Source organism: Streptomyces sp. NRRL S-37 (assembly GCF_000721605.1).
GTDB lineage: Bacteria > Actinomycetota > Actinomycetes > Streptomycetales > Streptomycetaceae > Streptomyces.
Genome location: NZ_JOIZ01000001.1, coordinates 1 through 57334, shown reverse-complemented (window position 1 = coordinate 57334; position 57334 = coordinate 1). Strand labels below are relative to the sequence as shown.

51 protein-coding genes and 2 pseudogenes (1 of these 53 cut by a window edge) are annotated in these 57334 nt (G+C 72.4%); 31 read left to right on the top strand and 22 right to left on the bottom strand.

The annotated features are described in order from the left end of the window. On the top strand, positions 1–1863 hold the 3' portion of the coding sequence (locus IH50_RS0100270; protein ID WP_051767111.1) for an ATP-binding protein. It extends 858 nt beyond the left edge of the window; only the last 1863 of its 2721 coding nucleotides appear in the window; the start codon falls outside the window, past its left edge; its stop codon occupies positions 1861–1863. Positions 1864–1997: 134 nt separating this feature from the next. On the opposite strand, the gene pcaD is transcribed toward IH50_RS0100270, so the two are convergent. From pcaD to IH50_RS0100240, 6 genes are read right to left on the bottom strand one after another with little or no spacing between them, the layout of a single operon-like run. Next, a complete protein-coding gene (pcaD, locus tag IH50_RS0100265; protein ID WP_030855910.1) occupies positions 1998–3113 on the bottom strand; it encodes a 3-oxoadipate enol-lactonase in 1116 nt (371 codons plus the stop codon). After that, a complete protein-coding gene (pcaB, locus tag IH50_RS0100260) occupies positions 3110–4441 on the bottom strand; it encodes a 3-carboxy-cis,cis-muconate cycloisomerase (RefSeq protein ID WP_030855907.1) in 1332 nt (443 codons plus the stop codon). The genes pcaD and pcaB overlap by 4 nt, the downstream gene beginning before the upstream one ends. Continuing rightward, on the bottom strand, positions 4438–5043 hold the full coding sequence (pcaG, locus tag IH50_RS0100255; protein ID WP_030855905.1) for a protocatechuate 3,4-dioxygenase subunit alpha: 606 nt from the start codon (positions 5041–5043) through the stop codon (positions 4438–4440). The genes pcaB and pcaG overlap by 4 nt, the downstream gene beginning before the upstream one ends. Positions 5044–5049: 6 nt before the next feature. Continuing rightward, on the bottom strand, positions 5050–5829 hold the full coding sequence (pcaH, locus tag IH50_RS0100250) for a protocatechuate 3,4-dioxygenase subunit beta (protein ID WP_030855901.1): 780 nt from the start codon (positions 5827–5829) through the stop codon (positions 5050–5052). Continuing rightward, positions 5826–6470, bottom strand: a complete 645-nt coding sequence (locus IH50_RS0100245; RefSeq protein ID WP_030855898.1) for a CoA transferase subunit B — start codon at positions 6468–6470, stop codon at positions 5826–5828. Before IH50_RS0100245 ends, pcaH begins: the two co-directional genes overlap by 4 nt. Beyond that, on the bottom strand, positions 6470–7225 hold the full coding sequence (locus IH50_RS0100240) for a CoA transferase subunit A (protein ID WP_030855896.1): 756 nt from the start codon (positions 7223–7225) through the stop codon (positions 6470–6472). Before IH50_RS0100240 ends, IH50_RS0100245 begins: the two co-directional genes overlap by 1 nt. 142 nt (positions 7226–7367) lie before the next feature. On the opposite strand from IH50_RS0100240, the gene IH50_RS0100235 reads away from it, so the two are divergent. Next, a complete protein-coding gene (locus IH50_RS0100235) occupies positions 7368–7832 on the top strand; it encodes a MarR family winged helix-turn-helix transcriptional regulator (RefSeq protein WP_030855894.1) in 465 nt (154 codons plus the stop codon). Between the two features lie 192 nt (positions 7833–8024). Continuing rightward, positions 8025–9215, top strand: a complete 1191-nt coding sequence (locus IH50_RS0100230) for a zinc-dependent alcohol dehydrogenase (RefSeq protein ID WP_030855892.1) — start codon at positions 8025–8027, stop codon at positions 9213–9215. 98 nt (positions 9216–9313) lie between these two features. Here the strand turns inward: IH50_RS0100230 and IH50_RS0100225 are convergent, their stop codons facing one another. Then, the gene (locus tag IH50_RS0100225; protein ID WP_030855890.1) at positions 9314–11506 is read right to left on the bottom strand and encodes an OmpL47-type beta-barrel domain-containing protein; all 2193 of its coding nucleotides are present in this window, start codon (positions 11504–11506) and stop codon (positions 9314–9316) included. A gap of 23 nt (positions 11507–11529) precedes the next feature. After that, positions 11530–14040, bottom strand: coding sequence for a ThuA domain-containing protein (locus tag IH50_RS0100220; RefSeq protein ID WP_030855888.1), 2511 nt, complete (start codon positions 14038–14040; stop codon positions 11530–11532). Between the two features lie 201 nt (positions 14041–14241). Between IH50_RS0100220 and IH50_RS0100215 the strand changes: the two genes are divergently transcribed. The 4 genes from IH50_RS0100215 to IH50_RS0100200 all read left to right on the top strand — a co-directional run bounded on the left by IH50_RS0100215 (position 14242) and on the right by IH50_RS0100200 (position 17791). Further along, the gene (locus IH50_RS0100215; protein ID WP_030855886.1) at positions 14242–15234 is read left to right on the top strand and encodes a multicopper oxidase domain-containing protein; all 993 of its coding nucleotides are present in this window, start codon (positions 14242–14244) and stop codon (positions 15232–15234) included. A gap of 86 nt (positions 15235–15320) precedes the next feature. Further along, positions 15321–16352, top strand: coding sequence for a LacI family DNA-binding transcriptional regulator (locus IH50_RS0100210; protein WP_030855885.1), 1032 nt, complete (start codon positions 15321–15323; stop codon positions 16350–16352). A 270-nt stretch (positions 16353–16622) separates the two neighbouring features. Then, positions 16623–17417, top strand: coding sequence for a VOC family protein (locus IH50_RS0100205; protein ID WP_030855883.1), 795 nt, complete (start codon positions 16623–16625; stop codon positions 17415–17417). A 128-nt stretch (positions 17418–17545) separates the two neighbouring features. After that, a complete protein-coding gene (locus tag IH50_RS0100200; RefSeq protein ID WP_030855880.1) occupies positions 17546–17791 on the top strand; it encodes a WhiB family transcriptional regulator in 246 nt (81 codons plus the stop codon). Between the two features lie 61 nt (positions 17792–17852). On the opposite strand, the gene IH50_RS0100195 is transcribed toward IH50_RS0100200, so the two are convergent. From IH50_RS0100195 to IH50_RS0100180, 4 genes are all read right to left on the bottom strand, one after another. After that, on the bottom strand, positions 17853–18830 hold the full coding sequence (locus IH50_RS0100195) for an acyl-ACP desaturase (protein WP_030855878.1): 978 nt from the start codon (positions 18828–18830) through the stop codon (positions 17853–17855). A 200-nt stretch (positions 18831–19030) separates the two neighbouring features. Next, entirely contained in the window at positions 19031–19807 is a 777-nt protein-coding gene (ddaH, locus tag IH50_RS0100190) for a dimethylargininase (protein WP_030855876.1), read from the bottom strand. Positions 19808–19962: 155 nt separating this feature from the next. Then, positions 19963–22227 carry an ATP-binding cassette domain-containing protein gene (locus IH50_RS0100185; RefSeq protein WP_030855874.1) on the bottom strand — a complete coding sequence of 755 codons (2265 nt, stop codon included), beginning with the start codon at positions 22225–22227 and terminating at the stop codon, positions 19963–19965. A 10-nt stretch (positions 22228–22237) separates the two neighbouring features. Beyond that, on the bottom strand, positions 22238–23863 hold the full coding sequence (locus IH50_RS0100180) for an ABC-F family ATP-binding cassette domain-containing protein (protein ID WP_030855872.1): 1626 nt from the start codon (positions 23861–23863) through the stop codon (positions 22238–22240). A gap of 314 nt (positions 23864–24177) precedes the next feature. Here IH50_RS0100180 and IH50_RS0100170 point away from each other — a divergent pair, with 314 nt between their 5' ends. Next, positions 24178–24819, top strand: coding sequence for a GOLPH3/VPS74 family protein (locus tag IH50_RS0100170; RefSeq protein ID WP_030855870.1), 642 nt, complete (start codon positions 24178–24180; stop codon positions 24817–24819). A gap of 295 nt (positions 24820–25114) precedes the next feature. On the opposite strand, the gene IH50_RS0100165 is transcribed toward IH50_RS0100170, so the two are convergent. Continuing rightward, complete coding sequence (locus IH50_RS0100165; RefSeq protein ID WP_030855868.1) at positions 25115–25528, bottom strand: SsgA family sporulation/cell division regulator; 414 nt, start codon at positions 25526–25528, stop codon at positions 25115–25117. Positions 25529–25786: 258 nt separating this feature from the next. Between IH50_RS0100165 and IH50_RS0100155 the strand changes: the two genes are divergently transcribed. Together IH50_RS0100155 and IH50_RS0100150 are read left to right on the top strand one after the other, a co-directional pair. Next, the gene (locus IH50_RS0100155; protein ID WP_030855865.1) at positions 25787–26110 is read left to right on the top strand and encodes a hypothetical protein; all 324 of its coding nucleotides are present in this window, start codon (positions 25787–25789) and stop codon (positions 26108–26110) included. Positions 26111–26178: 68 nt separating this feature from the next. Next, a complete protein-coding gene (locus tag IH50_RS0100150) occupies positions 26179–26922 on the top strand; it encodes an endonuclease V (RefSeq protein WP_051767110.1) in 744 nt (247 codons plus the stop codon). On the opposite strand, the gene IH50_RS0100145 is transcribed toward IH50_RS0100150, so the two are convergent. Beyond that, entirely contained in the window at positions 26868–27059 is a 192-nt protein-coding gene (locus tag IH50_RS0100145) for a hypothetical protein (protein WP_030855861.1), read from the bottom strand. The two genes, IH50_RS0100150 and IH50_RS0100145, sit on opposite strands and share 55 nt — an antisense overlap. A gap of 199 nt (positions 27060–27258) precedes the next feature. Between IH50_RS0100145 and mmpA the strand changes: the two genes are divergently transcribed. Beyond that, the gene (gene mmpA, locus IH50_RS37270) at positions 27259–27405 is read left to right on the top strand and encodes a morphogenic membrane protein MmpA (protein ID WP_199822024.1); all 147 of its coding nucleotides are present in this window, start codon (positions 27259–27261) and stop codon (positions 27403–27405) included. 15 nt (positions 27406–27420) lie between these two features. On the opposite strand, the gene IH50_RS0100135 is transcribed toward mmpA, so the two are convergent. Continuing rightward, a complete protein-coding gene (locus tag IH50_RS0100135) occupies positions 27421–28599 on the bottom strand; it encodes a saccharopine dehydrogenase family protein (protein WP_030855859.1) in 1179 nt (392 codons plus the stop codon). A gap of 129 nt (positions 28600–28728) precedes the next feature. Here IH50_RS0100135 and IH50_RS43270 point away from each other — a divergent pair, with 129 nt between their 5' ends. From IH50_RS43270 to IH50_RS0100120, 4 genes are all read left to right on the top strand, one after another. After that, positions 28729–28857 (top strand): hypothetical protein, encoded by a 129-nt coding sequence (locus IH50_RS43270; protein WP_324617105.1) that lies wholly within the window; start codon positions 28729–28731, stop codon positions 28855–28857. A gap of 282 nt (positions 28858–29139) precedes the next feature. Then, positions 29140–30306, top strand: coding sequence for a CaiB/BaiF CoA transferase family protein (locus IH50_RS0100130; protein ID WP_030855856.1), 1167 nt, complete (start codon positions 29140–29142; stop codon positions 30304–30306). A gap of 11 nt (positions 30307–30317) precedes the next feature. Continuing rightward, entirely contained in the window at positions 30318–31532 is a 1215-nt protein-coding gene (locus IH50_RS0100125; RefSeq protein WP_030855854.1) for an acetyl-CoA C-acetyltransferase, read from the top strand. A gap of 40 nt (positions 31533–31572) precedes the next feature. Continuing rightward, positions 31573–33750 (top strand): 3-hydroxyacyl-CoA dehydrogenase NAD-binding domain-containing protein, encoded by a 2178-nt coding sequence (locus IH50_RS0100120; protein ID WP_030855852.1) that lies wholly within the window; start codon positions 31573–31575, stop codon positions 33748–33750. A 30-nt stretch (positions 33751–33780) separates the two neighbouring features. Here the strand turns inward: IH50_RS0100120 and IH50_RS0100115 are convergent, their stop codons facing one another. After that, positions 33781–34476: a MerR family transcriptional regulator gene (locus tag IH50_RS0100115; RefSeq protein WP_030855850.1), complete on the bottom strand. Its 696-nt coding sequence runs from the start codon at positions 34474–34476 to the stop codon at positions 33781–33783. A 220-nt stretch (positions 34477–34696) separates the two neighbouring features. On the opposite strand from IH50_RS0100115, the gene IH50_RS0100110 reads away from it, so the two are divergent. The 6 genes and pseudogenes from IH50_RS0100110 (at position 34697) to IH50_RS0100085 (ending at position 41769) form a co-directional block, all read left to right on the top strand. Next, positions 34697–36163 carry an amino acid permease gene (locus IH50_RS0100110; protein ID WP_030855848.1) on the top strand — a complete coding sequence of 489 codons (1467 nt, stop codon included), beginning with the start codon at positions 34697–34699 and terminating at the stop codon, positions 36161–36163. A gap of 42 nt (positions 36164–36205) precedes the next feature. Beyond that, positions 36206–36685, top strand: coding sequence for a macro domain-containing protein (locus IH50_RS0100105; protein ID WP_030855846.1), 480 nt, complete (start codon positions 36206–36208; stop codon positions 36683–36685). A gap of 123 nt (positions 36686–36808) precedes the next feature. Beyond that, a pseudogene (locus IH50_RS42280) lies at positions 36809–36997 on the top strand (hypothetical protein); the annotation flags it as partial. 84 nt (positions 36998–37081) lie between these two features. Continuing rightward, positions 37082–38803, top strand: a complete 1722-nt coding sequence (locus tag IH50_RS0100095) for a BCCT family transporter (protein WP_030855845.1) — start codon at positions 37082–37084, stop codon at positions 38801–38803. 248 nt (positions 38804–39051) lie between these two features. After that, positions 39052–40074, top strand: coding sequence for a hypothetical protein (locus IH50_RS0100090; protein WP_030855843.1), 1023 nt, complete (start codon positions 39052–39054; stop codon positions 40072–40074). 48 nt (positions 40075–40122) lie between these two features. Beyond that, positions 40123–41769, top strand: coding sequence for an ABC-F family ATP-binding cassette domain-containing protein (locus IH50_RS0100085; RefSeq protein ID WP_030855840.1), 1647 nt, complete (start codon positions 40123–40125; stop codon positions 41767–41769). A gap of 194 nt (positions 41770–41963) precedes the next feature. Here the strand turns inward: IH50_RS0100085 and IH50_RS0100080 are convergent, their stop codons facing one another. Further along, positions 41964–44327, bottom strand: a complete 2364-nt coding sequence (locus IH50_RS0100080) for a Tex family protein (RefSeq protein WP_030855838.1) — start codon at positions 44325–44327, stop codon at positions 41964–41966. 105 nt (positions 44328–44432) lie between these two features. After that, positions 44433–44564, bottom strand: coding sequence for an LPFR motif small protein (locus IH50_RS43110; RefSeq protein ID WP_267883264.1), 132 nt, complete (start codon positions 44562–44564; stop codon positions 44433–44435). 155 nt (positions 44565–44719) lie between these two features. Between IH50_RS43110 and IH50_RS0100070 the strand changes: the two genes are divergently transcribed. Both IH50_RS0100070 and IH50_RS0100065 read left to right on the top strand, forming a co-directional pair. Then, on the top strand, positions 44720–45682 hold the full coding sequence (locus IH50_RS0100070) for a GlxA family transcriptional regulator (protein ID WP_030855836.1): 963 nt from the start codon (positions 44720–44722) through the stop codon (positions 45680–45682). Between the two features lie 10 nt (positions 45683–45692). Beyond that, the gene (locus tag IH50_RS0100065; RefSeq protein WP_030855833.1) at positions 45693–46328 is read left to right on the top strand and encodes a DJ-1/PfpI family protein; all 636 of its coding nucleotides are present in this window, start codon (positions 45693–45695) and stop codon (positions 46326–46328) included. Here the strand turns inward: IH50_RS0100065 and IH50_RS0100060 are convergent. Continuing rightward, positions 46315–47070: an enoyl-CoA hydratase/isomerase family protein gene (locus tag IH50_RS0100060; RefSeq protein ID WP_030855831.1), complete on the bottom strand. Its 756-nt coding sequence runs from the start codon at positions 47068–47070 to the stop codon at positions 46315–46317. The genes IH50_RS0100065 and IH50_RS0100060 overlap by 14 nt on opposite strands. Before the next feature lie 113 nt (positions 47071–47183). Between IH50_RS0100060 and IH50_RS0100055 the strand changes: the two genes are divergently transcribed. Further along, positions 47184–47846, top strand: coding sequence for an HdeD family acid-resistance protein (locus IH50_RS0100055; RefSeq protein ID WP_030855829.1), 663 nt, complete (start codon positions 47184–47186; stop codon positions 47844–47846). Positions 47847–47983: 137 nt separating this feature from the next. Continuing rightward, positions 47984–48445, top strand: a complete 462-nt coding sequence (locus tag IH50_RS0100050; RefSeq protein WP_030855826.1) for an ATP-binding protein — start codon at positions 47984–47986, stop codon at positions 48443–48445. 10 nt (positions 48446–48455) lie between these two features. Here IH50_RS0100050 and idi read toward each other — a convergent pair whose 3' ends face one another. The 3 genes from idi to galE form a co-directional block, all read right to left on the bottom strand. Beyond that, positions 48456–49049: an isopentenyl-diphosphate Delta-isomerase gene (idi, locus tag IH50_RS0100045; protein WP_030855823.1), complete on the bottom strand. Its 594-nt coding sequence runs from the start codon at positions 49047–49049 to the stop codon at positions 48456–48458. 157 nt (positions 49050–49206) lie between these two features. Then, positions 49207–50145, bottom strand: a complete 939-nt coding sequence (locus tag IH50_RS0100040; RefSeq protein ID WP_030855820.1) for a cation diffusion facilitator family transporter — start codon at positions 50143–50145, stop codon at positions 49207–49209. A gap of 147 nt (positions 50146–50292) precedes the next feature. Next, positions 50293–51264 (bottom strand): UDP-glucose 4-epimerase GalE, encoded by a 972-nt coding sequence (gene galE / locus IH50_RS0100035; protein WP_030855818.1) that lies wholly within the window; start codon positions 51262–51264, stop codon positions 50293–50295. A gap of 285 nt (positions 51265–51549) precedes the next feature. On the opposite strand from galE, the gene IH50_RS0100030 reads away from it, so the two are divergent. From IH50_RS0100030 to IH50_RS0100005, 6 genes and pseudogenes are all read left to right on the top strand, one after another. Further along, complete coding sequence (locus IH50_RS0100030; protein WP_030855815.1) at positions 51550–53343, top strand: DUF5941 domain-containing protein; 1794 nt, start codon at positions 51550–51552, stop codon at positions 53341–53343. Then, positions 53340–54092: a sugar phosphate nucleotidyltransferase gene (locus IH50_RS0100025; protein ID WP_030855812.1), complete on the top strand. Its 753-nt coding sequence runs from the start codon at positions 53340–53342 to the stop codon at positions 54090–54092. Before IH50_RS0100030 ends, IH50_RS0100025 begins: the two co-directional genes overlap by 4 nt. Next, positions 54080–55141 (top strand): iron-containing alcohol dehydrogenase family protein, encoded by a 1062-nt coding sequence (locus IH50_RS0100020; RefSeq protein ID WP_030855810.1) that lies wholly within the window; start codon positions 54080–54082, stop codon positions 55139–55141. Before IH50_RS0100025 ends, IH50_RS0100020 begins: the two co-directional genes overlap by 13 nt. Beyond that, a complete protein-coding gene (locus IH50_RS0100015) occupies positions 55119–55898 on the top strand; it encodes a CDP-alcohol phosphatidyltransferase family protein (protein ID WP_078913786.1) in 780 nt (259 codons plus the stop codon). The genes IH50_RS0100020 and IH50_RS0100015 overlap by 23 nt, the downstream gene beginning before the upstream one ends. Before the next feature lie 8 nt (positions 55899–55906). Next, positions 55907–56779 carry a glycosyltransferase family 2 protein gene (locus IH50_RS0100010; protein WP_030855806.1) on the top strand — a complete coding sequence of 291 codons (873 nt, stop codon included), beginning with the start codon at positions 55907–55909 and terminating at the stop codon, positions 56777–56779. Continuing rightward, a pseudogene (locus tag IH50_RS0100005) lies at positions 56740–57334 on the top strand (ABC transporter permease); the annotation flags it as partial. The gene IH50_RS0100010 and the pseudogene IH50_RS0100005, both read left to right, overlap by 40 nt.

The following is a 57334-nucleotide window of genomic DNA, read 5'->3' as shown; positions in this document are numbered from 1 at the left end:
CTCGTCGCCCGGCTGGAGGAACTCGGCATAGACGCCACCCGGTTCGCCTGGGCCGCCGCCATCCTCGGCAACGACATCACCGTCGACCTGGTGGCCCGGCTCGCCACCCTGGACGTCGACGACGCCGCCCGCTGCGCCGAACTCCTGCGCAGCGCCCGCATCCTCACCGCCCCCGACCCGTCCGCCACGGGCCGCACCGCCCCCGCCGGCCTCGAGTTCGTCCACCCCCTGATCGCCACCGCCGTCTACAACTCCATCCCCGACGCGCTGCGCCGCGCCATGCACGGCATCGCCGCCCGGATCGTCACCGACTCCGGACGCGGTGCCGCCGCGGCCGCCCGGCACCTCCTCGAAGTGCACCCGGACGACGACGCGGAACTCGTCTGGCAACTGCGCGAGGCCGCCCGCGAACACCTCGCCGTCGGCGCCCCGGACGCCGCCCGCCGCTGCCTGGAACGCGCCCTGGAGGAACCGCCCCGCCCCGAGATCCACGCACACGTCCTCTACGAACTGGGCTGCGCCACCTTCCTCACCGCACCCGCCCGCACCATCGGCCACCTGCGGGCCGCCCTCGGCATGCCCGGCCTCGACGGCGACCGGCGGGTGGACGCCGTGGTCCGCCTCTCCCAGGCGCTGCTCCACAACGACCAGCTGGAGGAGGCCGTCCGCACGGTCGAGGCGGAGGCCGCCCGGCTCGAACCCGGACCCGCGCAACTGCGGCTGCGAACCGTACAGTTCATGTGGGAGGGCATCCACGCCGGTGAGGCCGTCACCCCCGGCCGCTCCGAGCGGCTGGCCGAACTCGCCGCCACCTGCACCGGCCGGGACAACTCCGAACGCGCGCTGCTCATCGTGCGCGGCTTCGACGCCATGATGCGCGGCGAGAACGCCGAGGAGATCGTCGAGATCTGCGACCGCGCCCTCGTCAACGGCCGCCTCGCCCCCGGCCTCGGCTGGACCGACTCCGAGTGGGGCGTCGAGCTGCTGCTGATGCTGGCCGACGCCTACGCCTACACCGACCGCCTCGACCGCGCCGAGAGCCTCTACCACGAGGCCCTGCACGCCTACGACACGGCCGGCTGGAGCGGCGGCCACCTGGCCCTGGCCCACGCCTACGTGGGACTCGGGCACCGCAGACGGGGCCGGCTGCCGGAGGCCGAGGCGTCCCTGCGCGAGTCCCTGCGCCTGGCCGAACACGTCGGCCGCGGACTGCCCCTGTACTGGACGGCCACCTGCAATCTCGTCGACACCCTGCTCGCCCGCGGTCACGTCGACGAGGCCTGGGCGGTGGCCGAACAGCACGACTTCGCGCCGCCCTACCCGTCCACCATCGTGCTGCCCGACCCGCGCTCCGTGCGCGGCCGGCTGCTGCTCGCCGTCGGCCGCGTCCAGGAGGGCGTCAACGAACTGGAGGAGGCCCAGAAGGCGGCGGCCGCGCGCGGCCACCACAATCCGGTGCACGTCTTCTGGGCCGCCGACCTCGCCCGCGCCCTCGCCGGCGAGGATCCCGCCCGGGCCGCCCGGCTCGCCCTCGACGTACGCCGACAGGCCGAACGCTTCGGCACGGACACCGCCATAGGGGAGGCCCTGCGCGTCGCCGCCGCCCTGGAGACCGGCCAGCGCGCGGTCCGCCTCGCCGCCCAGGCGGTCACCTACCTGGAGTCCTCCCCCTGCCAGTACGAACACGCCGCGGCCCGCGTCGAGTACGGCATCCTCGCCCGTTCCGTCCCCGACCTCGAACGGGGCCTCGCCCTGGCCCGCTCCTGCGGCGCGGACGGCCTGGCGGAGCGGGCCGCACAGGAGCTCGGGACGGGAGCGGGACCGCGCCAGGGGGTGCCGTCCGGGTCGGGCCGGCTCCGGTGAGCGGTGCCTCGCGGCTGCGCCGGGCGAGGTCTGGCGGCAGGGGTACCTCCCAGACCCTTCAGGCAGTGGGGGAGCGGTGCCAGGGCCGCGCCCCCGGCAGGATCCGAACGGCATCCCTTGGAGGACGCCCCCGGTCACTCCTCCTCCGCCAGTACCCGCCGGGCCGTCGCGAACGCCGAGTTCGCCGCCGGGACCCCGCAGTACACGGCCGTCTGGAGCAGCACCGCCCCGATCTCCTCGGGGGTGAGCCCGTTGCGGCGCGCCGCGCGGACGTGCAGGGCGAGCTCGTCATGGTGGCCGTGCGCGACCAGCGCCGTGAGCGTGATCATGCTGCGTTCGCGGCGGGTGAGGGTCGGATCGGTCCAGATCTCGCCCCAGGCGTAGCGCGAGATGAAGTCCTGGAAGCGTGCCGTGAACGGTGTCTGCCCGGCCTGCGCCCGGTCCACGTGCGCATCGCCCAGCACCTCCCGGCGCACCTCCATGCCGCGCCGGGCGGGCCCGTCGAAGTGGGTGCGCAACGCGGTCAGCACCGCCTCCGGGCGCTGGGCCGGCGCCAGGTGCGAGGCACCGGGGAGCTCCACGAGCGTGGCGTCCGGCACCGCGTCCGCGATCTCCCGCAGATGCCCGGGCGGCGTCGCCGGGTCCTCCCGGCCGGCCACCAGCAGCGTCGGCACGGACACCTCCGCCAGCCGGTCCCGCAGATCGAACGCGGCCAGCGCGTCACAGCAGGCGGCGTACGCCTCCGGGTCGGCCTCCCGGTGGTCCCGGACCAGTGCCGGCACGGTGAACCCGGACGTGAACCAGCGGGCGTCCGCGCCCTCCGCGAGCCCGGCGAGTCCCTCGCTCCGCACCCGCGCCGCCCGCTCCTCCCAGGGCCCGGCGCCGTTGAAGTGCGCCGAGGAGCAGATCACGGCCAGCGACGACAGCCGGTCCGGACGGTGCACGGCCAGGTGCAGCCCCACCGCGCCGCCCAGTGAGACGCCCGCGTACGCGAACCGTTCGATGCCGAGCGCGTCGGCGAGCGCGAGCACCAGACCGGCGAGATCACCGACGGTCGCTCCGGGGCCGATCAGCCCCGCCGCCGAACCGCCGTGCCCCGGCAGGTCCCAGCGGACCACCCGGTGCGCGGCCGACAGTTCGGGCGCCACCTTGTCCCACAGGGCGTACGACGTGCCGAGCGAGGGGCCGAGCAGCAGTGGGGGAGCGGAGGCGGGGCCTTCGGTACGGTAATTGAGCAGCTCGCTTGTCAACGTCGCTCCAGGGCACGGTCGGTGAGGGTTCCGGCGGAGCCGGTGTAACGGACGGGGTCGGTCGCTCCGGTGAGGTCGACCTCCTGCAATTCGGTTTCCGCGGTGAGCAGTTCGCCGAGGTCGCGGCCCTCCTCGTACGCCCGCCGGGCCAGTTCCGTCAGCAGCTCCTTCGCGCGGGCGCGGCCGAGGAGCGGCGCCAGCTCGGCGGAGAGCCGCTCGGAGACGATCAGCCCGTGGGTGAGGCCGAGGTGTGCGCGCATGGTGTCCGGGCGCACCCGCAGGCCTTCGGCCAGTTCGGCCGCGTCGCGGGCGGCACCGCCCACCAGGCGGAGCAGGTCCCGGAGCGGTTCCCACTCGGCGTGCCACGCCCCGGCCGGCCGTTCGTCCTCGGCGACCAGGGAGCCGTACAGCGTGGCCGCGAGCTGCGGCGCCCGCCGGGCCGCCGCCGCGATCAGCGTCGAGCGGACCGGATTGGCCTTGTGCGGCATGGCGGACGAGCCGCCGCCGCTGCCCTCGGCGACCTCGGCGATCTCCGTGCGCGAGAGGGTGAGGACGTCCGCCGCGAGCTTGCCCAGGGCGCCGGCCGCGAAGGCGAGGCAGCCGGCGAGATCGGCGACCGGTGTGCGCAGCGTGTGCCAGGGCAACGGCGGTTCCACGAGGCCCAGTTCGCGGGCGTACGTACCCGGCAGCGCGGTCGGGTCCCCGGCACCGTACGCGGAGAACGCCGCCAGCGTCCCGGCCGCGCCGCCGAGCTGGGCGGGCAGCGAGCCGCGTACCGCCGTCACCCGGTCCCGCGCGTCCAGCACCAGCGACCGCCACCCGGCCGCCTTCAGCCCGAACGTCGTCGGTACGGCGTGCTGGGTGAGGGTGCGGCCCGGCATCGGGGTGTCGCGGTGCCCGGCGGCCAGTCGGGCCAGGGCCCGTCCGCAGCGGTCGAGGTCGGCGAGGACCGGGCCCAGGGCGCGGTGGGCCACCAGCATCATCGCCGTGTCCATGATGTCCTGGCTGGTCGCCCCCCGGTGCACGTACGGGCCGTACTCCCCGCCCACCGCCCGGGTCAGCTCCGCGACCAGCGGGATCACCGGATTCCCGCCGCCGCGCGCCCGCCCGGCGAGGGACGCGACGTCGAACCGGCCGGGCCCGGCCGCCTCCGTCACCGCCGTCGCCGCCCGGGCGGGGGCGAGCCCCAGGGCGGCCTGGGCGCGGGTCAGCGCGGCCTCCGCGTCGAGCAGCGCCCGCAGGAACGCCGCGTCCGCCGTCTCGGCGGCGGCCGGGGAACCGGCCCAGCCGGGGGCGAGCAGACCGGTGTCGGAATCGGCTGATGTCACTGGAACTCCAGGAAGACCGTCTCGCCCTCGCCCTGAAGGCGGATGTCGAAACGGTACGCGCCGGCGCCCTCCTCGTCCGCGACCAGCGTGTCGCGGCGTCCGGCGCCGAGCCGGGACAGCAGCGGGTCCGCCGCCAGCGCCGCCTCGTCGCCCGGCAGGTAGATCCGGGTGAACAGGTGCACCAGCAGACCCCGCGCGAACACGCACACACTGAGGTACGGCGCGTTCCGCCCGCGTGCTCCGGGCCGCAGCGTACGGGCGTACCAGTGGCCGTTCGCGTCGGTCCGGATCCGGCCGAAGCCGGTGAACTCCACGCCGTTGCGGCCGAGGAAGCCGCCGCTCGCCGGGTCCCGCCGCATCGAGCCGTCCGCCGTCGGCAGGTTCCCCTCGGGGTCCGGCCCCCATAGCTCCAGCAGCGCGTCCGGCAGCGGCCGGCCCTCGCCGTCGTACACGTACCCGTGCACGGTGACGGTGTCGGGGTGGCCGAGCGGCGCGATGTCCTCGCCGCCGGGGAAGGGCAGCGCGTGGCCGTAGAAGGGGCCCACCGTGTGCGACGGGGTGGGCAGCACGGTCTCCGGACGGGTGGTGTCGATCTTCGTCATGGCGGGTCAGCGCCCCTCTTCCATCCAGGTGGCCCGCGGTCCGTCGAGCACGATGTCCCAGTGGTAGCCCATCGAGAACTCCGGCACCGACAGGCCGTGGTCGTACGTCGCGACCAGCCGCTGCCGTGCGGCGTCGTCGGTCACCGACTGGATGATCGGGTCGTACGGGAAGAGCGGATCGCCGGGGAAGTACATCTGCGTCACCAGCCGCTGGGTGAACGCCGAGCCGAAGACGGAGAAATGGATGTGGGCGGGCCGCCAGGCGTTGAGATGCTGGCGCCACGGGTAGGGGCCCGGCTGAATGGTGGTGAAGTGGTAGCGGCCCTCGTCGTCGCTGAGGGTACGGCCCACGCCGGTGAAGTTCGGGTCCAGCGGGGCGTCGTGCTGCTCGCGCTGATGGGCGTACCGGCCGGCCGAGTTGGCCTGCCAGATCTCCACGAGCTGGCCGCGCACCGGCCGCCCGTCGCGGTCCAGCAGCCGGCCGGAGACGGTGATGCGCTCGCCGACGGGCTCGCCGGTGTGCTGCCGGGTGAGGTCGTTGTCGGTCTCGGTGATGTCCCGCTCCCCGAACGCGGGGGAGGACAGCTCCACCAGTTCGGGGTCCTGGGTGACGTCGATGGCGACGAGGGGCTGCTTCGGGTGGCGCAGCACCGAGGAGCGGTACGGCGCGTAGTCGCGGCGCGGGTGGTGCTCGACGGGGGCCCCGTCGGCGATCCGCTTCCCGTACGCGGCGTGCTCGGCCGCGATCTCGGCGTCGATGTCGGCTTGAGTGAGTACGTCGGTCACGACAGGCCCTCCCCGAGGGTGAGTCCGGCTCCGGTCTTGGCGGTGATCTCCCGGGCGGACACTCCGGGAGCGGTTTCGACGAGGACGAGTCCGCCGTCGGTGACGTCGAGGACGCCGAGGTCGGTGATGATCCGGTCCACGCACTCCTTGCCGGTCAGCGGCAGTGAGCACTCCGTCACGATCTTCGGCGAGCCGTCCTTCGCGGTGTGGGTCGTCACCACGATCACCGTGCGGGCGCCGTGCACCAGGTCCATCGCGCCGCCGATACCGGTGATGAGTTTGCCGGGTATCGCCCAGTTGGCCAGGTCACCGCGTCCGGACACCTGCATGGCGCCGAGGACGGCGACGTCGATGTGCCCGCCGCGGATCATCGAGAACGACAGCGCCGAGTCGAAGAAGGAGGCGCCCGGAAGGACCGTGACGGTCTCCTTCCCGGCGTTGATCAGATCGGGATCGACGGCGTCCTCGGCGGGGTACGGGCCGGTGCCCAGGATGCCGTTCTCGCTCTCCAGCACCACCTCGACACCCGGCGGGAGGTGGTTGGGGATGAGGGTGGGCAGGCCGATGCCGAGGTTGACGTACTGGCCGTCGCGCAGTTCCCGGGCCGCCCGCGCGGCCATCTCCTCCCGTGTCCAGGCCATCAGCCGCTCACCGTCCGCCGCTCGATCCTCTTGTCCGCCGCCTGCTCGGGCGTGAGGGCGACCACCCGCTGCACGAAGACGCCCGGCAGGTGCACCGCGTCCGGGTCGAGGCCGCCGGGCTCGACCAGCTCCTCCACCTCCGCGACCGTCACCCGGCCCGCCATCGCGGCCAGGGGGTTGAAGTTGCGGGCGGACTTGTTGAACACGAGGTTGCCGTGCCGGTCACCCTTCGCCGCCCGCACCAGCGCGAAGTCGGTGCGGATGCCGCGCTCCAGCACGTACCGGGCGCCGTCGAACTCCCGGACCTCCTTGGGCGGCGAGGCGAGGGCCACCCCGCCGGAGCCGTCGTAGCGCCACGGCAGCCCGCCCTCGGCGACCTGCGTGCCCACCCCGGCCGGGGTGTAGAACGCCGGGATGCCGGCGCCCCCGGCGCGCAGCCTCTCGGCGAGCGTGCCCTGGGGGATCAGCTCCACCTCCAGCTCACCGGCCAGGTACTGCCGGGCGAACTCCTTGTTCGCGCCGATGTAGGAACCGGTCACCCGGGCGATCCGGCCCGCCGCCAGCAGCACCGCGAGCCCGGACTCCATCGCCCCGCAGTTGTTCGAGACGACCGACAGCCCGTCGACGCCCCGCTCGTACAGCGCCTGGATCAGTACGTTCGGCACACCGCTGAGGCCGAAGCCGCCCACCGCCAGTGACGCGCCGTCCGGCACGTCAGCCACCGCCTCCGCAGCCGAGGCGACCACCTTGTCCATCCGAGAAACCCCGTCCCTTCCGGGTGACCCGCGACCATTTAGTCAGCGCACTGAGTATTTACACGCGATGGCTTCCCTGTCCAGTACTCTTCTGCTGCCCACTGAAAATCAGTGCACCGATGAAACGACCGGGGGAGCACACATGGCCGCCGTGGACCTCACCACCCATCCCGGGCACCTCGCCCGGCGGCTCCAGCAGGCGCACCACCTGCTGTGGAACACGATGGTCTCCGAGGAGATCACCTCGCCGCAGTTCGCGGTCCTCAACGCGCTCGTCGCCGAGCCGGGCCTGGACCAGCGCACCGTGGGGGAGCGGGTCGGCCTCGACCGGTCCACCATCGCCGAGGTGATCGGCCGGCTCATCCGGCGCGGGCTGCTGGACAAGGTCCGCGATCCGCAGGACGGCCGCCGCTTCCTGCTGCGCCTCACCGACGACGGCGTGCGCACCCACCGCAGGCTGACGGTGCGCACCGCGCGGATGAACCAGGTCTTCCTGGCCCCGCTCGACGCCGGCGAGCAGGCGCTCTTCATCGGCCTGATCCGGCGGGTGGCCGACGCGGCCGAGGGACTGCGCGACCCGGCCCCCGCCCCGGCCGCACCGCGCTGAGGCTCAGGACGTCTTCACGTACACCACCCGGACCTGGCCGCACACGAAGTCCGTCGCCCCCCGAGCCGGTGCGGAACGAGGTGCCCTCCTCGGCGGCTTCCGCCGGCCGGCGGTTCGGCACCCGGCCGCTCGGGTACCCGGACGCCCACCGCACGAGCGACACACCGGCCACCACGGAGGGAGCGGGCGGCGATGAGGGCACTGACCTGGCAGGGAAAGCGGGACGTGAGGGTGGAGAACGTACCCGATCCCCGCATCGAGGAGCCGACGGACGCGATCATCCGCATCACCTCCACCGGACTGTGCGGATCCGATCTGCACCTGTACGAAGTCCTCACCCCGTTCATGACCCCGGGCGACATCCTCGGACACGAGCCGATGGGCATCGTCGAGGAGGTCGGCGCGGCGGTGCCCGACCTCCAGGCCGGCGACCGGGTCGTGGTGCCGTTCCAGATCGCCTGCGGCAACTGCTGGATGTGCCTCACCGGACTGCCCACCCAGTGCGAGACCACCCAGGTCGACGCCGAGGGCATGGGCGCGGCCCTCTTCGGCTACACCCGGCTGTACGGCGCGGTACCGGGCGCCCAGGCCGAGTACCTGCGGGTCCCGCAGGCCCAGTACGGCCCGATCAAGGTCCCCGAGGGGCCGTCCGACGACCGGTTCGTCTACCTTTCCGACGTCCTGCCCACCGCCTGGCAGGCGGTCGAGTACGCCGGTGTCCCGCAGGGCGGCAGCGTCGCCGTGCTCGGACTCGGCCCCATCGGCGACATGGCCTGCCGGATCGCCCTGCTCAAGGGCGCCGGGCAGGTGTTCGGGGTGGACCTGGTCCCCGAGCGGCTGAACAGGGTGCGCGAGCGGGGCGTGGAGACCTTCGACCTGCGCTCCTTCGACGACGAGAAGGAACTCGTCACCGCGATCCGCGACCGGACCGACGGCCGCGGGCCCGACGCCGTGATCGACGCCGTCGGCACCGAGGCGCACGGCAGCGCGGCGGCCCGCATGGTGCAGAACGCCTCGGCGCTGCTGCCCCGCAAACTCAGCGGCCCCATGGCGGAACGCTTCAGCGTCGACCGGCTCGCCGCCCTGCACACCGCGATCGAACTGGTGCGGCGCGGCGGCACCCTCTCGATCAGCGGCGTCTACGGCGGCATGGCCGACCCGATGCCCATGCTCACCCTGTTCGACAAGCAGATCCAGATCCGCATGGGCCAGGCGAACGTACGCCGCTGGAGCGACGAGATCATCCCCTACCTCACCGACGAGGACCCGCTCGGTGTCGACGACTTCGCCACCCACCGCGTGCCGCTCGCCGAGGCGCCGCAGGCCTACGACATGTTCCAGAAGAAGCAGGACGGTGCGGTCAAGGTGCTGATCAAGCCCTGACCCGGAGCCGGGGTACCCGGCCGGGTACGGCAGGGACGGGCCGGGAAGCCGGGGGTTCCCGGCTTCCCGGCCCGCGGTGACCGCGGCACCCGTGGAAACTACAGCTCCTTGATCCGGACATCCCGGTAGGAGACGACGTCCGTCGTGCTGTGCACCTGCAGCCCGATGTAACCGGAGGCGAACCGCCGCCCGTCCGTGCCCGGGTCGTCCGAGCGCGGCGGGGTGAACTCCTGGCCGCCGGTGTTGTCGAACTCGTTGATCAGCACACCGTTGCGGTAGACCGAGTAGTGCTGGTCCACCACCCGGATCTCGTAGTCGTTCCAGGTGCCCTTCTGCGTCACGCCCGCGCCGGCCAGGCCGACCCGGTCGAAGCCGTAGACCGAACCGGTCTTGTACATGTCGCCGGTGGGCGAGTCGAACACCTGGACCTCGTGGCCGTACTTGATCGCCGCCCACTCCGGCCGGGGCTCCTCCGGGTGGTCGTGGATCTGCGGGAACCGCACGAACACACCGCCGTTGGCGTTGACGGTGCCCGGGGCGTCGTCACGCCACTGGAGCTTCAGCGAGAAGTCGCCGTACGTGCGCTCGGGGAACCACAGCATGCCCAGTCCGCCCCGGGTGGTGCCGGAGGTGATCGACCCGTCCGGGTTCAGCGCGAACGAACCGCCGCCCACGTGCTCCCACTTGGCGAACGTCTCCTCGCTGCCGTCGAGGATCTTCCGGTAGCCCTCGTTCTGGCCGGGCTTGCCGATGCCGGACTGCCGGGCCGCCTTGTTGATCGCCCGGTACTCCCGCTGGTCGACGACCCCTTCCTTCTTGAGCCCGTCCAGCACGCTCTTCACGTGCTTGAGGAACAGCGCCTGCGAGGTCCACTCCTTCTCGTCCTCGATCAGCTCGCCGATCCGGCACCGGTTGTTGGTGACCCGGTTCGGCACGCCCGAGTCGACCGTGCCGACGATCACCGTCAACCGCTCGTCGTACTCGGGGCAGTTGGGCGCGGGCACCCCGCCGTCCGCCACGACCGTGAAGCTCACCGTGAGCGGCTCGGAGGTGTTGCCGGCGTTGTCGCTCGCCCGGTACGCGACCGTGTGCCGGCCCGCCCGGTCCACGACCACCGGCCCGGTGTACGCCAGGTAGGGTCCGCCGTCGAGCGAGTACTCGATGCCGGCCACACCGGAACCCCCGTGCCCGTCGTCGGCGCTGACCGTCACGGTGGCGTCACCGACGTAGGCGCCGTCGGAGTTCCTGGTGCCCGTCACGGTCACACCGGTCGCCGGCGGGGTGGTGTCCTGCGGGGGAGCGGCGACGACCGTGAACTCCACGTTCTTCTCCGCCGCCGTGTTGCCCGCCTTGTCGGTGGCACGGTAGCGCACGGTGTGCGTGCCCACCTCGTGCACCATCACCGGACCGGTGTACGCCTGCCAGGCGCCGTCGGCGCCGATCGCGTACTCGATGGTGTTGACGCCGGTGCCGGTGTCCGACGCGGTGACGGTGACCGTCGCCATGTCGATGTAGTCACCGTCGGCGTTCTTCTCGCCGGCCACCGTCGCCGAGGTCTCCGGCGGGGTGGTGTCGTCCGTCTGCGGGGCGACGACGGTGAATCCGACGCTCTGCTCGGCCGACACGTTGCCGGCCTTGTCCAGGGCGCGGTAGCGCACGGTGTGCGTGCCGATCTGGTCGACGACGACCGGGGCGGTGTACGGCTGCCAGGCGCCGTCGGAGCCGATCGCGTACTCGATCCGCTCCACGCCCGAGCCCTCGTCGGTGGCCGCGAGCGCGACGCTCGCCGAACCGACGTACGCGCCGTCGGCGTTCTGCGAGCCGGTCACCTTCGCCGTGGCCTCGGGAGCCGTGGTGTCCTCACCGCCGCCGCCCTCGGTCACCGTCAGGATGCCCTGCATCTCGCCGTGGCCGGGGATGGTGCAGTGGTAGAAGTAGCGGCCCGGGGTGAGCGTGACCTCCGCGGTGTACTTGCCGCCCTGGGCGTCGTTCGGATTGGCCATGATGTTCAGCTGGACATCGCTGTTGAACTCCGGGTCGGAGGTCACGAACGTCAGCGTGTGCGGCATCCCGGTGGTGTTGCCGGTCGCCGCGCTGTTCTCGAACACGATGGTCGCCGGACCGGCGACCGCGGTCGTCGGCGCGGACGTGTACGCGGTGATGCCGTCACCGGCGGTCCAGGTGAGCACCTGCTCCGCCGCCTCGGCGTCGGTGGACCCGGTCCCGTCGGCCGCGGAGGCCGTCTGCAGGCCGAGCACCATGAGCAGGGCGGCCAGCAGGCCGGCCCACATTCTTCGTTGCCGTGTCACTGGTTTCACTCGGTTCCCCTCGCCAGCTGGCCGGCGGCCGGGGTCGGCCCGCCGCCCGTGTAGGTGACCCGCCACAGCGCGGACTTGGCGTCGGAGGTGAAGAAGCCGCGCCCGTAGTCGAGGACGTACAGCGAGCCGTCCGGGCCGAACTTCCAGCCCATCAGGTTCTTGATGCCGTCGTTGCCGACCGGCACGATCTTCTTCAGGGACTCCGAGTGCACCGGAAGACCGCCGTCTCCCTGCGTCTTCGGGTCCATCAGCACCGCGTTGCGCGGCTGGTCGGCGTCGTAGAAGTCACCGACGAACCACTTGCCGTCCCAGTACTCCGGCCACTTGACCTCACTGGCGCTGTCGGCGTCGTAGCGGTAGACCGGGCCGTTCATCGCGGCCTGCCCGCCGCCCTTCAGCCAGGGCAGCCGGTACGTGGCCTCGTCCTGCTCGTACGACGGGACGCCGTTCCCGTCGCGCGGGTAGTCCGGGCCGCCGCCCTGCGGCGAGTACCAGATGTTGTTGCCGGTCACCGGCGGCAGGTTGACCAGGCCGTCGTTGTTCGGCGACTCGTTCTTCGGGGCGTCGCAGTCGTACCAGCCCAGCGGCTTCGACGGATCGGGCAGGTTGCGGTCCCGGTAGGGCTGCTTGTTGCCCATGCAGTACGGCCAGCCCCGGTTGGACGCCTTGGTGATCACGGCGAAGGTGTCGTACTTCGCCGGACCCCAGGTCGGCGACGGGGAACCGGCGTCGGGGCCGACCCAGCCCGCGTACAGGGTGTCGGTCTCCTTGTCGACGGAGATGCGCGCCGGGTTGCGGACGCCCATCACATAGATCTCGCCGCGCGTCTTGCCACCGCCCTCGGCGGTCTCCTTCCCGGTGAACAGATTGCCCTCGGGGAGGGTGTACGTGCCGTCCGGCTCCGGGTGGATGCGCAGGATCTTGCCGTTGAGGTTGTTGGTGTTGCCGGCGGTGCGGCGCGCGTCCGCGAAGGACACGCCCTTGAAGTTGGGCTGCGGGTTGTTGCCCGAGTAACCGTCGCTGAAGCCACTGGAGTTGTTGTCACCGGTGGCGATGTACAGGTTGCCCTTGGAGTCCCAGGCCATCCCGCCGCCCGCGTGGCAGCAGCTGTGGATCTGCACCGGCCACTTCAGCAGCACCTTCTCGCTGGTCATGTCCAGCTTGTCGGTCGCCCGGTCGAGGGTGAAACGGGAGACCCGCCGCTCGGCCATGTGCGTGTCCCGGTTGATCCCGGAGTGCGGGGTGTAGTGCAGATACACCCACCCGTTCTCCTCGAACCGCGGGTCCAGTTCGATGCCGAGCAGGCCCTCCTCGACCTTGCGCAGCTCGTCACCGCCGCCCTTGTTGCCGAAGACGGTGAGCGCCCCGGCGAGGGTGACCTTCTTGGTCTTCGGGTCGTAGACGTGGATCTCGCCCGTGCCCTTGCCGATGTCCGGGTCGTTCCAGTCGGTGACGACGGGCCGGGAGGAGTCGGCACCTCCGCGCCCGATGTAGAAGACGCGGCCGTCGGGGGCGGTGACCAGGCCGTGCGGCTCGCCGATCTGGTCGTTCTGACCCGGCTGGTTGGGCTGGGTCAGCCGCTCCGCCTTGTAGTTGCCGGTGATCGTCGCCTTGCAGTCGGCCTGCACCAGGCGGGTGGTCCACAGCAGGGCGCCGCGCAGATGGTCACGGAAGTCGGTCTCGTCGTACGACGACACCGTGCCGCCCATCCCGGTGTAGAAGGACCGGCCGCCGTCGTAGTCACGGCACCAGCTGACCGGGTGGTCCCAGCCGTTGGCGCTCGCGCCGGGCGCGTACGTCGACTCGCGGACCCTGGCGACCGTGTGCACGTCGCCGGACGGGTTCTTCACCCAGTTCAGCCACTTGTCGGGCCGCTTCCACTGCGTGGGCAGGCTCTTGGTCGCCGGATGGTTCCGGTCGCCGACCTCGACGGTCGCCCGCTGCACCTTGTCGGGGCTGGACGCCGCCGGGCGGGCGCCGATCAGACCGGTGAACCAGTCCGAGTACGGCTCCGCGCGGGCCGCGTCGTGCAGGCCGACGAAACCGCCGCCGGCCTCCATGTACGCCTCCAGGCCCGCCTCCTGGTCCGGGTCGAGGACGTCCCCGCCGCCGGTCAGGAACACGATCGCGTTGAACCGGCCCAGCTTCTTGGCGTTGGTGAAGACCGAGGCGTCGTCGGTGGCGGTGACCTTGAACCGCTGATCCGCCGGGCCGGACAGCCCGATCCTCTCGATCGCCGCGATCCCGGCGTTCACGAGTGGCGACTCGTCACCGGCGGCCGCGGAGCCGTGGAACAGCAGCACGCGTACGTTCGCGCCGCCCGGGGGCGACTTGATGGACATCGTTGTCAGGGACGGACCGGGGTCCGGACGCGCGCTGGCGGCGGGACCCGACAGCAGTCCGGCGGCGACGACCCCGGCGGTCACGGTGGCCGCCCAGACACGTCGTCTCGTTCTCGTCCTTCGTGCGCTCGTGGCGCTCGACCTGCTCAACCCTCGTAAGCGCATGGGTTCTTGATGCGATGTGGACCGCACGTGGCCACCCACCCCTCCTCGGTCGCAGCAACAGCGTCAAGGAAGCTAGACCTCTTTGCGCCAGACGCCAATACCTATCGCAGAGATGGGCCGAACTTTGTCCTGAGTGTGGATAAACGACGGGGTGGCCGCTACGGTTTCACAGGTTCATGACAGCCACGTGGGGAGTTCGGCATGGACAGACGCGGTTTCAACCGACGGGTACTGCTGGGCGGCGCCGCCGTCGCGACATCGTTGTCCGTCGCGCCCGAGGCCGTGAGCGCGGCCGCGCCGGCGAAGACCGCGCCCGCCGGGGGCGAGGTGCGGCGCCTCAAGATGTACGCCGAGCGGCTGCCCGGCGGACAGATGGGCTACGGCTTCGAGAAGGGCAAGGCGTCCATCCCCGGCCCGCTGATCGAGCTCAACGAGGGCGACACGCTGCACGTCGAGTTCGAGAACACCATGGACGTGCCCGTGAGCCTGCACGTCCACGGCCTGGACTACGAGATCTCCAGCGACGGCACCCGACAGAACAAGAGCGATGTCGAGCCCGGCGGCACCCGCACCTACACCTGGCGCACCCACAAGCCCGGCCGGCGCTCCGACGGCACCTGGCGGGCGGGCAGCGCGGGCTACTGGCACTACCACGACCACGTCGTCGGCACGGTGCACGGCACCGGAGGCATCCGCAACGGCCTGTACGGGCCGGTGATCGTCCGCCGCAAGGGCGACGTCCTGCCCGACGCGACCCACACCATCGTCTTCAACGACATGTCGATCAACAACAAGCCGGCCCACACCGGTCCGGACTTCGAGGCCACGGTGGGCGACCGCGTCGAGATCGTCATGATCACGCACGGCGAGTACTACCACACCTTCCACATGCACGGGCACCGCTGGGCCGACAACCGCACCGGCATGCTCACCGGCCCCGACGACCCCAGTCAGGTCATCGACACCAAGATCTGCGGCCCGGCCGACTCCTTCGGCTTCCAGATCATCGCGGGCGAGGGCGTCGGAGCCGGCGCCTGGATGTACCACTGCCACGTCCAGAGCCACTCCGACATGGGCATGGTCGGCCTGTTCCTGGTGAAGAAGCCGGACGGCACCATCCCGGGGTACGACCCGGACGCGCACGAGCACGCTCACGGGGCCGCCGCCGGGGAGGAGCCGACGCACGAGCACTGACGGCGCCGGACATGATCCGAGAGCGCTCTCGCCCGCGGCCGGGCCGGGGCTATCCTTTCCCGCAGCCGCAGGTGAGGAGCTCCCAAGTGACCGACACAGCGCCACGCCCCACGCTGGAGGCCGTGGCCGCGCGGGCCGGTGTCTCCCGGGCCACGGTCTCCCGCGTGGTCAACGGCTCCCACGGGGTACGGGAGCGCCTGGCCGAACGGGTGAGGCGGGCGGTGGAGGAACTCGGGTACGTCCCCAACCAGGCCGCCCGCAGCCTGGTGACGAAGCGGCACGACGCCGTCGCCGTCATCGTGGCCGAACCGGAGACCCGGGTCTTCGCCGACCCCTTCTTCGCCCGGCAGCTGCGCGGCATCAGCAAGGAGCTGACGGCCCACGACAACCAGCTCGTCCTGCTGCTCACCGAGGACCGCGACGACCACGTCCGCGTCGGCCGCTACCTCGCCGGCGGGCACGTCGACGGCGCCCTGGTGTTCTCCCTGCACATCGACGACCCGCTGCCCCAGCTGATCCAGCGGGCCGGTCTGCCGACCGTGTACGGCGGCCGGCCCGACTGGAACGGCGGCCAGGGCGGCGTCTCCTACGTCGACAGCGACAACCGGGGCGGCGCCCGCGACGCCGTACGCCATCTGCTCGGCCTCGGCCGCGCTCGTATCGCCCACATCACCGGCGCCCTGGACCAGACCGCGGCGGTGGACCGCCTCGACGGCTTCCGGGACGTCATGGCCGGCGCCGATCCCCGGCTGGTCGCGGAGGGCGACTTCACCCCGGCCGGGGGCGAGCGGGCGATGCGTCGGCTCCTCGACCGGTGCCCGGACCTGGACGCGGTGTTCGCGGCCAACGACCTCATGGCGGCGGGCGCCCTGCGGGTGCTGCGCGAGCACGGGCGGCGGGTGCCGGACGACGTGGCGGTGGTCGGCTTCGACGACATGCTCCCGATCGCGGAACAGACGGACCCCCCTTTGACGACGGTCCGTCAGGACATAGAGGAGATGGGCCGTCTGATGACCCGCCTCCTGCTGCGCGAACTCGACGGCACCGGCACGCCGTCGGAGGGCGGCTCCGACGGCGTGATCCTTCCGACGACGCTGGTCCGCCGCGCGTCCGCGTGACCCGCCGGGATGTCGCCCCCGCCGCCCCTTCCCATTCCCGTCCCCGGGGGCGCTGCTCCCGGGCCCCCGCTCCTCAAACACCGGAGGGGCTAGATCTCAGCCCCTCCGGCGTTTGAGGAGCGGGGTCTGGGGCGGAGCCCCAGTTTCGGGACGGGAAGGGGCGGCGGGGGCGAGAAAACCCCACGCCCGTCCGGGTGCTCCGGCGGTGAGCGCCGACGGCCGGTGGAAGACTCGGCAGAGCAGGCGACGGGACGTCTCACAGGAGGCACCATGCTCACCACCCACTTCGCCGACGGCGCCCCGAACTGGACCGACGTCGGCACCCCCGACATGGAGGGCACCGCCGCCTTCTACGGCGGCCTGTTCGGCTGGGAGTTCCGCTCGGCAGGACCCGACGCCGGCGGCTACGGATTCTTCGAGCGGGCCGGGCGGATCGTCGCGGGAGGCATGCGGACCACCCCCGAGCAGGGCCCGCCCGCCTGGACCGTCTACTTCCGGACCCCCGACGCGGACGCCACCACCCGGGCCGCCCTGCACGCCCGCGGCAGCGCCCCCGTCCCGCCGGTGGACGTCCTGGAACAGGGCCGCATGGCGATCCTCGCCGACCAGGCCGGCGTCCCCTTCGGCATCTGGGAACCGGCACTGCGCAAGGGCATCGAGGCGGCCGGCGAGGTCGGCACCCTGTGCTGGGTCGAGCTGCACGTCCCGGACATCGCCCGCGCCGCCGCGTTCTACCGCTCCGTCCTCGGCTGGGAGACCTCGGCGGTGACCTTCCCCGACGGCGTCTACACCTCCGTCAACCCCGCCGGGGCGGGCGAGGAGAGCATGTTCGGCGGACTGGTCCCGCCGGCCGACGACCTCGCCGGGGCGGAGCCCGGCCGGCCCCACTGGCTGCCCTACTTCGGGGTGGACGACACGGACGCCGTCGTCGCCAGGGCCGTCGAGCTGGGCGGCAGGGTACGGCTGCCCGCCACCTCCCTCGCCGGCGTCGGCCGGCTGGCCCGCCTGGAGGACCCGTACGGGGCACGGTTCGCCGTACTCAAGGGCGAACCGCGCGAGACCTGACCCACCCGGCGCGCCGCCGTGCGCGCCGGATGCCCCGGCGTCATCATCATGCGGTCACGGAAGACCCTCCGGCCCCCGTTGATCCCGCGTTGATCGAACGTTTTCCGCCGCACGGCACGCTTCCGGGCATGCACACCGAAACGATTCCGTCGCCCGACCTCACCTGGCAGGAGCAGGCGCTGTGCGCGCAGACCGGGGGAGACTTCTTCTTCCCCGAGCCGGGCAGTTCGGTCCGCGACGCCAAGCGGATCTGCGGCCTCTGCCCGATCCGCGCGACGTGCCTCGAGTACGCCCTGGCCAACGACATGCGCTTCGGCGTGTGGGGCGGCATGTCCGAGAAGGAACGCCTGGAACTGCGCCGTACGGCCCGTTAGGCCCGAAGCCCCGGGCCCCAGCCGTCAGCCGCCGGCCTCCAGGCCTGACGGGCCCCAGCCGTCAGACGCGTTCCGCGCGGGCCGCCATCCGGGCCTTGCGGGCCGCCAGCTTCTCGTCGAACTTCGACGCCTCCGCGTCCAGGCCGCCCATGAACAGGCCCAGTTCCTCCTGCGCCTTGAGGCCCTCGGGGCCCAGCCCGTCGACCTCCATGATCTTCAGGTAGCGCAGCACCGGCTGGAGCACGTCGTCGTGGTGGATGCGCAGGTTGTAGACCTCGCCGATCGCCATCTGCGCCGCGGCCCGCTCGAAGCCGGGGATGCCGTGGCCGGGCATCCGGAAGTTCACGACGACGTCGCGGACCGCCTGCATCGTCAGGTCGGGCGCCATCTCGAAGGCCGCCTTGAGCAGGTTGCGGTAGAACACCATGTGCAGGTTCTCGTCGGTCGCGATGCGCGCCAGCATGCGGTCGCAGACCGGGTCACCGGACTGGTGGCCGGTGTTGCGGTGCGAGACGCGGGTGGCCAGCTCCTGGAAGGCGACGTAGGCGACCGAGTGGAGCATCGAGTGCCGGTTGTCCGACTCGAAGCCCTCGCTCATGTGCGCCATGCGGAACTGCTCCAGCTTGTCCGGGTCCACCGCCCGCGAGGCGAGCAGGTAGTCCCGCATCACGATGCCGTGCCGGCCCTCCTCGGCCGTCCAGCGGTGCACCCAGGTGCCCCAGGCGCCGTCCCGGCCGAACAGCGTGGCGATCTCGTGGTGGTAGCTGGGGAGGTTGTCCTCGGTCAGCAGGTTCACCACCAGCGCGATCCGGCCGACCTCGGTGACCTTCGACTGCTCCTTGTCCCAGGCCTCGCCGTCCTCGAAGAAGCCGGGGAAGTTGCGGCCGTCGCTCCACGGCACGTACTCGTGCGGCATCCAGTCCTTGGTGACCTTCAGATGCCGGTTGAGCTCCTTCTCGACCACTTCCTCCAGCGCGTACAACAGCCGGGCGTCGGTCCAGACCGAAGGGCTGCCCAGGTGGGGAGAAGTGATCGACACAGGTGACTCCAGGGGACGGTGACATATGAGATACCGGCGAGCGGTGCCGGGAACCTACGGAATCGTAGGCTACGTAGCCGTAGGTTACGTAGCCGTAGGTTAAGGGCACCGTAAAGAACCCTGATCAGCGGGGTCCCCATGGAGCGCCGTCCGGCGCGGAGCCGCAGGCCGCCGCGGTGCGCGGGTGACGGTGTCACCCGTCAGGCGTACAGCTCCCGCAGCCGCACCGAGAGGCAGGTCACACCGCCCTCGAGCTTCTCGAACTCGCCGATGTCCACCGGGACCGGCTCGTAGCCGAGGTCCGCGAACAGCTCCGCGGTCCTCGGCGCGCTCGACGCCATCAGCAGCCTGTCCCCGCCGAGCAGCACCACGTGCGCCCCGGACGCCTCCGGCACCGGGAGGAAGCGAGGGAACAGCGACGGCGCGTCCATGTTCGGGACGTGTCCGACGACCGTCCCGTCCGGCAGCGCCGTGACCGCCGACTTCAGGTGCAGCACCTTGGAGACCGGCACGGTGACCACCCGCGCCCCCAGCGGCTCGAACGCGGCCCGCACCTGCCGCACCCCGGCCGCGTCGGTACGCCCGCTCCGGCCGACGTACACCGTGTCGCCGACCTTCAGCACATCGCCGCCGTCCAGGGTGCCCGGCTCCCAGACCCAGTTCACCGAGCAGCCGAGCGACGCCACGGCTTCCTCGACGCCGGGGGTCTCCGCGCGGCGGGACCCGGCACCGGAGCGGGCGATCAGCGCCACGTTCCGGAACATCACCACCGTGTCCTCCACGAACACGGAGTCCGGGCAGTCGTCGGCCGGGTCCACCTCGATCGTCTCCCAGCCGTGGGCGCGCAGCGTCTCCGTGTACGTCTCCCACTGCTCCACCGCGCGGTCGACGTCGACGTCCTCCCGCTCGATGTGCGTCACCCGCCCCTCGGCCAGACGGGGAGCCGGGCGGCGGACGAGGGCCTTCTTGCTGGGCACGAGCGCGACTCCGTGGGGGACGGGACAGGTTCCGGCCGCACCGAGGGCGTCCGGGGGCCGGCCCGGTTCCCTCGGACGCCGGCGCAGCCATCATGCAGCGGGAATCCCGGCCGGGCCACCCAGGCGGCCGGGAAACCACCCACCGGGAACCGGTCTCACCGGCAGGCCCGCCGCAGATGCTCCCCCGTGAAGGACCCCTCGGCGACGAGCAACTCGGCCGGTGTGCCCTCGAACACCACCCGGCCGCCGTCCCGTCCGCCGCCCGGGCCGAGGTCGATCACCCAGTCGGCGCGGGCGACGACGTCGAGGTTGTGCTCCACGACGACGACGGTGTTGCCCGCGTCCACCAGCCGGTCCAGGAGACCGACGAGGCCGTCCACGTCCGCCATGTGCAGTCCGGTCGTCGGCTCGTCAAGGACGTACACCGCCCCCTCGCGGTGCAGCCGGGTGGCCAGCTTGATCCGCTGCCGCTCACCACCGGAGAGGGTGGACAGCGGCTGGCCCAGCGTGAGGTAGGTGAGGCCGACGTCCCGCAGCCCGCGCAGCCGGCGCCGTACGCCGGTGTCGTGGAAGAAGCCGAGCGCCTGCTCGGCCGTCATCGCCAGCACATCGGCGACGGAGCGGCCGTCGACGGTCAGCCGCAGCACCTCGTCCTTGAACCGCCGCCCCTCGCAGGTGGGGCACGTCGTCGTCACCGGATCCATGAAGGCCAGGTCGGTGTACATGATCCCGCGGCCCTCGCAGGTCCCGCAGGCGCCGTCGGAGTTGAAGCTGAACAGCCCGGGTGCGGCGCCGGTCTCCCGCGCGAAGATCTTCCGCACCGGGTCCATGATCCCCAGATACGTCGCGGGGGTGGACCGCGCGGAGATGCCGATCGAGGACTGGTCGACCACCACGGCGTCGTCGTGGGCGTCGGTGAACTCGGCGACCAGCGTGCTCTTGCCCGAACCCGCCACCCCGGTCACCGCGGTGAGCACACCCACCGGGAACCGCACGGTGACCTCGCGCAGATTGTGCCGGTCGGCCCCCTTCACCCACAGCTCGCCCGCCGGCCTGCGCACCGCCTCCTTGACCGCGGTACGCCGTCCCAGGCACCGCCCCGTCAGGGTGCCCGAGGCGGCCAGCTCCCGCGGCGTCCCCTCGAACACCACCGTGCCACCCTCGGAACCCGCCCCCGGCCCCATGTCGACGACGTGGTCGGCCAGGGTGATGACGTCCGGGTCGTGCTCCACGACCAGCACGGTGTTGCCCTTGTCGCGGAGCCGGAGCAGCAGTTTTCCGAGCCGGTGGACGTCGCGCGGGTGCAGTCCGACGCTGGGCTCGTCGAAGATGTACGTCATCCCGGTCAGGCTGGACCCGAGGTGCCGGACCGTCTTCAGCCGCTGCCCCTCGCCGCCGGAGAGGGTGGACGTCTCCCGGTCGAGGCTCAGGTAGCCGAGGCCGATCGTCTCGATCCGCTCCAGCGCGGCGACGGCGGCCCCGGCGATCGGCCCGGCCACCGGGTCGTCGATCCCGCGCAGCACCGTGATGAGATCGGTGACCTGCATCGCGGCGCAGTCGGCGATGGACCGGCCGTCGATCCTCGACGCCAGCGCCGCCTCGTTCAGCCTGGCACCCCGGCAGGCGGGGCAGACGCCCTCGGCCAGGAACTCCCGCACCATCTCCTGGGTCTTCTGGCTCATCCCCGCCAGGTCCCGCTTCAGATAGAGCCGTTCGAAGCGGTCGGCGAGTCCTTCGTAGTCGGTGGTCCACGCGCCGCCCGAGCTGTTCACGGTGACCTTGCTGCCCGGGCGTCCCCGCATCAGGAACTCCCGCTCGGCGGCGGTGAACTCCCGCACCGGCTTGTCCGGGTCCAGGTCGTCGCTGTTGGTGTACGTCTGCCCCTGCCAGGTGCCCGCGGCGAACGGCGGGAAGCGGACCGCGCCCTCGGCGAGGGAGCGGTCCGCGTCCAGGACGCGGTCCCAGTCGGGGCGTACGGTCCGGCCCAGGCCGTCGCACTCGGGGCACATGCCCGACGGGTCGTTGAACGAGTACGCCGTCGCCGGACCGGCGCTCGGCGTGCCGTGCCGGGAGAACAGCACCCGCAGCACCGAGTAGACGTCCGTCATCGTGCCCACCGTCGACCGGGAGTGGCCGCCGACGGGCCGCTGGTCGACGACGATCGCGGGCGTCAGGTCCTCCATGGCCTCCGCGTGCGGCCGCTCGTACTTCGGCAGCCGGTTGCGGACGAACCAGGTGAACGTCTCGTTCAGTTGCCGCTGCGACTCGACCGCGATCGTGTCGAAGACGACCGACGACTTCCCCGACCCCGAGACGCCGGTGAACACGGTCAGCCGGCCCTTCGGGATGCGGAGCGTGACGTCCTTGAGGTTGTTCTCCCCGGCTCCGGTGAGGGTGATGTACTGGCTGGAGTGACTCATGCCGCCGACGCTAGGCGGGATACCCGACAGCTTCTGTCGTGATTTCCTTCAGCTCTCCCTCCTCCATCAGCAGCCACCGGGTGATGCCGACCGACTCCAGGAACGGCAGATCGTGGCTGGCCACGATCAGCGCTCCCTCGTACGACTCCAGCGCGGTGGTGAGCTGCCGGACGCTCGCCATGTCGAGGTTGTTGGTCGGCTCGTCCAGCATCAGCAGCTGCGGCGCGGGCTCCGCCAGCATCAGCGCGGCCAGCGCCGCCCGGAAACGCTCGCCGCCGGAGAGGGTCTTTGCCCTCTGGTCGGCGCGGGCGCCCCGGAACAGGAACCGGGCGAGCCGGGCCCGGACCCGGTTGTTGGTGGCGCCCGGGGCGAACCGGGCCACGTTCTCGGCGACGGTCAGCTCCGGGTCGAGGACGTCGAGGCGCTGCGGCAGGAACCGCAGGGGCACATGGGCCCTCACCTCGCCGGAGACCGGCTCCAGCTCACCGGCGATCGTGCGCAGCAGCGTCGTCTTGCCCGCGCCGTTGCGCCCGATCAGCGCCACCCGCTCCGGCCCGCGCAGATCGAAGCCGCCCCGCACCCGGGCGCCGTACGCCAGTTCCAGGTCCATGAGCGTGAGGACGTCACGGCCCGGCGGCACGGCCGTGTACGGCAGGTCGACGCGGATCTCGTCGTCGTCCCGTACGGCCTCCACCGCGTCGTCGAGCCGTTCCCTGGCCTCGGCGAGCCGCTCCTCGTGCATGATGCGGTGCTTGCCCGCGGACTCCTGCGCCGCGCGCTTGCGCGCCCCCATGACGATCTTCGGCTCGCGCTTGCTGTCCCACATCTTCTGCCCGTACCGCTTGCGGCGGGCCAGTTTGACCTGGGCGTCGGCCAGTTCGCGCTTCTGCTTGCGGAGGTCCGCCTCGGCGACGCGCACCATCCGCTCGGCGGCCTCCTGCTCGACGGCCAGGGCCTCCTCGTACGCCGAGAAGTTGCCGCCGTACCAGGTCACCTCACCCGAGCGCAGATCCGCGATCTGGTCGACGAGGTCCAGCAGTTCACGGTCGTGGCTGACCACGACCATGACGCCCGGCCACTTCTCCACGGCCGCGTACAGCCGTCTGCGGGCGTACAGGTCGAGGTTGTTGGTGGGCTCGTCGAGCAGCAGCACGTCCGGGCGCCGCAGCAGCAGCGCCGCCAGTCGCAGCAGCACCGACTCGCCGCCCGACACCTCGCCGACGGTGCGGTCGAGCCCGATGTGCCCGAGGCCGAGCTCGCCCAGCGTGGCCAGGGCGCGCTCCTCGACGTCCCAGTCGTCGCCGACGGTCTCGAAGTGCTCCTCGGCCACGTCGCCCGCCTCGATGGCGTGCAGCGCGGCCCGCCGGGCGGCGATGCCGAGCGCCTCGTCGACCCTCAGCGCGGTGTCGAGCGTCACGTTCTGCGGCAGGTACCCCACCTCGCCGGAGACGCGGACGGCGCCGTCGGCCGGGGTGAGCTCGCCGGCGATCAGTTTCAGCAGGGTCGACTTGCCCGACCCGTTGACGCCGACGAGCCCGGTGCGGCCGGGACCGAAGGCGACGTCGAGGCCCTCGAAGACGGCGGTGCCGTCGGGCCAGGTGAAGGCGAGGGACGTACAGGTGAGGGATGGTGACATGCGGGCCTCCGCGGTTGCTCGGGGCGATCAGGGGCAAACGCGTATCGAGACACCGCGGGACGAGGACCGGCAGCCGGGAGGGAAGGCCTGGGCATGAGAAAAGCCCTGTTCCGCAAGGACCGCAAGGACGGCTCGAACGCCGAGGTCGCACGCGACGTACACACCTGTGTGGTGTGACGCGGTGTCTCAGAACCTCAGACGAGCAACGTCCTTCTCCATTCGACGGCAACAGGACCGCTGTACACCGTAGGAGTGCCCGGAACGGCTGTCAACGGCTTTTCGGAGCACGACGTCACCGCCCCCGAGGAGGCCCCGTGCCCGACGGCCCGCTCTCGCTGCCGGCCCGCCTGTCCCTGCTGGTCTGGGACGCCGACCCGTCCCGGCAGGCCCCCGTGGTGCGGGCCGGGGCCCTCGCCGAGCTGGCCCGGCGGGGCCTGCTGATCGACGACGACGGGATCGCCGCACCCCGTGACCTCGACTCCCGGACCGGTGACCCGGTGCTGGACGGCCTTCTGGAACTGGTCGGCGAGTCCTTCCCGCACCGCTGGCGCGTCTGGGTGACGCTGCGCGCGCGGTACACCCTGGACGCGGTCCGGGAGCAACTGGTGGCCCAGGGAGTGCTGCGCGCCGAGAAGCACCGGGTCCTCGGGGTGTTCCCGTCGGTGGAGTACGTCCTGGCCGACGCGGGCCGGGTACGGGCCCTGCGGCGGCAGGCGCGGCAGCTCCTCGACGGACCGGCACCGTCCGAGGACGTCCCCGAGCAGACGGCGACGGCCCTCGTCCTCGCACGGGCGTCGGGCCTGCTGCCCGACTCGGAGGACTCTTCCCACGGCCGGCGCGCCGAGGCACTGGCGCACCGCGCCGCGGCGACACCCGCCCTCGGTGCCGTCCTGCGCGAGCTGCGCGCGGGACTGGCCGGCACCGCGCCGCTGCCCACGCTCACACGGGGGCGGTGACCCGGGGCCCCGCGGGCCCCGGGAGAGCACGGCGGACGCTCCGCCGGTCGGGCGACGCCCGCGTCCGTGCCTACGCCTTTGCCTTCACCTTCGCCGGACTCCGCGCTCCGGACCGCGCGGTGCCGGGGAGCGGACGCGGCGGCCCGGCCCGAGTACCCCCGCGACGGGATCCCCGTCCCCGGGACCGTCGACCCGGGGACGGGGGAAAGCCGCCGACGGAGCCGGTGCGCCGGGCGCCGCCCGCGCGGACGGCGCGCTCGGCGTCCCGGCGGGCGGCGGGCGTCGGCCCGGCCCCTCACACGTCGCGCATCAGCTCCGCGAGATCGTGGTCCAGGTCGAGCCGGAGGTGTTCCAGACCGGCCGGCACCAGCTCACCGGTGGCCTCCAGGAACCGGCGCAGCTCGCCCGAGCGGACATGTACGACGGCGGTCCCCTCGGGGGCGTGGAACTCCAGCACGGTGCGGTCGTAGCCGTACGGCCGGACCCGTACGTCGCCGTCGCCCTCGGGCTCCCGCATTCCCGCGGCGAGCAGATCGCGGGCGAAGGTCCAGCAGACCTCGACACCCTCCAGGGTGGCGGGCGCGGGGAAGGTCATGTGGACGGCGAACGGGTCGTCGCGGTCGTAGTGCAGGGTGGCGGGAATGCTCGGCATCCGCGGCGCGGCGGCGACGAGACGGGCCTCGACGGTCTGCTCGATGACGGTGGACAACGCCTTGCTCCCTCGTGACGGCTGGACAGGCTTCCGGGGCGGATCGGGACGGCTACTGGATGAGACGACGGAATCGGCCAATCCGTGCACATGAGAAGCGAGTGACCTCTGTCACCGCCTTCATGCACCCGAGTGGCACGGCTCTCCCGGACGTCCTCCGGGACACCCCCGCCGCCTGGAGCACCGACGCGCGCGGCATGCCCTGATCGCCGCCGACGTGGGTACCCGTACGCCGTACCCGAGAGGAAGTGAGCGGACATGCCACGCGGTTCCAGCCCCAAACGGGAACGTCAGTACGAGCACATCAAGGACAGTGCCGAGGACCGGGGCGAGAGCACCGGACGCGCCAAGGAGATCGCCGCCCGGACCGTGAACAAGGAGCGCGCCCGGTCCGGCGAGTCGAAGACGGCCGGCCGCACCTCCACGCAGGACATGTCGTCCGGCAAGCGGGGCGGCCAGCGGTCCGGCAAGGGCTCCCAGGGGCCCACCCGCGACCAGCTGTACGAGGAGGCCAGGAAGAAGGGCGTGGAAGGCCGTTCGAGCATGAACAAGAGTCAGCTCCAGCGGGCGCTCGGCAAGTGAGCCGCCTCCGCGCGGAGGGGGAGTGCCTTCCGCGCGGAGCACGCGCGCCCCGTAGGCTCAGGGGCACCATGACGACCGTACGCACACCGGCCGACTGGCCCGTGACCGAGGAAGAGGCCCGCGCGGTCCAGGACGCACTCCGCGCGCGGGTGGTGCTCGACGAACCGGGCCCGCCGCCCGGGACGGGCCACGTCACCGGAGTCGACGTGGCGTACGACGACGAGCGGGACGTCGTCGCCGCCGCGGCCGTCGTCCTCGACGCGGCGACTCTCGACGTCGTCGCCGAGTCCACGGCCGTCGGCCGGATCTCCTTCCCGTACGTCCCCGGCCTGCTCGCCTTCCGTGAGATCCCCACCGTGCTGGCCGCCCTCGACGCCCTGCCGTGCCCGCCCGGCCTGGTGGTCTGCGACGGCTACGGACTCGCCCACCCCCGCCGCTTCGGCCTCGCCAGCCACCTCGGCGTCCTCACCGGCCTGCCGACGGTCGGCGTCGCCAAGAACCCCTTCACCTTCACCCACGAGGAACCGGACACCCCGCGCGGCAGCACCTCACCGCTGCTCGCCGGCCACGAGGAGGTCGGCCGCGCCCTGCGCACCAGGGACGCCGTCAAGCCGGTCTTCGTCTCGGTCGGCCACCGCGTGAGCCTGGACAACGCCTGCGCCCACACCCTCGCCCTGGCCCCCGCCTACCGCCTGCCGGAAACCACCCGCAGAGCCGACGCCCTGTGCCGCCGGGCCCTCGCCGGGGCCGCCCCCGCTCAGGACACGTCCTCGACCTTCCACCGCCCCACCTCGCGGTACTCCGAGTCGTAGATCACCGCCCCGTCCCCGGGCTCCATCGCGTAGTGCCGCAGGTTCCCGCCCCAGTACCGCAGGATCCGTCCCAGCTCGCCCGCCGGGTCCTTCGTCAGCGCGTCGTCGTCCATGGCCACTTCGAGGAGAAATCGCATGCCTTCGAGTGTTTCATTGAACCGCGCTGTGAAGGCCGGGCGTTCGTCCGGCCGCGACATCCCCGTGTTCCGCGGGGCGCGGGGCGCGGAAGTCTCAAACGGGGGGTTCACCCGTGCGGCGTCCGCCCGTCGTTCTGAGTACCGCTCCTGAGTACCTGTACGGATGCCGGCGCCCGACCGCCCCGGCAGGCTGGCACGCATGACAACACACCGCGCACCCAAGCCCGTTGCCGCCGGCGGACGGCCCGTCGAACGGGCCGTCACCGTCGGGCTCGCCCTCGCCGTGCTCGCCGGGCTGGGCTGGATCGCCGGGATGATCTACACGCTGGTCCGGTGGCCGCTCTAGCCGGCCTCCGGCTCCTCAGCGTGTCGCGGCGACGCGGAAGCGGATGCCCGCCGCGCGGAGGCGGCCGATCAGCGCGTCGCCCATCGCCACCGCCGTCGTGACCTGGCCGGCCGTCGGCGGGAGGTCGTCGAAGGCCAGGCAGAGCGCCCCCTCGGCCAGCATCTTCGCCGTCTCGTCGTAACCGGGGTCGCCGCCCGCGACCTCCGTGTACACCCGGCGTCCGCCGCCCTCGCCGACGAAGCGGACGGTGAACCAGCTCCGGGCGCGCTTCTCGGGGCCCGGCCCGTCGCCGGGCCCGAGCCGGTCGGAGAGCCGGCGGCGCAGCGCCGGGAACTGGGCCGCCGTCACCAGCGCGCCCGCGGCGGCCACCCCGCCCACCGCCACCGGAAGCCGCCGCACGGCCGCGTAGTGCCGGTAGCGGAAGTCGGGACCGTACCGGTCGAGCGTCCTGGCCGAACGGCGCACGATCTGCCCGTCGACGGTCGGCAGGGGAAGGGCCCAGGCGCCGACCTCCGGCGCGTAGCGCGGCGCGCCCAGGGGCGCCGAGGCCCGGCGGCCCATCAGCCGCGGCTCGTGGTGCCTGCGGTCACGGGCCGCCGCGCGGAGCCGGCGGTGCCGGGCGAACTGGTTCAGCGCCGAGGCGAAGGTCCCGCCCGAGAAGGCCGCGTCCACGGTGACGAAACCGTCCACGGTCAGCGGCACCCCCTCCGGAAGCTGCCGCACGGTGAAGTACGCCCCCAGGTCGTGCGGCACCGAGTCGAAACCGCAGGCGTGCACCAGCCGCGCCCCGGTCTCCCGCGCGCGTGCGTCATGGCGGACGTACACCAGGTCCACGAACTCCGGTTCACCCGTGAGGTCGACGTAGTCCGTCCCCGTGTCCGCGCAGGCGGCGACGAGTTCCTCGCCGTACTCCACATAGGGGCCCACGGTCGTGGCGACCACGCGCGCCTGCTCGGCGAGGGCGCGCAGGGAGGCCGGGTCGGACACGTCCGCCCGCAGCAGTCCGGCCTCCGCGCCGCCGGGCAGCCGCTCCCGCAGCCGCTCGAGCTTCTCCGTGCTGCGTCCGGCGACCGCCCAGCGCAGTCCGGCCGGGGCATGGGCGGCGAGGTACTCCGCGGTCAGTGTCCCGACGAAGCCGGTCGCTCCGAAGAGCACGATGTCGTAGGGACGGTCCGTCCTGTTCAGCCTGCTCATGACACCCCTTGGTCGTGCAGCCGCGCCGCTGTCGGTGGCCGAGGCTAGCGTGAGGGGTGCGGAGCTGTGACGACGAGCCCGGAGGAAAGCGATGGCCGTGCCCCCGAACGTCCTGAAGAAGTGGGAAAAGTGCGCGACTACGTCTTGGGGCTGCCGGGAGCCGCCGAGGAACACCCCTGGGGCGGGACCGTCGCCGAGGCCGGCAGGAGGGTGTCCGTCCTCCCCGGTGCTGACGGCGGCGGTCACCCCTGGGGGTGACGGTGAAGCTCAAGGTCGAGACGGCGTACGCCCACGCGCTCGCCTGCCCCGGCGCCGAGCCCGCCGGGTACGGACCGGGAAGGATCTCGGGTGGGCGTCCCTGAAGCCCGGGGGCGGCCGGCGGCGGAGCCCGACGCACGCCGAAGAGGTACGTGACCGGGCGCGGCCGGACACCGCCCCGTAAAGTGGCTAAGCGCTTGCTCGCCCGGTCTTGTGCCGGGTGGAACGTGTTCTTAACATCGCTGGTGTTACATCATGTGTGTCACAGCCGTTGGGGGCTCGATGACGGAGGCGAAGACGCCGGGACAGGGTCCGCTCACCGGCGTGCGCGTGGTCGAACTGGCCGGTATCGGGCCGGGCCCGTTCGCCGCCATGCTCCTGGCCGACCTCGGTGCCGATGTCGTGCGCGTGGACCGCCCGGGCGGTCCCGGGCTGGGGATCGACCCGGCCCGGGACGTCACCAACCGCAACAAGCGTTCCGTGATCGTCGACCTGAAGGACCCCGACGGCCCCGCCCGCGTCCTGGACCTCGCCGAACGCGCCGACGTCCTCATCGAGGGCTACCGCCCCGGAGTGGCCGAACGGCTCGGCGTCGGCCCCGGGGACTGCCACGCCCGCAACCCGCGCCTGGTCTACGGCCGGATGACCGGCTGGGGCCAGCAGGGCCCGCTCGCCGACCGCGCGGGACACGACATCGCGTACATCGCCCTCACCGGCACCCTCGGCATGATCGGCGACCCGGACAGGCCCCCGGCCGTCCCCGCCAATCTGCTCGGCGACTACGCGGGCGGCTCCCTCTACCTCGTCGTCGGCGTCCTCGCCGCCCTGCACCACGCGCGCGCGACCGGCACCGGGCAGGTCGTCGACGCCGCGATCGTGGACGGCACCGCCCACCTCTCCACGATGATCCACGGCATGCTCGCCGCCGGCGCCTGGCAGGACCGGCGCGGCGCCAACCTCCTCGACGGCGGCTGCCCCTACTACGGCACCTACGAGACCGCCGACGGCGGGTACATGGCGGTGGGCGCGCTGGAACCGCGGTTCTGCACCGAGTTCCTGCGCCTGCTCGGCCTGGACGACCAGGCCGGGGCGCACACCGACGTCACCCGCTGGCCGGAGCTGCGCGCACAGGTCACCGCCCGCTTCAGGACCCGCACCCGCGACGAGTGGACGGCCCGTTTCGACGGCTCCGACGCGTGCGTGGCGCCGGTGCTGTCGCTGCGTGAGGCCCCGCGCCACCCGCATCTCGCCGCCCGCGGCACCTTCACCGACCACGGTGGCATCACCCAGCCCGCACCCGCCCCGCGCTTCTCCGCGACCCCCGCCGGCATCCGCACCGGACCCGCCCTGCCGGGCGCCGACACCGACGACGTGGCCCGCGACTGGGACCTGCCCGGGCCGGCGGCGACGGCTCCCGCCCCCACGTCCAAGCCCTCCCACCCTCACTGAAAGGCCTCCTCGTGAGCACCGAAGCGTACGTGTACGACGCGATCCGCACCCCGCGCGGACGCGGCAAGGCGAACGGCGCCCTGCACGGGACCAAGCCCGTCGACCTGGTCGTGGGCCTCATCCACGAGCTCCGTGACCGCTTCCCGGACCTGGACCCGGCCGCCGTGGACGACATCGTGCTCGGCGTGGTCGGCCCGGTCGGCGACCAGGGTTCCGACATCGCCCGCATCGCCGCGATCGCGGCCGGACTGCCGGACACGGTCGCGGGCGTCCAGGAGAACCGCTTCTGCGCCTCGGGTCTGGAGGCGGTCAACCTGGCCGCCGCCAAGGTCCGCTCCGGCTGGGAGGACCTCGTCCTCGCGGGCGGCGTCGAGTCCATGTCCCGCGTCCCCATGGCCTCCGACGGCGGCGCCTGGTTCAACGACCCGATGACCAACCTCGCCACCGGCTTCGTCCCCCAGGGCATCGGCGCCGACCTCATCGCCACCATCGAGGGCTTCTCCCGGCGCGACGTCGACGAGTACGCCGCCCTCTCGCAGGAACGCGCGGCCACCGCCTGGAAGGAGAACCGCTTCGAGCGGTCCGTCGTCCCGGTGAGGGACCGCAGCGGCCTCACCGTCCTCGACCACGACGAGCACCTGCGCCCCGGCACCACCGCCGACTCGCTGGCCAAGCTGAAGCCGTCCTTCGCGGACATCGGCGAGCTGGGAGGTTTCGACGCCGTCGCGCTGCAGAAGTACCACTGGGTCGAGAAGATCGACCACGTCCACCACGCGGGCAACTCCTCCGGCATCGTGGACGGCGCAGCCCTCGTCGCCATCGGCTCCAAGGCGGTCGGCGACCGCCACGGACTCACCCCGCGCGCCCGGATCGTCTCCGCCGCCGTCTCCGGCTCCGAGCCCACCATCATGCTCACCGGCCCCGCCCCCGCCACCCGCAAGGCCCTCGCCAAGGCCGGCCTGACCATCGACGACATCGACCTCGTCGAGATCAACGAGGCGTTCGCGGCGGTCGTCCTGCGCTTCGTACGTGACATGGGCCTGTCGCTGGACAAGGTCAACGTCAACGGCGGCGCCATCGCCCTGGGCCACCCCCTCGGCGCCACCGGCGCGATGATCCTCGGCACCCTCGTCGACGAGCTCGAACGCCAGGACAAGCGCTACGGCCTCGCCACCCTGTGCGTGGGCGGCGGCATGGGCATCGCCACCGTCGTCGAACGCCTCTGACACCCCAGCGACCCGCCACCTCACTCACGGAGACCCCCTCATGACCGAGAGCACCACCATCCGCTGGGAACAGGACCGCACCGGCGTCGTCACCCTCGTCATCGACGACCCGAACCAGTCCGCGAACACCATGAACCAGGCGTTCCGCGACTCCCTCGCCGTGATCACCGACCGCCTGGAGGCGGAACGCGACACCATCCGCGGCGTCATCGTCACCTCCGCCAAGAAGACCTTCTTCGCCGGCGGCGACCTGCGCGACCTGATCCGGGTCACCCCCGAGACGGCCCAGGACCTCTTCGACGGTGGCATGGCCCTCAAGCGGCACCTGCGCCGCATCGAGACCCTCGGCAAGCCCGTCGTCGCGGCGATCAACGGCGCCGCCCTCGGCGGCGGCTACGAACTCGCCCTCGCCTGCCACCACCGGATCGCCCTCGACGCCCCCGGCTCCAAGATCGGCTGCCCCGAGGTCACCCTCGGCCTGCTCCCCGGCGGCGGCGGTGTCGTCCGCACCGTGCGCATGCTCGGTATCACCGACGCGCTGCTGAAGGTGCTCCTCCAGGGCACCCAGTACAGCCCGCGCCGCGCCCTGGAGAACGGCCTGGTCGACGAGATCGCCGACACGCGCGAGGACATGCTCGCCAAGGCCCGCGCCTACATCGACGCCCACCCCGAGTCCGCCCAGCCCTGGGACAAGCCGGGTTACCGCATCCCCGGCGGCACCCCCGCCCACCCGAAGTTCGCCGCCAACCTGCCCGCCTTCCCGGCCAACCTGCGCAAGCAGACGGGCGGCGCCCCCTACCCGGCCCCGCGCAACATCATGGCCGCCGCCGTCGAGGGCTCCCAGGTCGACTTCGAGACCGCCCAGGTCATCGAGGCCCGCTACTTCGTCGAGCTGGCCGCCGGACAGACCTCGAAGAACATGATCCAGGCGTTCTTCTTCGACCTCCAGGCCGTCAACTCCGGCGCCAGCCGGCCGAAGGGCGTCGAACCGCGCAAGGTGACCAAGGTGGCCGTCCTCGGCGCCGGGATGATGGGCGCGGGCATCGCCTACTCGTGCGCCCGCGCGGGCATCGAGGTCGTCCTGAAGGACGTCTCCCTGGAAGCCGCCGTCAAGGGCAAGGGCTACTCCGAGAAGCTGTGCGCCAAGGCCGTCGCCAAGGGCCGTACCAGCCGGGAGAAGGCCGACGCGCTGCTCGCGCGGATCACGCCCACCGCCGAGGCCGCCGACCTCGCCGGCTGCGACGCGGTCATCGAGGCCGTCTTCGAGGACACCGCCCTCAAGCACAAGGTGTTCCAGGAGATCCAGGACGTCGTCGCCCCCGACGCGCTGCTGTGCTCCAACACCTCCACCCTGCCCATCACCGCCCTCGCCGAGGGCGTCGAGCGCCAGGCCGACTTCATCGGACTGCACTTCTTCTCACCCGTCGACAAGATGCCGCTGGTCGAGATCATCAAGGGTGAGCGCACCGGCGACGAGGCGCTGGCCCGCGCCTTCGACCTGGTCCGCCGGATCAACAAGACCCCGATCGTCGTCAACGACTCGCGCGGCTTCTTCACCTCCCGGGTCATCGGCCACTTCATCAACGAGGGCGTCGCCATGGTCGGCGAGGGCATCGAGCCCGCGTCGGTCGAACAGGCCGCCGCCCAGGCGGGCTACCCGGCCAAGGTGCTCTCCCTGGTGGACGAGCTGACCCTCACCCTCCCGCGCAAGATCCGGAAAGAGACGAAGCGGGCCGTCGAGGAGGCCGGCGGCACCTGGACCGCGCACCCCGCCGAGGCCGTCATCGACCGCATGGTCGACGAGTTCGAGCGCCCCGGCCGCAGCGGCGGCGCCGGCTTCTACGAGTACGGCGAGGACGGCAGGCGCGGCAGCCTGTGGCCCGGACTGCGCGAGCACTTCACGAAGGCCGGACATCGGATCCCGTTCCGCGACATGCAGGAACGCATGCTGTTCGCCGAGGCGCTGGACACCGTCCGGCTCCTCGAGGAGGGCGTGCTCACCTCCGTCGCCGACGCCAACATCGGCTCGATCCTCGGCATCGGCTTCCCCGGCTGGACCGGCGGCGTCCTCCAGTACATCAACGGTTACGAGGGCGGCCTGCCCGGATTCACGGCCCGCGCGCGCGAGCTCGCCGAACGCTACGGCGAGCGCTTCACCCCGCCGGCGCTGCTGGTGGCGAAGGCGGAACGGGGGGAGGTCTTCACGGACGCCCGCTGACCCGCCGCGAGGGGTGACGGGCCCGTCCCGTCACCCCTCCTCGTCGAGCCACTCCCGCAGCTCCTCCCGCAGCGACCGCTGGAACGTGGTCAGCAGCGCCTGCACCACCAGCGGACGCATCCGGGCGGACAGGGACCGTACGTCCCGCGCGTCCCGCTCCGCGACCGCGTCGCGCAGCAGCCGCGACAGCTCCCGGGCGGCCGCGCGGGAGTGCTCGGTGAGCGCGGTGCGCGCGGCGAGGACCGTCTCATGGGACAACGGCACGTCCAGCAGCTCCACCCCGAGCCGCAGCAGTCCGGGGTCGACCCGCAGCACCTCGCCGTCCCGCTCGACGACGCCCATCGCCGCCAGCCGCCGGAGATCCTCCTCGTCCAGCGCCCGCCCCGCCCGGCGCTCCAGCTCCTCGCGCGGCACCGTCTCCATCGCCTCGGGCGCCCAGGAGGCCACCACCGCCCGCTGGACCGCCAGGTCCCGGGCGTTCAGATCCGGCGGCAGCTGCCCCAGGTACCGCTCGATCGCCGCCAGCGTCATGCCCAGGTGCTGCAACTCCTCGATGAGCTCCAGCCGGGCCAGGTGCTCCCGTCCGTAGTGACCGACCCGCCGGGGACCGATCACCGGCGGCGGCAGCAGCCCCTTGGTGCCGTAGAAGCGGACCGTGCGCACGGTGACACCGGCCCGCGCCGCCAGTTCGTCGATCGTGAGCGGCTGCTCGGTCTCGGTCGTCATGCGCAGCAGTATCGCTGTCCCACCACCGCTGTGACACCTCGGCCGGCACCCCGCGCGGGCGTGTGAGATGTCCCGCGGTGTGACGTGCGCCATCGCGTGAGACACCGCACTTCGGGAAAGGTGCCCCATCGGTCTGTGCCTTGATCCGAGCGCGCCGGCCGAGGCAATCCGGACACCCGGGCGCGACCCGCCCGAGCGCACCAGAGAGTGGAACCACTTCGTGAGCAAGGACGCCGTCACCACGGCAACGGCCGCAGAGCGCACCGCCGCGGCCCCGACGCCCGCGGACGCGGGCGACGCCGGTTACAGCAAGGACCTCAAGGCCCGCCACGTCAACATGATCGCCATCGGCGGCGCGATCGGCACCGGACTCTTCCTGGGCGCCGGAGGACGCCTGCACGACGCGGGCCCGGCGCTCGCGATCGCCTACCTGGTCTGCGGCGTCTTCGCCTTCTTCGTCGTCCGTGCCCTGGGCGAGCTGGTCCTGTACCGGCCGTCGTCCGGGTCCTTCGTGTCGTACGCGCGCGAGTTCCTCGGCGAGAAGGGCGCGTACGTCGCCGGCTGGATGTACTTCCTGAACTGGTCGACCACCGGCATCGCCGACATCACCGCGATCGCCCTCTACACGCACTACTGGAGCGCGTTCACCGACATCCCGCAGTGGGTGCTCGCGCTGATCGCCCTCGCCGTGGTCCTCGCGGTGAACCTGATCTCGGTGAAGATCTTCGGCGAGATGGAGTTCTGGTTCGCGATCGTCAAGGTCGCCACCCTCGTCGCCTTCATGCTCATCGGCGTCTTCCTGCTCGCCACCCGGCACGAGGTGGGCGGTGGCACCCCCGGCCTGAGCATGATCACCGACAACGGCGGCATCCTTCCGCACGGCGTGCTGCCCGTCGTCCTCGTCATGCAGGGCGTGATCTTCGCCTACGCGGCGCTGGAACTGGTCGGCGTCGCCGCGGGCGAGACCGCCGAACCGGAGAAGGTCGTCCCCCGCGCGGTGAACTCCATCATGTGGCGCGTCGGCCTCTTCTACGTCGGCTCCGTCGTCCTGCTCGCCCTCCTGCTCCCCGGCTCGATGTACTCGGCCGGCGAGAGCCCCTTCGTCACGGTCCTGTCGAAGATCGGCGTCCCTGCCGCCGGCGACGTGATGAACCTCGTCGTCCTCACGGCCGCGATGTCGTCCCTGAACTCCGGCCTGTACTCCACCGGCCGCATCCTGCGCTCCATGGCCATGGCGGGCTCCGCCCCGAAGTTCACCGCCCGCATGAACCGCAGCCAGGTGCCCTACGGAGGCATCCTGCTGACCTGCGGCGTGTGCGTCCTCGGCGTCGGCCTGAACTTCCTCGTGCCGGCCCAGGCCTTCGAGATCGTGCTGAACGTCGCCTCCCTCGGCATCATCAGCACCTGGGTGATCATCATGATCTGCCACCTGGTCTTCGTCCGCCGCGCCCGCGCCGGGCTTCTCACCCGCCCGTCCTTCCGGCTCCCCGGCAGCCCGGTCACCGAGATCGCCACCATCGCCTTCCTGGTCTCCGTCCTCGGCCTGATGTGGAACGACCCGGAGGTCGGCCGCAAGACCCTGCTGCTCGTCCCGGTGATCGCCGCGATGCTGGTCGGCGGCTGGTACGGCGTCCGCCGCCGGGTGGCGCGGAACACCGGCCAGGAGCTCTCGCGACCGGCGAAGTAGCACGTCGGAGCCACTGTCAGTGGCAACGCCTACGGTGGCGTCATGTCGGAGATCACGTACGTCCGGGGTGACGCCACCGTTCCGTCGGTGAAGGGCGTCAAGGTCATCGCCCATGTCTGCAACGACATCGGCGGGTGGGGGAAGGGCTTCGTCCTGGCCGTGTCGCGCCGCTGGCCCGAACCGGAGGCCGCCTACCGCGCCTGGCACCGCGACCGCGCCGCGAACGACTTCGCTCTGGGCGCGGTCCAGCTGGTCCAGGTCGAGCGGTACGTCTGGGTGGCCAACATGATCGGCCAGCGCGGTACACGGACCGGCAGTAAAGGCGTCCCCGTCCGCTACGAGGCGATCGACACCGCCCTCGCCCGCCTCGCCGACAGGGCGACGGAGCTGGACGCCTCCGTGCACATGCCCCGCATCGGCTGCGGCCTGGCCGGCGGCACGTGGTCCCGTATCGAACCCCTGATCACCGAGCGGCTGGTACGGCGCGGGATACCGGTGACGGTGTACGACCACGGCGACTGAGCCGGCCCGTCACCGCTCCCGCGCGGGAACCGGCGCGCCCACCGGGTGTGGTTCCAGCCACCTGGAGCCCCACGCGGCGCCAACCGCCCTCTCCCGCACCCGAGTCCACCCCTGCACCGTCCCGACACCCCGACGCTCACCCTCGACCCGGCCCGTACCTCCGCGCGGGTGCCGTTCGTCGGCGGGACGGACGCCTTCGCCCGCGCCACGGCGGGCTCGCCCACCACGGCCCCGGACAGCGTCCTGGACGGCGTGGACCGACCGGACGTCACCGCTCACCGCGTCCCCGGGGAGGCAGGCACATCGCGCTGAGGAGGTGAGTTTTGCGCCAAAGGTGGTAGGGGCGTAGCGGGAGGAGCGTTCTCCGCCCAACGGCTCTGAGGAAAGGTGCCGCCTGTGACGCAGAACCAGCACAGCGACAAGGACGACACGGCGGGCCCGCTGCCGGGTTCGGAAGCGGGCCTGCCGGGCCGGGAGCGTCCGCGGACCGACCGGGTGGTGTTCGGCGTCACGGCCGTCCTCACCCTCGCGTTCGTGCTGTGGGGCGCCATCGGGACGGACTCGCTCGAGGACGCCTCCACCACCCTGCTCGGCGGGCTGATGCACAACGGCGGCTGGGCGTTCATGCTGGCCGCCTCCGGCTTCGTCGTCTTCGCCCTCTGGCTGGCGGCCAGCCGCTACGGCCGGATCCACCTCGGCGCCGAGGGCGAGGAACCGGAGTTCCGCACGGTGTCGTGGATCGCCATGATGTTCAGCGCCGGCATGGGCATCGGCCTGATGTTCTGGGGCGTGAGCGAACCGCTGGCGCACTACACGACACCCCCGCCGGGCACCAGCCCGGCCGACTCGGGCGATCGCATGGAGACGGCCATGGCGACCACCCTCTTCCACTGGACGCTCCACCCGTGGGCGATCTACGCGGTGGTCGGCCTCGCCATCGCCTACAGCACCTTCCGCAGGCGCCGCCGGCAGACCATCAGCGCCGTGTTCACCCCGCTCATCGGGGAGAGGCACGCGAACGGCGTCGGCGGCCGGGTCATCGACGTGCTCGCCATCATCGCGACGGTCTTCGGCTCCGCGGCCTCGCTGGGCCTCGGCGCGCTGCAGATCGGCTCCGGTGTGGAGAAGCTCGACTGGATGGACAAAGTCAGCACCGGACTGCTGGTCGGCATCATCGCGGTGCTGACCGTGGCGTTCGTGGCCTCCGCGGTCTCCGGTGTGGAGAAGGGCATCCAGTGGCTGTCCAACACCAACATGGTGCTGGCGCTGATCCTCGCCGTGTTCGTGTTCGCCGCGGGCCCGACCATCCTCGTCCTGGACCTGCTGCCGACCTCGGTCTTCGCCTACCTCGGCGACCTGCCCGAGCTGGCCGGCCGCACCGAGATCAGCGGGGGCGAGGGCGTCGCCGACTGGCTGGGCAGCTGGACCGTCTTCTACTGGGCCTGGTGGATCTCCTGGACGCCCTTCGTGGGCATGTTCATCGCCCGCATCAGCCGGGGCCGGACCATCCGCCAGTTCATCGGCGGAGTCATCCTGGTGCCCAGCACGGTCAGCCTGATCTGGTTCGCGATCTTCGGCGGCTCGGCGATGAGGCTCCAGGAACAGAACCGCCTCGGCGACGAGACCACCCCCGAGGGCCGGCTCTTCGCCGTGCTCCAGGAGTACCCCATCGCCACCGTCACCAGCCTGCTGGTGATGATCCTCGTCGGCATCTTCTTCGTCTCGGGAGCCGACGCGGCCTCCATCGTGATGGGCACCCTCTCGCAGAAGGGCGCGCTCGAACCCAGCCGCTGGGCGGTGGTCTTCTGGGGCGTGGTCACCGGCGCGGTGGCGGCGATCATGCTGCTGGTCGGCAGCGGCCAGGGCGACGCGCTGACCGGCCTGCAGAACCTCACGATCCTCGCGGCGGCCCCGTTCGTCATCGTGATGATCTTCATGTGCGTGGCACTCATGCGCGACCTGCGCCGCGACCCGCTCATCGTGCGGGGCGAGATGGGCTCCGAGGCGGTGGAGCTCGCGGTCATCGAGGGCCACAGGAAGTACGACGGCGAATTCGAGCTCCGTGTGGGCCCGGGCCGCGGCCCGGACGTGGAGGGCGACCCCATCGGCAAGCACTGACCCGGTCTTCCGGCCCTCACGCGACCGACCCCATGCCGATCCGCGCCCGCCCGTGCCGTTCGCTCGGCCGGGGCGGGCGCGACGGCACCCCGCGAACGCCGGTGGGCCGGTCACCGCCCGGCCGGGTCCGGCGGGTGGCACCGTGCCGACGCCGGCGGCCCCCTCACCCCGCCCCGGCCGAGCGGGCGGCACGAAGCGGAACAGTTCATGCCGCGCTCAGGTCACCCCCGGATGGGAATACTCACCGCATGTCTGCCGAGTACGCGACCTTCGGCCTGGCACCGGCGACGAGAGCCGGTGGACTCCTCGCCGACGGTGACCACCAAGTCCACCGGGACTTCGTCGACTTCGTCGTCGACGGATGTCCGCTGCTCTTCCGCCTCTCCGACCTGGACGCCGTCTCGCCGCTCGCCTCCGACGTCCCGCCCTCCCTCTTCGCCGCCCAGGTCCGGAGCCTGCTGCTGGAGACCGAGGCCCCGCTGCCCGCCGGCCGGTACATCGTCTACGGCTGCCCCGAGTGCGAGGACCTCGCCTGCGGCGCGGTGACCGCGGTCATCGAACGGGACGGCGAGGACGTCATCTGGCGCGACTTCGCCTGGCAGACCGACGAGCACGCCGACCTGGAGCTCAACGGCTACCACGGCCTGGGCCCGTTCCGCTTCCAGGGCACCGCATACCGTAAGGCCCTCGCCTCCCTCCTCGACGGCGCCGTCCCCGGCGCCCGCCGCCGGGTCCTGCTGATCGGCGCCCGGGTCGCCCTGCTCGCCCGGCTCGCCGCGGCCCTGCGCACCATCGGCGTCGGCGCCGACATCGCCCCCGACGCCGACGGCGTCCCCGCCGACGAACTGCGCGGCTACGACGCCGTGGTCTTCGGCCGGTCGGTGAGCGACGGCGAACGTGACGCCGTCCGTCGCGCCTTCGCCGACGCCGACGTCGACGTGCCCTGTGTCGACGGCTTCGCCCCCGTCGTCCCGCTCCTCGTCGCCCAGACCGAACAGGCCCTGGAACGCGGCCCGCGGGACCGGCGCCGCCTGACGGAACTCACCGCCACCGGCGACACGGCGGAGCTGGAGGTCACCTCGTCCTGCCGGGTCAAGCTCACCGCGTACCGGATCGACCGCCTCTCCCGCACCCACACCCGGGACCTCTTCGACGGCGTGCTCGAACCCGGCCGCCACCGCGTCCCGCTGGACGGCAGGGCGGTGAGGGGCGAGGCGTACCTGGTCGCGCGCACCGGCGGGACGGTACGGGTGACGGAGGTGGGGCGGTGAGAACCGGGGCGCGTCCGGCCGCGCGCGGCCATTAGGATCGGCGGTCTGATGACTGCCACCCTCGTCGCCAAGAACCTCGCCGCCGGGCACGGCGACCGCTCCCTGTTCACCGGCCTCGACCTCGTCGTCGCGCCCGGCGACGTGATCGGTCTGGTCGGTGCCAACGGCGCGGGCAAGTCCACGCTGCTGCGCCTGCTCGCCGGCCTCACCACACCGGAACAGGGCGAGCTGCGCCTCTCCCCGCCCACCGCGACCGTCGGGCACCTCCCGCAGGAGCCGGAGCGCCGGCCCGGCGAGAGCGTGCGGGCGTTCCTGGCCCGCCGTACCGGTGTCGCCGAGGCCCAGCGGACCATGGACGAGGCGACCCAGGCCCTGGTCGACGGCGCGCCGGGCGCGGACGACGCGTACGCCACCAGCCTGGAGCGCTGGCTGTCCCTGGGCGGCGCCGACCTCGACGAGCGCGCCGAGGAGGTCGCCGACTCCCTCGGCCTGGCCGTCGGCCTGGACCAGCCGATGACCTCGCTCTCCGGCGGCCAGGCGGCCCGTGCCGGGCTCGCCTCCCTCCTCCTCTCCCGCTACGACGTCTTCCTCCTCGACGAGCCGACCAACGACCTCGACCTGGACGGCCTGGAACGCCTCGAACGCTTCGTGACCGGCCTGCGCGCCGGCACGGTCGTCGTCAGCCACGACCGCGAGTTCCTCACCCGCACGGTCACCAAGGTCCTCGAACTCGACCTCGCCCAGCGGCAGATCAACCTCTACGGCGGTGGCTACGAGGCCTACCTGGAGGAGCGGGACGTGGCCCGCCGGCACGCCCGCGACGAGTACGAGGAGTACGCCGACAAGAAGGCCGCGCTCCAGGACCGGGCGCAGACGCAGCGCGCCTGGATGGACAAGGGCGTGAAGAACGCGCGCCGCAAAGCGGGCAACGACAACGACAAGATCGGCCGCAAGTTCCGTAGCGAGACCAGCGAGAAGCAGGCCGCGAAGGCGCGTCAGACGCAGCGCATGATCGAACGCCTGGAGGTGGTCGAGGAGCCGCGCAAGGAGTGGGAGCTGCGCATGGAGATCGCGTCGGCCCCCCGCTCGGGCGCGGTGGTGGCGACGCTGCGGGACGCCGAGGTACGGCGCGGCGACTTCACCCTCGGCCCGGTCTCCCTGCAGATCGACTGGGCCGACCGGGTGGCGGTGACGGGCGCCAACGGCGCGGGCAAGTCCACGCTCCTCGGCGCCCTCCTGGGCCGCGTCCCGCTCGACGCCGGACACGCCGCCCTGGGCTCGGGCGTACTCCTCGGCGAGGTCGACCAGGCCCGCGCGCTGTTCCACGGCCCCGAAGCCCTGCTCGACGCGTTCCGCCCCGCGGTCCCCGACCTGGAGCCGGCCGACATCCGCACGCTGCTGGCCAAGTTCGGCCTCAAGGCGGACCACGTCATGCGCCCGGCGGCCACCCTCTCCCCGGGTGAACGCACGAGGGCCGCCCTGGCCCTCCTCCAGGGCAGGGGCGTCAACCTCCTGATCCTCGACGAGCCGACCAACCACCTGGACCTGCCGGCCATCGAACAACTCGAATCAGCCCTGAACACCTACCAGGGCACCCTCCTCCTGATCACCCACGACCGCCGCATGCTCGACGCGGTGCGGGTGACCAGACGCCTGGAGGTCACAGACGGCAAGGTAACGGAGACCCCTGCGTAACCGCGGGCAGCTCTGCACCACTCCGCGGGCAGTCGCGCCTCCCCCAGTGCCTCAAGGGCCTGGGAGGTGCCCCCAGGGCGGCACGGGTGGGCGGTGGGGGTACCTCCCGCTCGAGCGAAGCCGGGAGTGGGGGAGGCACCCGGCAAGCGCCGGTCCGCGAAACCCACCCCCGCCCAGCCCCAACCGGCCCGCGCCTACGCCAGCCCGGCCCGCCGCAACGCGTCGGCCATCGCCCCGTTCGCGGGAGCAGGCGCGGCCGCGGACCGCCCCTTCCCTCCGCCCCCGGAACCGGACCGCCCCTGCTGCTGCCGCTGCCTGGGAGGGCGCCCCCCTTGCCGCTGCTCCCCGCGCTGCCCCCGCTGCTCCCCCTGAGGCGCGGCCTCGTCGTCCAGCCGCAGCGTCAGCGCGATCCTCTTCCGCGGAAGATCGACGTCCAGCACCTTCACCTTGACGATGTCCCCCGGCTTCACCACGTCCCGGGGATCCTTCACGAACGTCCTCGACATGGCCGACACATGCACCAGCCCGTCCTGGTGCACACCGACGTCCACGAACGCCCCGAACGCGGCCACGTTCGTCACGACGCCCTCCAGCACCATCCCGGAGGCCAGGTCGGAGATCTTCTCCACCCCCTCCTTGAAGACGGCGGTCCTGAACGCTGGCCGAGGGTCCCGCCCCGGCTTCTCCAGCTCCTTCAGGATGTCGCCCACGGTCGGCAGACCGAACTTCTCGTCCACGAAGTCCTCGGCCCGCAGCGACCGCAGCACCGCCGTGTTCCCGATCAGCGCGGCGACCTCCGCCCCGGAGGACTTCACCATCCGCCGCACCACCGGATACGCCTCCGGGTGCACACTGGACGCGTCCAGCGGATCGTCACCGCCACGGATCCGCAGGAAGCCCGCACACTGCTCGTACGCCTTCGGGCCGAGCCGCGCCACCTTCTTCAGCTCGCTCCGCGACCGGAACGGCCCGTTGGAGTCCCGGTGCGCCACGATGTTCTCGGCGAGCCCGGACGTGATGCCGGAGACCCGTGCCAGCAGCGGCGCCGACGCGGTGTTGACGTCCACACCCACGCCGTTCACACAGTCCTCCACCACCGCGTCCAGCGAACGCGACAGCTTCACCTCGGACAGGTCGTGCTGGTACTGGCCGACCCCGATCGACTTCGGGTCGATCTTCACCAGCTCGGCCAGCGGGTCCTGGAGCCGGCGCGCGATCGACACCGCGCCGCGCAGCGACACGTCCATGTCGGGCAGCTCCTGCGAGGCGAAGGCGGACGCCGAGTACACGGAGGCACCCGCCTCGGACACCATCACCTTGGTCAGCTTCAACTCGGGGTGCTTGGTGATGAGTTCACCGGCGAGCTTGTCGGTCTCACGGGACGCCGTGCCGTTGCCGATCGCGATCAGCTCGACCGCGTGCTCCTTCGCCAGCCGCGCCAGCTTCGCGATCGCCTCGTCCCACCGGTTGGCCGGGACATGCGGATGGATGACGTCCGTGGCGACGACCTTGCCGGTTGCGTCCACCACGGCGACCTTCACGCCCGTACGGAAACCGGGGTCGAGGCCCAGCGTCGCGCGCGTACCGGCCGGGGCGGCGAGCAGCAGGTCGCGCAGATTGGCCGCGAAGACCCGCACCGCCTCGTCCTCCGCCGCCGTCCGCAGCCGCAGCCGCAGGTCGATGCCGAGGTGCACCAGGATGCGCGTACGCCAGGCCCAGCGGACCGTGTCGCCCAGCCACTTGTCGGCCGGACGCCCCTGCTGGGAGATCCCGAACCGGCCGGCGACGATCCCCTCGTACGACGACGGGCCGTCCACCGGCTCCTCCGGCTCCAGGACGAGGTCGAGGACCTCCTCCTTCTCGCCGCGCAGCATCGCCAGGATCCGGTGCGAGGGCAGGTCGGTGAAGGGCTCGGCGAAGTCGAAGTAGTCGGAGAACTTCGCCCCCGCCTCCTCCTTGCCGTCGCGCACCTTCGCGACCAGCCGCCCGCGCGCCCACATGCGCTCGCGCAGCTCGCCGATCAGGTCGGCGTCCTCCGAGAACCGCTCGGTGAGGATCGCCCGCGCACCGTCCAGGGCGGCCTGCGGATCGGCGACACCCTTGCCGGCGTCCACGAACGCGGCGGCCGCGGCGAGGGGCTCGACGCCCGGATCGGCGAGCAGCCCCTCCGCCAGCGGCTCGAGCCCCGCCTCACGCGCGATCTGCGCCTTGGTGCGCCGCTTGGGCTTGTACGGCAGGTAGATGTCCTCCAGGCGTGCCTTGGTCTCCGCACCGCGGATCCGCGCCTCGAGCTCGTCCGTCAGCTTGCCCTGCTCGCGCACCGACTCCAGGATCGCCGTCCGGCGCTCCTCCAGCTCCCGCAGATAGCGCAGCCGCTCCTCGAGCGTGCGCAGCTGCGCGTCGTCGAGCATCTCGGTCGCTTCTTTGCGGTAGCGGGCGATGAAGGGCACGGTCGAACCGCCGTCGAGCAGCTCCACCGCGGCCTTGACCTGCCGCTCCCGTACGCCGAGCTCCTCGGCGATCCTGCCTTCGATGGACCCTGCCAGGGGTGTCGTCACGTTCCCGTACCGCCTTCTCCACTGAGGTTGCGCGGCAATTGTGGCAGGTGGTGCCGACAATCGGGGATCAGGGCGGCGACTCGCCCGGGGACCGCGCGGGCGGCGTCAGGCGCGGCGGCCCCGGGCGGTGGACGAGGCCCCGCCGAACAGCCTGGCGAGCGCCCGGAACGGCAGGGTCACTACGGTGGCGATGGCTCCGCCGATCTGGCGCAGGACATCCGCGATGGCACGCAGCACGTGTCTCTCCTTCCGTCTCCCGGCCCCGTCGGCCGGGTCCGACTGCGTGTACCTCGTCAACGCCTCACCATGCACGCCGTCCCGGTCCGGGCATGGCAGGAAAGGTGGGGAACCCGTCGTTGCGGCCATGCCGGGTACCGCCAAGAATCGACGGCATGGCGCAGCGAACCGTTCTCGTCGTCCTCTTCGACGGCGTGCAGAGCCTCGATGTCACCGGCCCCGTGGAGGTCTTCGCGGGCGCCGAGCAGCACACCCCGGGGACGTACCGGCTGAGCACCGCCTCACTGGACGGCGCTCCCGTGCGCACGACCAGCGGGCTGACCGTCGTACCGGACGGGGCGCTGGCCGACGCGCCGGAGCCGCACACGCTGCTCGTGCCCGGCGGCCGGGGCACCCGCCGGCCCGACCCGCGGCTGACCGACTGGCTGCGCCGGCACGGGCCGCGTGCCGAGCGGCTGGTCTCCGTCTGCACGGGGGCGGCCCTGCTCGCCGGGGCCGGGCTGCTGGACGGCCGTCGCGCCACCACGCACTGGGCCTACTGCGACACGCTGGCCAGGAACCACCCGGCCGTCGAGGTGGACCCGGACCCCGTCTACGTCCGGGACGGCCACGTCGCCACCTCCGCCGGTGTCACCTCGGGCATCGACCTCGCGCTCGCCCTGGTCGAGGAGGACCTCGGCCGCCAGGCCGCGCTCACCGTCGCCCGGCACCTGGTGGTGTTCCTGCGCCGGCCCGGGAACCAGGCCCAGTTCAGCGCCCAGCTCGCCGCCCAGACCGCGCGGCGCGCACCGCTGCGCGACGTACAGCAGTGGATCACCGAGCACCCCGGCGCCGATCTGAGCGTCGAGGCCCTCGCCGCCCGCGCAGCCCTCTCCCCGCGCCACTTCGCCCGCGCCTTCCACACCGAGACCGGCATGACACCGGGCCGCTACGTCGACCGGGTACGCCTCGAACACGCCCGCCGCCTGCTGGAGGACAGCGCCGACGGCGTCGAGGAGATCTCCCGCGCCAGCGGCTACGGCACCCCCGAGGCGATGCGCCGCGCCTTCGTCCGGACCCTCGGCACCTCACCGGCGGAGTACCGCCGCCGCTTCCGGCCCGCACCCGCCCACACCTGAAAGGCACCCGATGCAGATCGCCATCGTCCTCTTCGACCGCTTCACCGCCCTCGACGCGGTGGGCCCCTACGAGACCCTCGGCCGGCTCCCGGACGCGCGGACCGTGTTCGTCGCCGAACGCACCGGACCCGTGCGCACCGACACCGGCGCGCTCGCGATCACCGCCGACAAGACCCTGGACGAGGTACCGCGTCCGGACATCGTGGTCGTCCCCGGCGGCCCCGGCCAGACGCCCCAGATGGAGAACGAGGCCCTGCTGGACTGGCTGCGCGCCGCCGACGCCACCAGCACCTGGACGACGTCGGTGTGCACCGGATCCCTGCTGCTGGCCGCGGCCGGACTCCTCCGGGGGCGCCGGGCCACCTCCCACTGGCTCGCGCTCGACCACCTGAAGCGGTACGGCGCCGAGCCGACCGGGGAACGGGTGGTGACCGACGGCAAGTACGTCACCGCGGCCGGTGTCTCCTCCGGCATCGACATGGGGCTCACCCTGCTCGGCCGGGTCGCCGGCGACGAACACGCCCAGGCCGTCCAGCTGCTCACCGAGTACGACCCGCAGCCGCCCTACGACGCCGGCTCCCCGCACAAGGCGCCCGCGCACCTCGTCGAGGAGTTCCGGTCGAAGAGCCGCTTCACCCTGACGTAGGCACGCTCCAGGTGAAGCGCGGCGTCCTGCGCTCCAGGAACGCGGCGACGCCCTCCGCGGCGTCGCCGCTCTCCGCGGCCCGCTCGCCCCAGTACGCGTCCCGGTCGGTGCGGCCGTCCGCGAACTCCTTCGCCGCCGCCTGCGTCAGCCGCGACCGGGACGCCAGGATCCGGGTGAACTCCGCGACCCGCCCGTCCAGTTCGCCCCCGGACAGCACCTCGTCCACCAGGCCGGTGCGCAGCGCCCGCCCGGCGTCGATCAACTCGCCCGAGAACAGCAGGTACTTGGCGGTGGCCGGGCCCACCAGGGAGACCAGCCGCCGGGTCGCGGAGGCCGGGTAGACGATGCCGAGCTTCGCCGGGGTCACCCCGAACAGTGCCCCCTCCTCGGCGAACCGCAGATCGCAGGCGGCCGCGAGCTGTGCCCCGCCGCCCACGCAGTGCCCGCGGACCGCCGCCAGGGTCGGCTTGGGGAAGGCGGCGAGCGCCTCCTCCGCCGCCACGGCCAGCCGCTGCGCCTCGAGCGCCGACCCCTGGAGCGTGGAGATGTCGGCGCCGGCGCAGAACGTCCCGCCCTCACCGGTGAGCACCAGCACCCGTACGTCCGGATCGGCCGCCAGCGTTTCCAGCAGCGGCGGCAGGGAACCCCACATCGCGGCCGTCATGGCGTTGCGCTTCTCCGGATGGCGGATGACGACCGTGGCGACGTGCCCGGTGACGCCGTGCAGCAGCTGGGGCTCCATGCGCCGGATGCTATCCGCCCCGGTCAAAGCCCCGGCCGACGGGGCTCCGTCCGGCGGACGGCGGGCGGACGGCGGAGACTGGGACGAGGGGGAACGGGAGCGAGGAGGCAGTCATGGCCAAGTCCACCACGCCCCAGGGCGAGGCCGCGAAACTGAGCCGCGGTTTCAGCTGGCTCGCCGTGCTCGGCGTGATCCTGGTCGTCGCGGGCCTGGTCGGCCTGATCTACACCGGCCTGGCCACCCTGACCTCGATGCTGCTGTTCGGCTGGCTGCTGCTGATCGGCGGCCTGGTCGGACTGCTGCACGCCGTCCAGGCGCGGCACACCAACTTCTTCTGGCTCGGCGTGGTCGTCGCGGCCCTGAACATCGCGGCCGGCGTGGTCGTCCTGAAGACACCGGAGGCCGCGGCCGAGGCGCTCACCATGTTCGCCGCGCTGCTGTTCCTCACCGGCGGGGTGTTCCGCCTCGTCGGCAGCCTGGTGGTGCGCGGGCCGCAGTTCGGGTGGACGCTGGTGCAGGGCGCCTTCGGGCTGCTCCTGGGCATCCTGGTGCTGGCCACCTGGCCCAGCAGCAGCCAGTACGTCATCGGTACGTTCTTCTCCCTCTCCCTGCTCTTCGACGGTCTCGGCCTGATCGCCACCGGCTACGGCGGACGCCGGATCGTCGGCATGGTCTCCGACCGGCTGGCCGGCGAGAAGGAGGCCACGACGCGGGCGCCGGGGGAGGAGCCGCACGGCGGTGACCACCGGGCCGCCAAACCCGTACAACCCGAATAGTGCGCCGACCCGGCACAGGACGGACCGGAACGGTCCCGTGAGCGACCGGGGCATACGCGGACGGTCGGAAACGCTCGATATCCGCTGACTTCTGTTCAGGGGCGGGGAGCGGGACCGAGGAGCCCAACACTCGACGTGTGGTGACAATCGAGCGTGAGAGCGGCGATCCGCTGCCGTACGAAGGTGTCTGGCGATTCACCGCCCCGGCCGTCGACGCCTCGGTCCCGCAGGCCCGTCACGCCGTGCGGGAGCTGCTGCTGAGCCAGGGGGTACCGGCCGCGGACGACATCGCGCAGGGACTGCTGCTGATCGTCTCCGAGCTGGTCACCAACGCCGTACGGCACGCGGCGCTGCTGTCCCCGACGCTCGCCGTCGAGGTCGCCGTCGGGGCCGAGTGGGTCCGGGTGTCCGTGGAGGACAACCACCCCTACCGGCCCACCGCCCTGGAGACCGACCACGGCCGCACCGGCGGCCGCGGCCTGCTCCTGGTGCGGGAGATCACCCGCGAGGCGGGCGGGGTGTGCGACGTCGAGCACACCGCCACCGGCGGCAAGGTGATCTGGGCCGCCCTGCCGCTCAAGCCCGCGGGAATCTCCTAGATCCTCCAGGTCACCAACCCGCCGACGGTCCCGTCAGTTCGCGGACCGCCGGGCGGGCCGCGTCCAGGACGGTCGGGAACCAGGCCGAGAAGGTGTCCTCCGCGTGCCACTCCGCCAGCTCCGCCGGGGTCACGAACGCGGTGGTCGCCACCTCCCGCGGGTCCGGCCGCGGCGGCGACTGCACCATGCCGACGAAAAGGTGGTTGTACTCCTGCTCCACCAGGCCCGACGCCGGGTCCGGGTGGTTGTAGCGGACCGTGCCGGCCTCGGCGAGCAGCGACGGCGAGACGCCCAGCTCCTCGAAGGTCCGCCGGGCCGCCGCCGCGAACGGCGCCTCACCGGGATAGGGGTGACCGCAGCAGGTGTTGGACCACACACCGGGGGAGTGGTACTTGCCCAGCGCCCGCCGCTGCAGCAGCAGCCGCCCGCGCTCGTCGAACAGGAACACCGAGAACGCCCGGTGCAGCCGCCCCGGCGGCTGGTGGGCGGCGAGCTTCTCCGCCGTGCCGGTCGTCACGCCGTCCTCGTCGACCAGTTCCAGCAAAATCGGCTCGGCGGCGCCGTTCGACGGGCTGTTCGTCGCGGTGGCAGGTGTGATCGGCATACCCATCCTTCACTCGGTCTTCGCGCCCCAGTCTGCCGCACGAATCCGGCACTCCCGGCACTCCCGGACGCACCCGCATGTCCCCGGGGCGCCCGTACGGGGGCGGAAGGCCGCGCACTCCGGCGCACCGGCGCGCGGCGGCGCGCGCGGACCGGCCCTAATGGCACAGCCGCGCCTCGTGCTCCGCGTGCCCGCCTGGTTCCAGCTGGAAGGTGCAGTGCTCCACGTCGAAGTGGGCGCCCAGGCAGTTCTGCAGCTCGTGCAGCATCTTCTCGTGCCCGATGCTGTTCAGGACGTCGGAGCCGACGACGACGTGCGCGGAGAGCACCGGCATCCCCGAGGTGATCGTCCAGGCGTGCAGGTCGTGCACGTCCTCCACACCGTCGGTGGCGAGGATGTGCTTCCGCACCTGAGCCATGTCCACGCCCTTGGGCGCCGCCTCCAGCAGGACGTCCAGGGTCTCACGCAGCAGCTTCACGGTGCGGGGCACGATCATCAGCGCGATCAGCAGCGAGGCGACCGGGTCGGCGGCCGTCCAGCCGGTGGCCAGGATCACCAGCGCGGACAGCATCACCGCGACCGAGCCGAGCGCGTCCGCCGCCACCTCCAGGAAGGCGCCGCGCACGTTCAGGCTCTCCTTCCGCCCGCGCATCAGCAGGGACAGCGACACCAGGTTCGCGACCAGGCCGATCGCGCCGAACACCAGCGCCAGGCCGCCCTTGGTGTCGGCCGGGGTGACGAACCGCTCGATCGCCTCGTACAGCACGTAGCCGCCGACGCCGAGCAGCAGCACACAGTTGGCCAGGGCGGCGAGGATCTCCGCGCGGGCCAGGCCGAAGGTGCGGTGCTCGCTCGGCGGGTGGCCCGCGAAGTGGATCGCCAGCAACGCCATGCCCAGGCCCACGGCGTCCGTCGCCATGTGGGCCGCGTCCGTGACCAGCGCGAGCGAGTCGGCCAGCACACCGCCGACGATCTGGACCACCATGACACCGAGCGTGATCGCCAGCGCCACCCGCAGCCTGCCGCGGTACGCCGCGCTCGCCGTACCGCCGGCGGGCGCGCCGTGCGCATGCCCGTGGTCGTGCCCAGCCCCCATGAAACAGCCCCTTCCCGTGACCCCGTCCGGCTCACAGTGAACTACGGGGAGGGGGTATCCGCAACGCGGCACTGAACACCGTTGTCATCTGCTCTGACCTGCGCAAACGATCCGCAGGTCAGACGGCGGGCCGAGGCCGCCCGCCGCTCACCGGCCCTGGTGCAGCAGCCACCCCCGCCACGCCGACTCGATCATCTCCCGCACCGAGTGCCGGGCGGTCCAGCCGAGCCGCTCGGCCGCGCGGGCGGCCGACGCCACCGCGCGGGGCGCGTCACCGGGGCGGCGGCCCTCGACGAGCGGGGCCCGGATGTCGCCGGTGACCTCGCCGATGACCGTGATCAGCTCGCGCACCGAGACGCCCTCGCCGCGGCCGATGTTCACCGTCAGGTCTCCCGAGAGGTCCCCCTCGGACAGCCTCCGGGCCGCCGCCAGGTGCGCCTGGGCCAGATCGGCCACGTGGATGTAGTCACGGACGCACGTGCCGTCCGGCGTCGGGTAGTCGTCGCCGAATATGCGCGGGGCCTCGTCGCGGGTGAGCCGGTCGAAGACCATCGGCACGATGTTGAAGACACCGGTGTCGGCCAGCTCCGGCACCGCCGCCCCCGCCACGTTGAAGTAGCGCAGGCACACCGTGTCGATGCCGTGCGCCCGGCCCGCCGCCCGGACCAGCCACTCGCCGGCGAGCTTGGTCTCGCCGTAGGGGTTCGCCGGGGCGCAGGGGGCGTCCTCCGTGATGAGATCCACACCGGGATCGCCGTACACGGCCGCGGACGAGGAGAAGACGAAGCGCCCGATCCCGGCGTCGGCGACGGCGTCCAGGAGCGTCCCGAGGCCTCCCAGGTTCTCCCGGTAGTACAAGGTCGGGTGCGCCACGGACTCGGCGGGCTGCTTGCGCGCCGCGAGGTGCACCACTCCCGTCACCCCGTGTTCCGCGCACACCCGCTTCAGCAGCTCGCCGTCCAGCGACGACCCCCTGACCAGCGGGACGTCGGCGGGCAGCCGCGCCGGTACCCCGGCCGAGAGGTCGTCCAGCGCCACGACCCGCTCCCCGGCACCGGTCATGGCCCGCGCCACATGTGCCCCGATGTAACCGGCCCCGCCGGTGATCAGCCATGTCATGGTCGCCCACCCTATGCCGGACGGACCCGGCGGTCCCCCCTGTGCGGACTCGGGTGATATGCCCGTTCTGGTACGGCGGTTTGTGGGCCGGGCCCCGCATCACCGATGATGATCGCGGCCGAGGTGCGGGCGAACCGTGCCGATCCGCCCGTCGAACAGGCGGTGAACACGGGCTTCCGGGCATCCGATAACCTCTGCCGACATGCCGCCCGGAGGTACCGCACGGGCGCCTCATCGTGTACATGACCGGCGTCGACGCGTCGGCACCCAGGGAGTGAGATTCGGTTGTCGACCGCCATCCTCACCGGCCAGCCGGTCCCCGGTTCGTCACTCGAGGGCGATCTTCGCTCCCTCGGATTCGACGTGCGGACCGCGTCCGGTATCACCGAGGCCGCGGCCCTGCTCGCCGGGGTGCCCGCGGGACAGCGGGTCGCCGTGGTCGACGCCCGCTTCGTGGGCCACGCGCACGCGCTGCGCCTCGGCCTCACCGACCCCCGCTTCCCGCTCTCCGCGATCCCCGGCGCCGTCACCGCCCAGCCGGCCGGCCGCCAGGCCCTGATCCGCGCGATGGCCCGCGAGAGCTCCGCGGCCGACGCCGGACCGGCCGGCGTCACCGCCGTGGCCGGCAGCCCCGCCGACCGCGTCGTCACCGCCCTCGACGCCGAGGGCGCCGACGTGCACCGCCCCGAGCTCGGCAGCCTCGTCGCCACCGTCCCCGGCGACCCCCAGACCCGCAACGAGGCCCGGCAGGCCGTCGCCGCCGTCGACGACGAGGCCGTGCGCCTGAAGTCGGCCGTCAAGGCCCGCGACGGCTTCTTCACCACCTACTTCATCAGCCCGTACTCGCGCTACATCGCCCGCTGGTGCGCCCGCCGTGGACTGACCCCCAACCAGGTCACCACCGCGTCCCTGATCACCGCGCTCATAGCCGCCGGATGCGCCGCGACCGGCACCCGCGGCGGCTTCGTCGCCGCCGGCGTGCTGCTCCTCGCCTCCTTCGTGCTGGACTGCACCGACGGCCAGCTCGCCCGCTACTCCCTGCAGTACTCCACCCTCGGCGCCTGGCTCGACGCCACCTTCGACCGCGCCAAGGAGTACGCGTACTACGCCGGCCTCGCCCTCGGCGCCGCCCGCGGCGGCGACGACGTATGGGCCCTCGCCCTCGGCGCGATGGTCCTGCAGACCTGCCGGCACGTCGTGGACTTCTCCTTCAACGAGGCCAACCACGACGCCACCGCCAACACGAGCCCCACCGCCGCCCTCTCCGACAGGCTCGACAGCGTCGGCTGGACGGTCTGGCTGCGCCGCATGATCGTCCTGCCGATCGGCGAACGCTGGGCGATGATCGCCGTCCTCACGGCCGTCACCACCCCCCGGATCACCTTCTACGCCCTGCTCGTCGGCTGCGCCTTCGCCGCGACGTACACCACCGCCGGCCGGGTCCTGCGCTCGCTGACCCGCAAGGCCAGGCGGACCGACCGGGCGGCACAGGCGCTGGCGGACCTGGCGGACAGCGGACCGCTGGTCGAGCTGCTGGGCCGCTCGTGGGCCCGTGTCAACGTCCTCGCCGCGGCCATCGGTGCTGTCGTGGTGGCGGGCTCCGCCGTCCTCTGGGGCGCCGGCTGGCAGACCGTCGTCGGCGCCGTCGTCTACGTACTCTTCTCCGCCGCCGCCGTCGGCCGCCCTCTCAAGGGCGCCCTCGACTGGCTCGTCCCCCCGGTCTTCCGCGCCGCCGAGTACGGCACCGTCCTCGCACTGGCGGCGAAAGCGGACGTGAACGGAGCCCTGCCCGCGGCTTACGGGCTGGTGGCCGCGGTCGCCTACCATCACTACGACACGGTCTACCGCATCCGCGGCAACGCGGGCGCGTCCCCGCGCTGGCTGGTGCGGGCGATCGGGGGACACGAGGGCCGCACCCTGGTGGTCGCCGTCCTGGCGGCACTGCTCACCGCCTCCCAGTTCACGGTCGCGCTCACGGTCCTCGCCGTGGCCGTGGCCCTGGTGGTGCTCGTCGAGAGCATCCGCTTCTGGGCGTCCTCCGGGGCGCCCGCCGTACACGATGAAGGAGAACCCGCATGATCGGCCTCGTGCTGGCGGCCGGCGCCGGACGGCGTCTGCGCCCCTACACCGACAGCCTTCCCAAGGCGCTGGTGCCGGTGGGGCCCGCGGGCATAGAGGGCGAACCGACGGTCCTGGACCTCACCCTCGGCAACTTCGCCGAGATCGGCCTGACCGAGGTCGCGGTCATCGTCGGCTACCGCAAGGAGGCCGTCTACGAGCGCAAGGCCGCCCTGGAGGCGAAGTACGGCCTCGAGCTCACCCTCATCGACAACGACAAGGCCGAGGAGTGGAACAACGCCTACTCCCTGTGGTGCGGCCGTGACGCCCTCAAGGACGGTGTGATCCTCGCCAACGGCGACACCGTGCACCCGGTCTCCGTCGAGAAGACCCTGCTCGCCGCCCGCGGCGAGGGCAGGAAGATCATCCTCGCCCTCGACACGGTCAAGCGGCTCGCCGACGAGGAGATGAAGGTCGTCGTCGACCCCGCCCGGGGCATGACGAAGATCACCAAGCTGATGGACCCCGCCGAGGCCACCGGCGAGTACATCGGCGTCACCCTCATCGAGGGCGACGCCGCCGGCGAGCTGGCCGACGCGCTGAAGACCGTCTGGGAGACCGACCCGCAGCAGTTCTACGAGCACGGCTACCAGGAACTGGTGAACCGCGGCTTCCGGATCGATGTGGCGCCGATCGGCGACGTCGCGTGGGTGGAGATCGACAACCACGACGACCTCGCCCGCGGACGGGAGATCGCGTGCCAGTACTGACCCGGCTGATCCCCTCGCCGGTCGTCGTGGACATCCGCCCGGGTGCCCTCGACGACTTGGGGTGTGTCCTCGCCGACGAGCGCATCTCGCAGTCCGGCCGGCTCGCCATCGCCGTCAGCGGCGGCTCGGGCGCCCGGCTGCGCGAGCGGGTCGCGCCCTCGCTGCCCGGCGCCGACTGGTACGAGGTCGGCGGCGGCACCATCGACGACGCGGTCCGGCTGGCGAGCGACATCAAGGGCGGCCACTACGACGCGGTCGTCGGCCTCGGCGGCGGGAAGATCATCGACTGCGCCAAGTTCGCGGCGGCGCGCGTCGGCCTGCCCCTGGTCGCCGTCGCCACCAACCTCGCGCACGACGGCCTCTGCTCGCCGGTCGCCACCCTCGACAACGACGCGGGCCGCGGCTCCTACGGCGTACCGAACCCGATCGCGGTCGTCATCGACCTCAATGTCATCCGCGAGGCCCCGGTCCGCTTCGTACGGTCCGGCATCGGCGACGCCGTCTCCAACATCTCCGCGGTCGCCGACTGGGAACTCGCCCACCGCGTCAACGGGGAGAAGATCGACGGCCTGGCCGCCGCCATGGCCCGGCAGGCCGGCGAGGCGGTGCTGCGGCACCCGGGCGGAGTCGGCGACGACGGCTTCCTCCAGGTGCTGGCCGAGGCACTGGTCCTCACCGGCATCGCCATGTCCGTGTCGGGCGACTCCCGCCCCTCCTCCGGCGCCTGCCACGAGATCAACCACGCCTTCGACCTGCTCCACCCCAAGCGGGCCGCCGCCCACGGCGAGCAGTGCGGACTGGGCGCCGCCTTCGCGATGTACCTGCGCGGAGCCCACGAGGAATCGGCCGCCATGGCCGAGGTGCTCCGCCGCCACGGGCTCCCGGTGCTGCCGGAGGAGATCGGATTCACCGTGGACGAGTTCGTCCGGGTCGTCGAGTTCGCCCCGGAGACCCGCCCCGGCCGCTTCACCATCCTCGAACATCTCGACCTGAAGACCGAACAGATCAAGGACGTCTACGCCGACTATGTCAAGGCCATCGGTAGCTGAACTCCGTCCGGTCGTCCACCCCCCGGGGGTCAAGGACCGGCGCAGCGGTGAGCACTGGATGGGGCGCCTCTACATGCGCGAGGTGTCCCTACGGGTGGACCGCTACCTGGTGAACACCAGGGTCACGCCCAACCAGCTCACGTACCTGATGACCGTCTGCGGTGTCCTCGCGGCCCCGGCGCTGCTGGTGCCGGGGATCACGGGGGCCGTTCTCGGCGTGGTCGCCGTCCAGCTCTACCTGCTGCTGGACTGCGTCGACGGCGAGATAGCGCGCTGGCGGAAGCAGTACTCGCTCGGCGGGGTCTACCTCGACCGGGTCGGCGCCTACCTCACCGACGCGGCCGTCCTGGTCGGCCTCGGCCTGCGCGCCGCCGACCCGTTCGGCGGCGGACGGATCGACTGGCTCTGGGCCTTCCTCGGCACCCTGGCCGCCCTCGGCGCGATCCTGATCAAGGCCGAGACCGACCTCGTCGGCGTCGCCCGCCACCAGAACGGGCTGCCGCCGGTGAAGGAGGCCGCCGCCGAGATGCGCTCCTCCGGCATGGCGCTGGCCCGCCGGGCCGCCGCCGCGTTCAAGTTCCACCGCCTCATCCTCGGCATCGAGGCGTCCCTGCTGATCCTGGTCCTCGCGATCGTGGACGCGGTCCAGGGCGACCTGTTCTTCACCCGCCTGGGCACCGCCGTCCTGGCCGGCATCGCCCTGCTGCAGACCCTGCTGCACCTGGTGTCCGTCCTCGCCTCCAGCAGGCTGAAGTGAGCGGCGGCATGAAGGTCGGCGCGGTGATCATCACCATGGGCAACCGCCCCGACGAGCTGCGCGCCCTGCTGGACTCGGTCGCCAAGCAGGACGGCGACCCGGTCCAGGTGGTCGTCGTCGGCAACGGCTCGCCCGTCCCCGAGGTCCCCGAGGGCGTCCGCACCGTCGAACTCCCGGAGAACCTCGGCATCCCCGGCGGCCGCAACGTCGGCATCGAGGCCTTCGGCCCCGGCGGCACCGACGTCGACATCCTGCTCTTCCTCGACGACGACGGCCTGCTCGCCGGCCACGACACCGCGGAGCTGTGCCGCGAGGCCTTCGCGGCCGATCCGGCGCTCGGCATCATCAGCTTCCGCATCGCCGACCCGGAGACCGGGGTCACCCAGCGCCGCCACGTGCCCCGGCTGCGCGCCTCCGACCCGATGCGCTCCTCCCGCGTCACCACCTTCCTCGGCGGCGCCAACGCCGTACGCACCAAGGTCCTCGCCGAGGTCGGCGGGCTGCCGGACGAGTTCTTCTACGCCCATGAGGAGACCGACCTGGCCTGGCGGGCCCTCGACGCCGGCTGGATGATCGACTACCGGTCCGACATGGTGCTGTACCACCCCACCACCGCCCCCTCGCGGCACGCGGTCTACCACCGCATGGTCGCCCGCAACCGGGTCTGGCTGGCCCGCCGCAACCTCCCCGCACTCCTGGTCCCGGTCTACCTGGGCGTCTGGATGCTCCTCACCCTGCTGCGCCGGCCCTCGCGCCCCGCGCTGAAGGCGTGGTTCGGCGGTTTCCGGGAGGGCTGGGCCACCCCCTGCGGACCCCGCCGGCCCATGAAGTGGCGTACGGTGTGGCGGCTGACCCGACTGGGCCGGCCCCCCGTCATCTGACAAGCTCGTATCCGGGAACATCGGGGCCGCACCCAGGCTCTCCGGCTCATGCCAGGCCCGCCCGCGGGCCGCGCATCTCGAGGACGAAAGTTTTCCACCAGTGAGGACCGCCCAGTACAGCCAGGCCAAGCTCGGCCAGCTCTGGCAGGTGGCGACCCCGCTGCTGAACGCGGCCGTGTACTTCTTCATCTTCGGCCTGCTGCTCGGCGCCAACCGGGGCATCCCGAAAGACGTCTACGTGCCGTTCCTGGTGACGGGCGTGTTCGTGTTCACCTTCACCCAGAGCTCGGTCCTCGCCGGGGTCCGGGCCATCTCCGGGAACCTGGGGCTGGTGCGGGCCCTGCACTTCCCGCGCGCCTCGCTGCCCATCTCCTTCGCGCTCCAGCAGCTCCAGCAGCTCCTGGCCTCGCTGATCGTGCTGGTCGTCGTGATGCTGGGGTTCCGCAGCTTCCCCGACCTGTCGTGGCTGCTGGTGGTCCCGGCGCTGCTGCTGCAGTTCGTGTTCAACACCGGGCTGGCGCTGATCTTCGCGCGGATGGGCAGCAAGACGCCCGA

Bases quoted from the DNA above. Each gene is read 5' to 3' on its own strand.
- idi (WP_030855823.1), bottom strand. From the start codon at position 49,049: ATGCCGATCACACCTGCCACCGCGACGAACAGCCCGTCGAACGGCGCC.
- IH50_RS0100150 (WP_051767110.1), top strand. From the start codon at position 26,179: ATGACGACCGTACGCACACCGGCCGACTGGCCCGTGACCGAGGAAGAG.
- IH50_RS0100070 (WP_030855836.1), top strand. From the start codon at position 44,720: ATGGCGCAGCGAACCGTTCTCGTCGTCCTCTTCGACGGCGTGCAGAGC.
- IH50_RS0100040 (WP_030855820.1), bottom strand. From the start codon at position 50,145: ATGGGGGCTGGGCACGACCACGGGCATGCGCACGGCGCGCCCGCCGGC.
- IH50_RS0100240 (WP_030855896.1), bottom strand. From the start codon at position 7,225: ATGGACAAGGTGGTCGCCTCGGCTGCGGAGGCGGTGGCTGACGTGCCG.
- IH50_RS0100105 (WP_030855846.1), top strand. From the start codon at position 36,206: ATGTCGGAGATCACGTACGTCCGGGGTGACGCCACCGTTCCGTCGGTG.
- IH50_RS0100055 (WP_030855829.1), top strand. From the start codon at position 47,184: ATGGCCAAGTCCACCACGCCCCAGGGCGAGGCCGCGAAACTGAGCCGC.
- mmpA (WP_199822024.1), top strand. From the start codon at position 27,259: ATGACAACACACCGCGCACCCAAGCCCGTTGCCGCCGGCGGACGGCCC.
- pcaG (WP_030855905.1), bottom strand. From the start codon at position 5,043: ATGACGAAGATCGACACCACCCGTCCGGAGACCGTGCTGCCCACCCCG.
- IH50_RS0100015 (WP_078913786.1), top strand. From the start codon at position 55,119: ATGTCAAGGCCATCGGTAGCTGAACTCCGTCCGGTCGTCCACCCCCCG.
- IH50_RS0100120 (WP_030855852.1), top strand. From the start codon at position 31,573: ATGACCGAGAGCACCACCATCCGCTGGGAACAGGACCGCACCGGCGTC.
- IH50_RS0100025 (WP_030855812.1), top strand. From the start codon at position 53,340: ATGATCGGCCTCGTGCTGGCGGCCGGCGCCGGACGGCGTCTGCGCCCC.
- IH50_RS0100205 (WP_030855883.1), top strand. From the start codon at position 16,623: ATGCTCACCACCCACTTCGCCGACGGCGCCCCGAACTGGACCGACGTC.
- IH50_RS0100155 (WP_030855865.1), top strand. From the start codon at position 25,787: ATGCCACGCGGTTCCAGCCCCAAACGGGAACGTCAGTACGAGCACATC.
- IH50_RS0100115 (WP_030855850.1), bottom strand. From the start codon at position 34,476: ATGACGACCGAGACCGAGCAGCCGCTCACGATCGACGAACTGGCGGCG.
- IH50_RS0100245 (WP_030855898.1), bottom strand. From the start codon at position 6,470: ATGGCCTGGACACGGGAGGAGATGGCCGCGCGGGCGGCCCGGGAACTG.
- IH50_RS0100145 (WP_030855861.1), bottom strand. From the start codon at position 27,059: ATGCGATTTCTCCTCGAAGTGGCCATGGACGACGACGCGCTGACGAAG.
- IH50_RS0100060 (WP_030855831.1), bottom strand. From the start codon at position 47,070: ATGGAGCCCCAGCTGCTGCACGGCGTCACCGGGCACGTCGCCACGGTC.
- IH50_RS0100200 (WP_030855880.1), top strand. From the start codon at position 17,546: ATGCACACCGAAACGATTCCGTCGCCCGACCTCACCTGGCAGGAGCAG.
- IH50_RS0100085 (WP_030855840.1), top strand. From the start codon at position 40,123: ATGACTGCCACCCTCGTCGCCAAGAACCTCGCCGCCGGGCACGGCGAC.
- IH50_RS0100235 (WP_030855894.1), top strand. From the start codon at position 7,368: ATGGCCGCCGTGGACCTCACCACCCATCCCGGGCACCTCGCCCGGCGG.
- IH50_RS0100010 (WP_030855806.1), top strand. From the start codon at position 55,907: ATGAAGGTCGGCGCGGTGATCATCACCATGGGCAACCGCCCCGACGAG.
- IH50_RS0100130 (WP_030855856.1), top strand. From the start codon at position 29,140: ATGACGGAGGCGAAGACGCCGGGACAGGGTCCGCTCACCGGCGTGCGC.
- IH50_RS0100215 (WP_030855886.1), top strand. From the start codon at position 14,242: ATGGACAGACGCGGTTTCAACCGACGGGTACTGCTGGGCGGCGCCGCC.
- IH50_RS0100220 (WP_030855888.1), bottom strand. From the start codon at position 14,040: ATGCGCTTACGAGGGTTGAGCAGGTCGAGCGCCACGAGCGCACGAAGG.
- IH50_RS0100225 (WP_030855890.1), bottom strand. From the start codon at position 11,506: ATGTGGGCCGGCCTGCTGGCCGCCCTGCTCATGGTGCTCGGCCTGCAG.
- IH50_RS0100135 (WP_030855859.1), bottom strand. From the start codon at position 28,599: ATGAGCAGGCTGAACAGGACGGACCGTCCCTACGACATCGTGCTCTTC.
- IH50_RS0100180 (WP_030855872.1), bottom strand. From the start codon at position 23,863: ATGTCACCATCCCTCACCTGTACGTCCCTCGCCTTCACCTGGCCCGAC.
- IH50_RS0100065 (WP_030855833.1), top strand. From the start codon at position 45,693: ATGCAGATCGCCATCGTCCTCTTCGACCGCTTCACCGCCCTCGACGCG.
- IH50_RS0100185 (WP_030855874.1), bottom strand. From the start codon at position 22,227: ATGAGTCACTCCAGCCAGTACATCACCCTCACCGGAGCCGGGGAGAAC.
- IH50_RS0100090 (WP_030855843.1), top strand. From the start codon at position 39,052: ATGTCTGCCGAGTACGCGACCTTCGGCCTGGCACCGGCGACGAGAGCC.
- galE (WP_030855818.1), bottom strand. From the start codon at position 51,264: ATGACATGGCTGATCACCGGCGGGGCCGGTTACATCGGGGCACATGTG.
- IH50_RS0100230 (WP_030855892.1), top strand. From the start codon at position 8,025: ATGAGGGCACTGACCTGGCAGGGAAAGCGGGACGTGAGGGTGGAGAAC.